This is a genomic window from Chelatococcus asaccharovorans (genome assembly GCF_003201475.1).
GTDB lineage: Bacteria > Pseudomonadota > Alphaproteobacteria > Rhizobiales > Beijerinckiaceae > Chelatococcus > Chelatococcus asaccharovorans.
This window is the reverse complement of the sequence record NZ_QJJK01000019.1, coordinates 1-55807: the sequence shown is the minus strand read 5'-3', so window position 1 is coordinate 55807 and position 55807 is coordinate 1. Positions and strand designations below refer to the sequence as shown.

56 protein-coding genes and 8 pseudogenes (1 of these 64 cut by a window edge) are annotated in these 55807 nt (G+C 61.4%); 46 read left to right on the top strand and 18 right to left on the bottom strand.

Annotated elements, in window-relative coordinates:
• From C7450_RS30695 to C7450_RS30685, 3 genes are all read right to left on the bottom strand, one after another.
• Positions 1 to 512, bottom strand: partial view of an MFS transporter gene (locus tag C7450_RS30695; RefSeq protein ID WP_170147536.1) — the beginning only. It extends 700 nt beyond the left edge of the window; only the first 512 of its 1212 coding nucleotides appear in the window; it begins with the start codon at positions 510 to 512; its stop codon lies off the left edge, out of view.
• A 162-nt stretch (positions 513 to 674) separates the two neighbouring features.
• The gene (locus C7450_RS30690) at positions 675 to 1019 is read right to left on the bottom strand and encodes a RidA family protein (protein WP_110378295.1); all 345 of its coding nucleotides are present in this window, start codon (positions 1017 to 1019) and stop codon (positions 675 to 677) included.
• Between the two features lie 15 nt (positions 1020 to 1034).
• Positions 1035 to 2276, bottom strand: coding sequence for an NAD(P)/FAD-dependent oxidoreductase (locus C7450_RS30685; RefSeq protein ID WP_245450261.1), 1242 nt, complete (start codon positions 2274 to 2276; stop codon positions 1035 to 1037).
• 388 nt (positions 2277 to 2664) lie between these two features.
• On the opposite strand from C7450_RS30685, the gene C7450_RS30680 reads away from it, so the two are divergent.
• The 5 genes from C7450_RS30680 to C7450_RS30660 are packed head-to-tail and all read left to right on the top strand — an operon-like array spanning position 2665 to position 7800.
• Positions 2665 to 3621: an extracellular solute-binding protein gene (locus tag C7450_RS30680; RefSeq protein WP_170147535.1), complete on the top strand. Its 957-nt coding sequence runs from the start codon at positions 2665 to 2667 to the stop codon at positions 3619 to 3621.
• Between the two features lie 11 nt (positions 3622 to 3632).
• Complete coding sequence (locus tag C7450_RS30675; RefSeq protein ID WP_245450259.1) at positions 3633 to 4403, top strand: LLM class oxidoreductase; 771 nt, start codon at positions 3633 to 3635, stop codon at positions 4401 to 4403.
• Positions 4404 to 4430: 27 nt separating this feature from the next.
• Positions 4431 to 5468 carry an ABC transporter ATP-binding protein gene (locus tag C7450_RS30670; protein WP_210206587.1) on the top strand — a complete coding sequence of 346 codons (1038 nt, stop codon included), beginning with the start codon at positions 4431 to 4433 and terminating at the stop codon, positions 5466 to 5468.
• The gene (locus C7450_RS30665) at positions 5465 to 7267 is read left to right on the top strand and encodes an ABC transporter permease subunit (RefSeq protein ID WP_110378291.1); all 1803 of its coding nucleotides are present in this window, start codon (positions 5465 to 5467) and stop codon (positions 7265 to 7267) included. Before C7450_RS30670 ends, C7450_RS30665 begins: the two co-directional genes overlap by 4 nt.
• An 8-nt stretch (positions 7268 to 7275) precedes the next feature.
• A complete protein-coding gene (locus C7450_RS30660) occupies positions 7276 to 7800 on the top strand; it encodes a flavin reductase family protein (RefSeq protein WP_110378290.1) in 525 nt (174 codons plus the stop codon).
• 42 nt (positions 7801 to 7842) lie between these two features.
• Here the strand turns inward: C7450_RS30660 and C7450_RS34205 are convergent, their stop codons facing one another.
• From C7450_RS34205 to C7450_RS30650, 3 genes are all read right to left on the bottom strand, one after another.
• Complete coding sequence (locus C7450_RS34205) at positions 7843 to 7998, bottom strand: hypothetical protein (RefSeq protein ID WP_170147534.1); 156 nt, start codon at positions 7996 to 7998, stop codon at positions 7843 to 7845.
• Positions 7999 to 8031: 33 nt separating this feature from the next.
• A complete protein-coding gene (locus C7450_RS30655; RefSeq protein ID WP_281064295.1) occupies positions 8032 to 8439 on the bottom strand; it encodes a GntR family transcriptional regulator in 408 nt (135 codons plus the stop codon).
• Between the two features lie 250 nt (positions 8440 to 8689).
• Positions 8690 to 10051 (bottom strand): LLM class flavin-dependent oxidoreductase, encoded by a 1362-nt coding sequence (locus C7450_RS30650; RefSeq protein ID WP_110378289.1) that lies wholly within the window; start codon positions 10049 to 10051, stop codon positions 8690 to 8692.
• Between the two features lie 346 nt (positions 10052 to 10397).
• On the opposite strand from C7450_RS30650, the gene C7450_RS35255 reads away from it, so the two are divergent.
• Complete coding sequence (locus C7450_RS35255) at positions 10398 to 10775, top strand: FAD-dependent oxidoreductase (RefSeq protein ID WP_110378288.1); 378 nt, start codon at positions 10398 to 10400, stop codon at positions 10773 to 10775.
• A 235-nt stretch (positions 10776 to 11010) separates the two neighbouring features.
• Here the strand turns inward: C7450_RS35255 and C7450_RS35250 are convergent, their stop codons facing one another.
• Positions 11011 to 11175 carry a hypothetical protein gene (locus C7450_RS35250; RefSeq protein ID WP_425351270.1) on the bottom strand — a complete coding sequence of 55 codons (165 nt, stop codon included), beginning with the start codon at positions 11173 to 11175 and terminating at the stop codon, positions 11011 to 11013.
• Between the two features lie 291 nt (positions 11176 to 11466).
• On the opposite strand from C7450_RS35250, the pseudogene C7450_RS35245 reads away from it, so the two are divergent.
• The 3 genes and pseudogenes from C7450_RS35245 to C7450_RS30625 form a co-directional block, all read left to right on the top strand.
• Positions 11467 to 11577 (top strand): annotated as a pseudogene (locus C7450_RS35245) (2Fe-2S iron-sulfur cluster-binding protein); the annotation flags it as partial.
• 607 nt (positions 11578 to 12184) lie between these two features.
• Positions 12185 to 12901: a GntR family transcriptional regulator gene (locus C7450_RS30630; RefSeq protein WP_210206586.1), complete on the top strand. Its 717-nt coding sequence runs from the start codon at positions 12185 to 12187 to the stop codon at positions 12899 to 12901.
• Positions 12902 to 13283: 382 nt separating this feature from the next.
• Positions 13284 to 13427 (top strand): annotated as a pseudogene (locus tag C7450_RS30625) (ATP-binding protein); the annotation flags it as partial.
• Positions 13428 to 13897: 470 nt separating this feature from the next.
• Here C7450_RS30625 and C7450_RS30620 read toward each other — a convergent pair.
• Together C7450_RS30620 and C7450_RS34965 are read right to left on the bottom strand one after the other, a co-directional pair.
• Positions 13898 to 14350: an ATP-binding protein gene (locus tag C7450_RS30620; RefSeq protein ID WP_281064293.1), complete on the bottom strand. Its 453-nt coding sequence runs from the start codon at positions 14348 to 14350 to the stop codon at positions 13898 to 13900.
• Positions 14351 to 14536: 186 nt separating this feature from the next.
• Positions 14537 to 14665, bottom strand: coding sequence for a hypothetical protein (locus C7450_RS34965; RefSeq protein ID WP_281064296.1), 129 nt, complete (start codon positions 14663 to 14665; stop codon positions 14537 to 14539).
• A gap of 348 nt (positions 14666 to 15013) precedes the next feature.
• On the opposite strand from C7450_RS34965, the gene C7450_RS30610 reads away from it, so the two are divergent.
• From C7450_RS30610 to C7450_RS30595, 3 genes are all read left to right on the top strand, one after another.
• Complete coding sequence (locus C7450_RS30610) at positions 15014 to 17395, top strand: FAD-dependent oxidoreductase (protein WP_170147532.1); 2382 nt, start codon at positions 15014 to 15016, stop codon at positions 17393 to 17395.
• Positions 17396 to 17738: 343 nt separating this feature from the next.
• Positions 17739 to 18488, top strand: a complete 750-nt coding sequence (locus C7450_RS30600; RefSeq protein ID WP_110378280.1) for an electron transfer flavoprotein subunit beta/FixA family protein — start codon at positions 17739 to 17741, stop codon at positions 18486 to 18488.
• Positions 18488 to 19444: an electron transfer flavoprotein subunit alpha/FixB family protein gene (locus C7450_RS30595; RefSeq protein ID WP_110378279.1), complete on the top strand. Its 957-nt coding sequence runs from the start codon at positions 18488 to 18490 to the stop codon at positions 19442 to 19444. Before C7450_RS30600 ends, C7450_RS30595 begins: the two co-directional genes overlap by 1 nt.
• Positions 19445 to 19585: 141 nt before the next feature.
• Here the strand turns inward: C7450_RS30595 and C7450_RS30590 are convergent.
• Positions 19586 to 19901 (bottom strand): annotated as a pseudogene (locus C7450_RS30590) (transposase); the annotation flags it as partial.
• Between the two features lie 147 nt (positions 19902 to 20048).
• Between C7450_RS30590 and C7450_RS30585 the strand changes: the two are divergent.
• On the top strand, positions 20049 to 20834 hold the full coding sequence (locus C7450_RS30585; protein ID WP_245450257.1) for an IS5 family transposase: 786 nt from the start codon (positions 20049 to 20051) through the stop codon (positions 20832 to 20834).
• A 321-nt stretch (positions 20835 to 21155) separates the two neighbouring features.
• On the opposite strand, the gene C7450_RS30580 is transcribed toward C7450_RS30585, so the two are convergent.
• The 4 genes and pseudogenes from C7450_RS30580 to C7450_RS30565 all read right to left on the bottom strand — a co-directional run bounded on the left by C7450_RS30580 (position 21156) and on the right by C7450_RS30565 (position 24425).
• Positions 21156 to 22139, bottom strand: a complete 984-nt coding sequence (locus tag C7450_RS30580; protein ID WP_110378278.1) for a flavin reductase — start codon at positions 22137 to 22139, stop codon at positions 21156 to 21158.
• A gap of 663 nt (positions 22140 to 22802) precedes the next feature.
• Positions 22803 to 23438: pseudogene (locus C7450_RS30575) on the bottom strand (transposase); the annotation flags it as partial.
• A 252-nt stretch (positions 23439 to 23690) separates the two neighbouring features.
• The gene (locus tag C7450_RS30570) at positions 23691 to 24008 is read right to left on the bottom strand and encodes an SMODS domain-containing nucleotidyltransferase (protein WP_245450255.1); all 318 of its coding nucleotides are present in this window, start codon (positions 24006 to 24008) and stop codon (positions 23691 to 23693) included.
• A 51-nt stretch (positions 24009 to 24059) separates the two neighbouring features.
• Positions 24060 to 24425 (bottom strand): nucleotide-binding domain-containing protein, encoded by a 366-nt coding sequence (locus C7450_RS30565; RefSeq protein ID WP_342588567.1) that lies wholly within the window; start codon positions 24423 to 24425, stop codon positions 24060 to 24062.
• 11 nt (positions 24426 to 24436) lie between these two features.
• On the opposite strand from C7450_RS30565, the gene C7450_RS30560 reads away from it, so the two are divergent.
• The 8 genes from C7450_RS30560 (at position 24437) to C7450_RS30530 (ending at position 30676) form a co-directional block, all read left to right on the top strand.
• The gene (locus C7450_RS30560; RefSeq protein WP_170147530.1) at positions 24437 to 25435 is read left to right on the top strand and encodes a His-Xaa-Ser system radical SAM maturase HxsB; all 999 of its coding nucleotides are present in this window, start codon (positions 24437 to 24439) and stop codon (positions 25433 to 25435) included.
• Between the two features lie 5 nt (positions 25436 to 25440).
• The gene (gene hxsC / locus C7450_RS30555) at positions 25441 to 26526 is read left to right on the top strand and encodes a His-Xaa-Ser system radical SAM maturase HxsC (RefSeq protein WP_425351269.1); all 1086 of its coding nucleotides are present in this window, start codon (positions 25441 to 25443) and stop codon (positions 26524 to 26526) included.
• Complete coding sequence (gene hxsA, locus C7450_RS30550; protein ID WP_110378275.1) at positions 26523 to 27104, top strand: His-Xaa-Ser repeat protein HxsA; 582 nt, start codon at positions 26523 to 26525, stop codon at positions 27102 to 27104. Before hxsC ends, hxsA begins: the two co-directional genes overlap by 4 nt.
• Positions 27079 to 27474, top strand: coding sequence for a TIGR03982 family His-Xaa-Ser system protein (locus C7450_RS30545; protein ID WP_245450251.1), 396 nt, complete (start codon positions 27079 to 27081; stop codon positions 27472 to 27474). The genes hxsA and C7450_RS30545 overlap by 26 nt, the downstream gene beginning before the upstream one ends.
• Complete coding sequence (locus C7450_RS30540; RefSeq protein WP_210206585.1) at positions 27458 to 28699, top strand: His-Xaa-Ser system-associated MauG-like protein; 1242 nt, start codon at positions 27458 to 27460, stop codon at positions 28697 to 28699. The genes C7450_RS30545 and C7450_RS30540 overlap by 17 nt, the downstream gene beginning before the upstream one ends.
• A 76-nt stretch (positions 28700 to 28775) precedes the next feature.
• Positions 28776 to 29702 carry an HNH endonuclease gene (locus C7450_RS30535; RefSeq protein ID WP_110378273.1) on the top strand — a complete coding sequence of 309 codons (927 nt, stop codon included), beginning with the start codon at positions 28776 to 28778 and terminating at the stop codon, positions 29700 to 29702.
• Positions 29703 to 29748: 46 nt separating this feature from the next.
• The gene (locus tag C7450_RS34825; RefSeq protein ID WP_245450249.1) at positions 29749 to 30054 is read left to right on the top strand and encodes a hypothetical protein; all 306 of its coding nucleotides are present in this window, start codon (positions 29749 to 29751) and stop codon (positions 30052 to 30054) included.
• Positions 30035 to 30676, top strand: a complete 642-nt coding sequence (locus tag C7450_RS30530) for an HNH endonuclease (RefSeq protein WP_245450247.1) — start codon at positions 30035 to 30037, stop codon at positions 30674 to 30676. Before C7450_RS34825 ends, C7450_RS30530 begins: the two co-directional genes overlap by 20 nt.
• Before the next feature lie 22 nt (positions 30677 to 30698).
• On the opposite strand, the gene C7450_RS30525 is transcribed toward C7450_RS30530, so the two are convergent.
• Positions 30699 to 31505: a thermonuclease family protein gene (locus C7450_RS30525; protein ID WP_245450245.1), complete on the bottom strand. Its 807-nt coding sequence runs from the start codon at positions 31503 to 31505 to the stop codon at positions 30699 to 30701.
• A 335-nt stretch (positions 31506 to 31840) separates the two neighbouring features.
• On the opposite strand from C7450_RS30525, the gene C7450_RS30520 reads away from it, so the two are divergent.
• The 8 genes and pseudogenes from C7450_RS30520 (at position 31841) to C7450_RS30480 (ending at position 40519) form a co-directional block, all read left to right on the top strand.
• Positions 31841 to 32395 (top strand): hypothetical protein, encoded by a 555-nt coding sequence (locus C7450_RS30520; RefSeq protein ID WP_110378272.1) that lies wholly within the window; start codon positions 31841 to 31843, stop codon positions 32393 to 32395.
• 25 nt (positions 32396 to 32420) lie between these two features.
• A complete protein-coding gene (locus tag C7450_RS30515) occupies positions 32421 to 32885 on the top strand; it encodes a hypothetical protein (RefSeq protein WP_110378271.1) in 465 nt (154 codons plus the stop codon).
• Between the two features lie 115 nt (positions 32886 to 33000).
• Entirely contained in the window at positions 33001 to 34230 is a 1230-nt protein-coding gene (locus tag C7450_RS30510) for a Fic family protein (protein ID WP_110378270.1), read from the top strand.
• Positions 34227 to 34943 carry a DUF3991 and TOPRIM domain-containing protein gene (locus C7450_RS30505; protein WP_110378269.1) on the top strand — a complete coding sequence of 239 codons (717 nt, stop codon included), beginning with the start codon at positions 34227 to 34229 and terminating at the stop codon, positions 34941 to 34943. Before C7450_RS30510 ends, C7450_RS30505 begins: the two co-directional genes overlap by 4 nt.
• A 123-nt stretch (positions 34944 to 35066) precedes the next feature.
• A complete protein-coding gene (locus tag C7450_RS30500) occupies positions 35067 to 35666 on the top strand; it encodes a DUF1419 domain-containing protein (RefSeq protein ID WP_110378268.1) in 600 nt (199 codons plus the stop codon).
• Positions 35667 to 35673: 7 nt separating this feature from the next.
• Positions 35674 to 36072 (top strand): DUF3085 domain-containing protein, encoded by a 399-nt coding sequence (locus C7450_RS30495; protein ID WP_110378267.1) that lies wholly within the window; start codon positions 35674 to 35676, stop codon positions 36070 to 36072.
• A gap of 86 nt (positions 36073 to 36158) precedes the next feature.
• Positions 36159 to 39113, top strand: a pseudogene (locus C7450_RS30490) (N-6 DNA methylase); the annotation flags it as partial.
• Between the two features lie 818 nt (positions 39114 to 39931).
• The gene (locus tag C7450_RS30480) at positions 39932 to 40519 is read left to right on the top strand and encodes a hypothetical protein (protein ID WP_110378264.1); all 588 of its coding nucleotides are present in this window, start codon (positions 39932 to 39934) and stop codon (positions 40517 to 40519) included.
• 173 nt (positions 40520 to 40692) lie between these two features.
• On the opposite strand, the gene C7450_RS30475 is transcribed toward C7450_RS30480, so the two are convergent.
• Positions 40693 to 40905 carry a carbon-nitrogen hydrolase family protein gene (locus tag C7450_RS30475; RefSeq protein ID WP_210206584.1) on the bottom strand — a complete coding sequence of 71 codons (213 nt, stop codon included), beginning with the start codon at positions 40903 to 40905 and terminating at the stop codon, positions 40693 to 40695.
• A gap of 41 nt (positions 40906 to 40946) precedes the next feature.
• On the opposite strand from C7450_RS30475, the pseudogene C7450_RS30470 reads away from it, so the two are divergent.
• The 3 genes and pseudogenes from C7450_RS30470 to C7450_RS30460 all read left to right on the top strand — a co-directional run.
• Positions 40947 to 42014 (top strand): annotated as a pseudogene (locus C7450_RS30470) (IS21/IS408/IS1162 family transposase); the annotation flags it as partial.
• Positions 41947 to 42681 carry an IS21-like element helper ATPase IstB gene (gene istB, locus C7450_RS30465; RefSeq protein WP_110378263.1) on the top strand — a complete coding sequence of 245 codons (735 nt, stop codon included), beginning with the start codon at positions 41947 to 41949 and terminating at the stop codon, positions 42679 to 42681. The pseudogene C7450_RS30470 and the gene istB, both read left to right, overlap by 68 nt.
• Positions 42682 to 42841: 160 nt before the next feature.
• A pseudogene (locus C7450_RS30460) lies at positions 42842 to 43003 on the top strand (IS3 family transposase); the annotation flags it as partial.
• A 130-nt stretch (positions 43004 to 43133) separates the two neighbouring features.
• Here the strand turns inward: C7450_RS30460 and bhcR are convergent.
• The gene (gene bhcR / locus C7450_RS30455; protein ID WP_110378262.1) at positions 43134 to 43943 is read right to left on the bottom strand and encodes an HTH-type transcriptional regulator BhcR; all 810 of its coding nucleotides are present in this window, start codon (positions 43941 to 43943) and stop codon (positions 43134 to 43136) included.
• Between the two features lie 198 nt (positions 43944 to 44141).
• Between bhcR and bhcA the strand changes: the two genes are divergently transcribed.
• The 4 genes from bhcA to bhcD all read left to right on the top strand — a co-directional run bounded on the left by bhcA (position 44142) and on the right by bhcD (position 48510).
• Positions 44142 to 45332 (top strand): L-aspartate--glyoxylate aminotransferase BhcA, encoded by a 1191-nt coding sequence (gene bhcA / locus C7450_RS30450; protein ID WP_110378261.1) that lies wholly within the window; start codon positions 44142 to 44144, stop codon positions 45330 to 45332.
• Positions 45333 to 45346: 14 nt separating this feature from the next.
• Positions 45347 to 46294, top strand: coding sequence for a beta-hydroxyaspartate dehydratase BhcB (bhcB, locus tag C7450_RS30445; RefSeq protein ID WP_210206583.1), 948 nt, complete (start codon positions 45347 to 45349; stop codon positions 46292 to 46294).
• Positions 46295 to 46305: 11 nt separating this feature from the next.
• Entirely contained in the window at positions 46306 to 47469 is a 1164-nt protein-coding gene (gene bhcC / locus C7450_RS30440) for a 3-hydroxy-D-aspartate aldolase BhcC (protein WP_110378259.1), read from the top strand.
• Between the two features lie 75 nt (positions 47470 to 47544).
• Complete coding sequence (bhcD, locus tag C7450_RS30435; protein ID WP_110378258.1) at positions 47545 to 48510, top strand: iminosuccinate reductase BhcD; 966 nt, start codon at positions 47545 to 47547, stop codon at positions 48508 to 48510.
• Between the two features lie 157 nt (positions 48511 to 48667).
• Here the strand turns inward: bhcD and C7450_RS30430 are convergent.
• Positions 48668 to 48970: pseudogene (locus tag C7450_RS30430) on the bottom strand (integrase core domain-containing protein); the annotation flags it as partial.
• Positions 48971 to 49023: 53 nt separating this feature from the next.
• Between C7450_RS30430 and C7450_RS30425 the strand changes: the two are divergent.
• From C7450_RS30425 to C7450_RS30380, 10 genes are all read left to right on the top strand, one after another.
• The gene (locus tag C7450_RS30425) at positions 49024 to 49350 is read left to right on the top strand and encodes a hypothetical protein (protein WP_110378257.1); all 327 of its coding nucleotides are present in this window, start codon (positions 49024 to 49026) and stop codon (positions 49348 to 49350) included.
• A 371-nt stretch (positions 49351 to 49721) separates the two neighbouring features.
• A complete protein-coding gene (locus C7450_RS30420) occupies positions 49722 to 50303 on the top strand; it encodes a hypothetical protein (protein ID WP_110378256.1) in 582 nt (193 codons plus the stop codon).
• Positions 50304 to 50414: 111 nt separating this feature from the next.
• The gene (locus tag C7450_RS30415; protein ID WP_110378255.1) at positions 50415 to 50660 is read left to right on the top strand and encodes a type II toxin-antitoxin system VapB family antitoxin; all 246 of its coding nucleotides are present in this window, start codon (positions 50415 to 50417) and stop codon (positions 50658 to 50660) included.
• Positions 50660 to 51064 carry a type II toxin-antitoxin system VapC family toxin gene (locus C7450_RS30410; RefSeq protein ID WP_110378254.1) on the top strand — a complete coding sequence of 135 codons (405 nt, stop codon included), beginning with the start codon at positions 50660 to 50662 and terminating at the stop codon, positions 51062 to 51064. The genes C7450_RS30415 and C7450_RS30410 overlap by 1 nt, the downstream gene beginning before the upstream one ends.
• Positions 51065 to 51419: 355 nt before the next feature.
• On the top strand, positions 51420 to 52346 hold the full coding sequence (locus C7450_RS30405; RefSeq protein WP_110378330.1) for an ArdC family protein: 927 nt from the start codon (positions 51420 to 51422) through the stop codon (positions 52344 to 52346).
• A complete protein-coding gene (locus C7450_RS34195) occupies positions 52346 to 52492 on the top strand; it encodes a hypothetical protein (RefSeq protein WP_170147531.1) in 147 nt (48 codons plus the stop codon). The genes C7450_RS30405 and C7450_RS34195 overlap by 1 nt, the downstream gene beginning before the upstream one ends.
• Complete coding sequence (locus C7450_RS30400) at positions 52492 to 53562, top strand: phosphoadenosine phosphosulfate reductase domain-containing protein (RefSeq protein ID WP_110378253.1); 1071 nt, start codon at positions 52492 to 52494, stop codon at positions 53560 to 53562. Before C7450_RS34195 ends, C7450_RS30400 begins: the two co-directional genes overlap by 1 nt.
• Before the next feature lie 307 nt (positions 53563 to 53869).
• Positions 53870 to 54178 carry a type II toxin-antitoxin system RelB/DinJ family antitoxin gene (locus C7450_RS30395; RefSeq protein WP_110378329.1) on the top strand — a complete coding sequence of 103 codons (309 nt, stop codon included), beginning with the start codon at positions 53870 to 53872 and terminating at the stop codon, positions 54176 to 54178.
• Complete coding sequence (locus C7450_RS30390) at positions 54175 to 54468, top strand: type II toxin-antitoxin system RelE/ParE family toxin (RefSeq protein ID WP_110378252.1); 294 nt, start codon at positions 54175 to 54177, stop codon at positions 54466 to 54468. The genes C7450_RS30395 and C7450_RS30390 overlap by 4 nt, the downstream gene beginning before the upstream one ends.
• A gap of 694 nt (positions 54469 to 55162) precedes the next feature.
• Positions 55163 to 55477 (top strand): DUF736 domain-containing protein, encoded by a 315-nt coding sequence (locus C7450_RS30380; protein WP_110378250.1) that lies wholly within the window; start codon positions 55163 to 55165, stop codon positions 55475 to 55477.
• Positions 55478 to 55807: the final 330 nt, after the last annotated feature.

Genomic DNA, 55807 nt, shown 5'->3' with positions numbered 1-55807 from the left:
GCGTCGAACAGCGTCGGCAGGGCGCCGATAGAGAGCGCTCCAAACGCACCCGCCAGGGCGCCCAGGAAGGAATAGTAGCCGAAGACCGTCGCTTGGGAAGTTGCAGGTACCAGATCGGCGAGCGCCGCATGCTCGATAGGGCGGAACAGGTTCGCCTCGCCGCCATGCGGGTTCAGCGAACCGAAAAAGGCGATCAGCATTAGCGAAGGCAGGGCGGGGTCCATCGACCAACCCACGCCCGAAACAACCATGCCGAGGCTGGCAACGCAGAGCAGTGCCCTCACGCCAAGGCGGTGCGCGAGCGCCCCAGCAGCGCCCAGCGTGAAGGCCGAACCAAGGAGCATGCAGGAGGCAATCGTGCCGACAGCTACGGCGTCAAAGCCGCGCGAAGTCAGGTAGAGCGGGATCAGCAATGCTACGAAGCTGTCGCAGAAAACCCGGACGGTGCGGATGCCCAGGATCGCTCTGGCCTGAAAGGCCATCGCTCCGAACGAACGCCCGATCGTCGTCACCGGCATCCCTCCGCTGACAGCGTGATGCGCCGTGGACGGTCATCGCACGTCTCGGCGGAGGCACGCTCGCCGGTGACACGCGCCGACCAGGAGATCATGTCCATACTTTCAGCTCGATTGAGAGGCGACCGCAGCTTCTTTGCCGGCCACCGCCTCGGCCGCTCAGACGGCGCAGACGAAAACCACTTCGATGAGTACCGACCGTCCCAGGTCGGCAACTCCGATTGTTGCTCGCGTTGGCAGCGTCTCGGCCGGGAAACAGGCTTTCCAGGCTTCGTTCATCTCGGCCTTCATCGACATATCGGTGATATAGACCGTCGATTGAAGTATGCGGCCCATGTCGGAACCGGCCTCGGCCAGGATTTCGGCGAGGCGTTCGGCGATGTCCCGGGTCTGGCCGCCAATTGTCTGGCTGAGATCGTTGGCGACAAGGCCGCTGACATAGAGCGTGTCGCCATGCCGCACGTAACGATGGAAGATCGGGGTCTGCTGGCCGCGCTGTATCATCTGGGTCCTTTCCTGTTAAAAACGTGTATGCCGGAACGGCGCGAGGTCTATCTTCGGGGGGCGGCCGAGGATCAAGTCAGCGACGAGATGACCGGTCATCGGCGCGCCGGTCATTCCGACATGGCCGTGTCCGAAGGCATAGACAATGTCCGGACACCGGCTCGCCCTGTCGATCACCGGCAGGGAATCGGGCAGGCTCGGGCGGTGACCCATCCAGAGCACGAGGCGCTCTTCCGCAATGCACGCCGGAAGCCCAGGCAGCATCTTCTGGCCCAGCTTGATCAGAGCGCGGGCCCGCTTCCAGTCCGGCGCCAGTTCAAGCCCCGCCAGCTCCACCGTCCCCGCCAGGCGCAGTCCATGCTTCATCGGTGTAGTGACGAACTTGCCGGATGCGTCGCAGGTCGGAACGCGCGGCTGCGACTCGGGATCATTTATCATCACGTGGTATCCACGCTCCGTCTCCAGGGGGACCCAGTCGCCGAGCATCTTCAGGAGCGCGTTGGAATGGGCTCCGGCGGCTATTACGGCAGAGTTGGCCGGCACGACCCCGTCCTCAGTCTCGACGGATTGCAGATGCCCTCCGTCAAGCCGAAAGCCGGTTGCCTTGGCACGGTGGATGGCGCCGCCCTGCCTGACGAAATGCTCCGCCAGACGCAGGACGAGGTCGCCCGGATCTGTCGTATGTCCATTTTCGCGGATCAGAACGCCGTGCGTGTAGGACGGCGATAGGGCGGGGTCGAAGTCTTGGAGCTGGCGTCGATCCAGCCAATCGAGTTGGACGCCGGCGTCCCCGCGAAGCTGCCAGCCGAAACGGTCGCCGGCCAGGGCTTTCTCTGAACGATAGACGTAGAGGTGACCCTGCTCGCGGATCAGGTCGTCGACATCCGCCCCGGCAGCGAGTTGCTTGAGGTAGGGAAGCGTGGGCCCGAGCAACGCGCGCAGCGCCGCCGCTTGTTTCTTCACCTCCTCCCGCCGGCCGGCTCGAAGGAAACGCCATAGCCAGGGAAAGAGGGTCGGCATGTAGGCCAGTCGGATCGACAATGGACCGAGCGGGTCGAGCATCCAGCGCGGTACGCTCGTCCAAATTCCCGGCATCGACATCGGCACCACCGACGACCCGTTAAAGCAGCCGGCGTTGCCGTGGCTGGCGCCGGTGCCCGGAGGATGGGAGTCGATCACGATGACTTTTCGGCCTGCTCGCTGAAGCCAGAGAGCCGAGGCGATGCCGACCATGCCGGCTCCAATCACAACGGTCATCTTGGTGCGCATAGGTCTCCACCACAGTTTCTCGAAACCTCTTATCCCCTCCATCGGTGTTGCGCAATATGGTGCACGTTAATGAATACATTTTTGTGCACGATATCCCAAACCGACGTTTTTTGGGGTTGCCAAGCACGAATGGGAGAATCATAGTGAGCGAAGTGCAGAATAAAATTCAAAAATGTATTCAGTCTGCGCTGCCAACCGCGGGGAGCTCGGTTCCCCCGCGCTCCGGGGAACAGAAGCGAGCATCATAATGGAGAGAAACATGCCGATCGGAACGTCGCGCCGCACTTTCTTGAAGGTCGGGGGCCTTGCCGCAGGTGCCCTGGCTGCTCCGACCTTCCTGCGCAAGGCCTGGGCGCAGCAACCCTTTACGGTCCGGGTGCCGGGCGGCTACGGCGACATATGGGAACTCGCGTTCTTCAAACCGTTCGAAGCCGCAACCGGGATCAAGGCGACCGGTGTCGTATCGAAGGACTTTCCCTTCAACGAGTTCAAGATCTCTGTCGAGACTGGCGCCTATCGCTGGAGCATGGCGGCGGGCGTGACCAAGGACCTATACTTCCGTCTCAGAGAAGCTGATCTGATGGATCCCATCGACGTTAATTCGCCGGATATAGCCGACCGACCGGCCGAGAACGTAATGCCCGACTGGCTGCCCTACGGCCTTTATTGCTTCACCATGGCCTATCGGGAGACGTCGTTCCCTCAGGGCCTGGAATCCTATCGCGACATGTGGAACGTCGCGCAGTTTCCGGGCCGCCGGTCGCTCCGTAAGCGCGCGGTCGACGCAATCGAAATGACGGCCCGCGGGATCGGCATTCCGGCTGAAGATATCTATCCGACTCTCAAGACGCCCGAAGGGTGGGACAAGGTTTTCGCCGGGCTTGACGAGATCCGGCCGCACATTGCTGTGTGGTGGGAATCCGATCCGCAGATGGACCAGCTTATCGGCAGCGGCGACCTCGACATTTTTCCCATCAGCAGCCATCGGGCGCAGAAGCTCAAGAACGACGGAGCTCCCGTTGGCATCAGCTACACGGACGGCTACTTCACCACGCAAGGCTGGGCCATTCCCAAAGGCAGCCCACAGGGTGACGTCGCTCGCGAGTTCATCAAGTTCGCGGCCCAGCCCGAGCTTGAGGCAGAGTTCATGAAGTCCACGCTGATGGGGCCGATGCACCCGAAGGCGTTCGACCATCTCGACGCCGACTTCGCCCGGACGCTCCCCACCTACCCGGAGAATCTGGCCAAGATGCGCGAGCAGAACGCACAGTTCTGGCTCGAGCATGGCGAAGCGGCCAACACCCGCTTCGAAGAATGGATCTTGCGCGGCTGAGGACCCGGGTCGTGGGCCGCCAGGACAAGATGAAACTCGGACTGTCTGTCCGGGGGATAGGCTACCATGTTGCGGCTTGGCGGCACCCCGATGTTGATCCGCGCAGCGAGATGGGCTTGCCGCACTATCTTGCGGCAGCCCGCACAGCCAAGCGGGGACTTTTCGATATGATCTTCTTCGCGGATGGCGTTGCAATCCGCGAGAATGCCGGGGAGGAGCAGGCGCTGTCAGGATTCAGCACCCTAGCGTGGTCCGATGCGGAGGCGCTCAATTTCAGTCTGAAGGAGCAGATCGACATCGACATTCGCTACGAGCACGCGACCGAGTTCATCGACGTTGTGCTTGGGTTGTGGGACAGCTGGGATGACGACGCCCTCCTGTTCGACAAGGTCGGCGATGTTTCGAATTACGACGTTGACGATCCCCTGCCTCAGGTGGAGAATCACAGGATTCAGAGCATCGGCAAGGCGATGCCGGAGCAGGCGCGCAACGAACACCTAACCATTCGCCAGCCTTACGAGAAGGTAGCGAACGGGCGCGGTCATCTCTCGCTCGTGGGAAGTGCAGAGCAGGTAGCGGACACTCTCGTCCACTGGTTTGAGCGAGGGGCCTGCGATGGGTTCAACGTCGCGGCTCCTTACCTGCCCGGCTCCCTGGACGACTTCGTAGATATCGTAGTGCCGATCCTCCAGGATCGGGGTGTATTCCGCGGCGAATACGAGGGTGTCACGCTACGTGAGAATCTTGGACTTAAGTACCCGCATAGCCGGTATGCACACTGAGGGAAACTTTGGAGCCAGCCGTGGCGCATGGCGCCGCACGGTCGAGCAGGATATGCAATGAAGACGAAACTACGACTAGACCAAGTTGCCAAGAGCTACGGATCCGTCCGGGCGCTGCGGCCAACCACCCTCGACGTACCAGAGGGAGAATTTCTGACGCTTCTTGGCCCCTCCGGTTCAGGGAAGTCCACGCTCCTGCAGATACTCGCCGGGCTCACGGCCTGCGACCACGGCGACGTCTGGATCGATGGCCGCCTGTCCACCGATACGCCGCCGCACGACCGTGGCATCGGCCTGATCTTCCAGAATTATGCGTTGTTCCCGCATCTCACGGTTGCGCAAAACATCGCCTTCCCGCTTGAGATGCGCCGCCTGCCGCGTGCCGAGATCGACCGGCGTGTCGCACGGATGCTTGAGGTGGTGCAACTGCCGCATGTCGGTGACCGACTTCCCCGTGAGCTTTCCGGCGGCCAGCAGCAGCGCGTGGCCTTTGCCAGATGCTCGGTATACGAGCCCTCGATCATCCTGATGGACGAGCCGCTTGGCGCACTCGATAAAAGGCTGCGTGACGACATGCAGACGGAGATCAGGCGCCTACACAAGGAATTAGGAGCGACCATCCTCTACGTAACGCACGATCAGGAGGAGGCGATGGCAATGTCCGACCGCATTTGCCTGATGAACGATGGCGGCATCGCGCAGTTGGGAACGCCGTCCGAGATCTACTTCCGCCCGCGCAGCGTCTTCGCCGCGGAGTTCGTCGGTCACGCCAACTTCATTGCTCCCACACCCGCCAGCGCGACCAGCAAATGTATGGTACGGCCTGAAAACATCCGCCTCCTGAGGGAGGGGGAAAAGGCTGACACGGTCGTCGACGCGATTCTGGAGGATACGATCATGCTCGGCGCGTTTAGCCGACACGTTGCAAGGCTCATTACCGGAGAGCGGTTGGTCGCCGTCAACTGGAGTGACGAAAAGGGCGCACCGCATCATCCGGGCGAGACCGTTCGCCTTGGTTGGGATGCGTGCAACACGGTCCACCTAGCTGCGGAAGTCGGGCGATGACGGTGATCGCAACCGAGTTGCCGGCGACCAGAGCCGACAGGCGCCTGCTCGCCCGCTATCTGCCGCTTGTTCCTGCGGTGGCCTTCCTGGCCATCGTCTTCGTGATTCCGGTCGCGCAGCTCCTCTTTCTCAGCTTTTTTGACAACAAGGGTGTACCGACCGTCGCGCATTATGAGCGCCTAGTCGCCAACACGACCTATTTCCAGGTTGTGCTGAATACGCTGAGCTATTCGGCCTGGACGACGCTGTTCTGCATCGTCGGCGGCTATCCCATAGCATACCTGATCGCGACCATCTCCGCGCGCCACCGCAATCCGCTGTTGATTTGGATCCTGGTGCCTCTTTGGACCAGCTTCCTGGTGCGTGTGCTCGCCTGGATGGTGATCCTCGGAGCTCAGGGCGTGATCAACCGGACATTGCTCTCGCTTGGGTTGATCGAGCGGCCTTTGGACCTGATCTACAATTTCTTCGGTGTCATGGTCGGCTCGGTCCACGCTCTGATGCCGATCGCCATCCTCATGATGCTGTCGGTGATGTTGAACATCGACCGCAGCCTGTCGAGCGCCGCAAGCACGCTCGGCGCGCGTAAGTCGATGGCCTTCTGGCGGGTCTATTTCCCGCTTTCTCTGCCGGGCGTCGCGGCCAGCGGTCTCATGGTCTTCGTCACGGCACTCGGCTTCTTCATCGCGCCGCAGCTCCTCGGCAGCCCATCCAATATAATGCTTGCGCAGCTCATCATCGTCCAGCTCGAGGAGGCGCTCAACTGGGAGTTCGCGGCGGCGCTGAGCGTCGTGCTCCTCGCGGCAACCATTCTGGTCGTTGTCGTCTTTGATCGTACGCTCGGCCTCTCCAGCCTGACAGGAGAAGTTCGTGCAGGCGCCAGCACCCGCAAGGGAGGGTTAGGCAGGCTGTCCGGCGACCTGGGCCGGCAGCTTGTCTCCGGCATCGGATGGGGATCTGTCTATGCCGGCATGTTACTCGGCAAAATCCTGCCTTACCGCCGCCGGCGTCTCGGGGAGGAACGCCGACCGTTCCTGTGGATCCTCGGCCTCATCGGCATAGCTTTTCTCGCGCTGCCTACCTTCTTCCTCATTCCCATCTCGGTCTCGGAAAACCGGTTCCTTGCTTGGCCGCCTGAAGGCTTCACGTGGCAGTGGTACCAGATCTATTTCTCGTCCGCGATCTGGGTTGATGCGACTTTTCGTTCGATCGGCGTCGGACTTGCAACGGCTGCGCTATCGATGGTCCTGGGCGTGCCGGCGGCCTTCGTGCTGGCCCGTCAACGGGTCATCGGGAAGAGCGTTATTATCAGCCTGATGCTTCTGCCCATGGTGCTTCCCCACATCATCGTCGCCGTGGGTCTTTTCTATCTATACGCCAAGGTTGGTCTCGTCGGCACGAACATCGGCCTCATCATAGGCAATACGATCTTCTCGCTGCCCTATGTGGTGATCACTGTTATGGCGGTGCTGCGAAACTACGACGAGCGGCTCGACCAAGCCGCCTGGACGCTGGGCGCGACCCGCGGCGTTGCCTTCCGGCGCATCACCCTGCCCCTTCTCAAGGCGGGGATGGTGACGGCGTTCCTTTTCGCATTCGTCAAGGCGATGGATGAGCTGGCGATTGCACTCTTCGTCGCCGATGCGGGAACGCCGCTACTGCCAAAGCAGCTCTGGCAGGAAATGAGCTACAAGATCGATCCATCGCTCGCCGCAGTCTCGACGCTCATCCTGGTGATCGTCGGGCTGTCCATCGCCATCGTCCAGATCCTGAACAGCTTTGGCGCCAAAAGGAGCTAAGGCGACCGATGACGAAGCCGAACCATGCAGCTAAGAGCGCGCAGATTGCGCCTTTCTGGGAAGTGTTGGGGGAAAGGCCGATCGGCTTTACGGTGCTGACCGCTGCGGGGGATGAGCCTGTCGGTTTCGTCGGCCTCTCCGTGGCGCATGTGAGTGCCGACCCGCCGCTTCTTTCGGCCGCACTCGGCCCGGGAAACAAGGCTTTTGGGCCGATCCGTCGATCCGGAGCGTTCGCCGTCAACTTCCTCTCGTCCCGAGACGACGCGATCGCCCGGACCTTCATGAAGAAGGGAGCATCGGCTGCGGAGCGCTTCCGGCCCGACGATTGGGAGACCCTGGCGACCGGTTCGCCAACATTGTCAACCGCGGCCGGCGTTTTCGATTGCGTGGTGGAACGCGTGGTCGAGCTCGATCATGCCAAGCTTCTGGTCGGCCGCGTCGTCGCATCGCGGACAGGCAAGGGGGGCGCGCCGCTGGTGTTCTTCCGCGGCGGATTAGGTGTTATGGCCATTCAGCGATCCAAAGATGCGTGATCGACCGAAAAGGCTGGAAAGACAGGTCCAGCGCGTTGAGCATCAGCGAGCCTTACGAGAGCTCTCGCTGTCGCGGGTGTAGATCTCCGTAACGGCGCCGCGATTGATCTCGCGAATCTGATCGAAATGCTTCTGGATATGAGCCAGCACGTAGGCGGCGCATTCCTCTTTCTTTCTCTCGGTGAGAAGCGTGGTCATATACAGATGCTGTCCGTGGCTCAGGCGGCGCGCTCACAAGTCGATCCCTCGTGCGAAGCGAATCCGTTCGGAGTTTGACCGCACCGTCTTCAGGAGTTCCTCATTCTGCGACAAGCCGACGAGGCGGAGGTGAAACTCCTCGTCCAATTTCAGCATCTCGCCAGCCGAGATTTCTTCGCTATCGTCCTGTTCCAGCAGAAAGTCACGCAGGGCGGCGATCTCTTCGTCGGAAGCACGCTGGCAGGCGAGGCGCGCGGCGGCCTGCTCCAGGAAGGCGCGCAGTTCGTAGAGGTCGAACAAAGTGTTCGCCTCCAGCACACGCGCGAAGAAGCCCTTGTTTGCCGTGGTGGTGAGAAATCCCTCGGTGGCGAGACGGTTCAAAGCCTCACTGAGCGGCGTGCGGCTCACTTTGAGCTGCGCCGCGAGTTCGACCTCGTTGATCCGTTCGCCCGCCTAAAATGATAGGAAACCGCCTTTTCCTTGAGCCGGTCTTAGAGTCTCGCGGCGCTGGTCACCACCGGCGTATGGAACGGCGGGGCCGCTTCTACAGTCGATCCTGTAGTTCGCGAATGATTGCTGTGGGCCACCGGGCGCCTTCGCCTCCCCTCGTCGCCGACACCATCCTATGCAGCGGCTTCTTGGGGATATACACCCCCAAGGGTGGTTCGCCTGTCTCGGCTGCTATCTCTGCTCAAGATGGTTTCGCCACAGAATTCTTCGGCCGCGCCAGGCCGAGACGGTCCCGCAGCGTAGAGCCCTCGTACTCGGTACGAAAAAGGCCGCGGCGCTGAAGTTCCGGCACCACGAAATTGACGAAGTCGGTCATGCTTTCGGGCAGGTAGGGAGGCAGGATGTTGAAGCCATCCGCAGCTCCCTCATATACCCACTGCTCGAACTGGTCGGCTATCTGCTTCGGCGTGCCCCAAAGGCTGCGGTGGCCGCTCGCGCCGGAAATGTGCTGGTACAGCTGACGGATCGTCAGGTTCTCCCGCCGCGCCAGGTTGATGATCACGTCGCGTCGGCTCTGTGATCCCTTCGCCTCGGGCAGGTCCTCGGGCAGCGGCCCATCTATGTCGAACTGTTTTAGGTCGATCTCGCCCAGAAGGTCCGACAACATGAACAGGCCGAAATCAGGCGGAACCAGATTGCTGACCGTCTCATACTTCGCCTTCGCTTCAGATTCCGTCTCTGCGACGTAGACCACCACGCCAGGCAGGATCTTCAAGCTATCGCTCGACCGGCCGTACTTGGCCATGCGCCCCTTAACGTCCGAATAGAAGGCCTTGCCGTCGGCAAGGGTCTGCTGCGCCGTGAAGACAACTTCCGCCGTGCGGGCGGCGAGCTCTTTGCCGGGTTGGGAGGAGCCTGCCTGCACGATGACAGGATGACCCTGCGGCGGGCGCGGTACGTTAAGCGGGCCGCGCACCTTGAAGTGCTCTCCTACGTGATTGATGAAATGGATCTTGTCGCTGAGCCCATATTGCCCCGCCAGCTTGTCGCGAATGTAGGCGCCATCCTCGATGCTGTCCCAAAGCTTGAAGACAACGTCGATGAATTCCTCCGCGCGGGCGTAGCGGTCTCCGTGTTCGACATGGCTGTCACGCCCGAAATTATGTGCCTCTGCGAGATTGGCCGATGTGACCACATTCCATCCCGCGCGGCCATTGCTGATGTGATCCAGCGAGGCAAACAGGCGCGCGATCGTATAAGGCTCATTGTAGGTCGTCGTCGCGGTGGTCACCAGACCGATGTGCTCGGTGACCATCGCGAGCGCTGCCAGGAGCGTGAAGGGCTCGAGAAGGCGCTTCGGCTCGGCCGCCATCAGCGCTTCTTTGGAGCGGTCCTGCTTTTCGGCACTGCCTTCGTAGGCGGCGATGCTGTCTGCCAGGAAGCAGAAGTCGAGCTTACCCCGCTCGGCCGTGCGCACAACCTCGGCGTAATAGCGGATGTCCGCCGCGCGCTTTGGTTGAGCGCTTGGGTAGCGCCAACCGCCATAATGGACCCCTGAGATCTGGAACAGGAATCCCAGATTCATCTGCTTGTCCGCACCCATCTTCGCGATCTCCTGTCCCTTTATGTCTGTCTGACACCAATTGCCATACAGCGGATCCGAACGATCTGCAACAAATGAATATTGATTGCAATTCAGAAGTGTAGACAGGTTGATCGGCGTGAGTGAGAGCGTGCCCGAGGCTATTCGTACAGCGAGCCGTCGAGGCAAGCGCACAGGATGTCGCGATCGTGTGGGGGCGGCACTGTAGGACTGGCGATAGCCTACGGCATCCTCAACCTCGGACTCTCGGTGGGTCCGCTTTGACGGATACGATTCCGCCTATCGTGCCTCACGCGGAAGTTTCGCCCTCGTGTGGGCCAGGCCAAAAGTGTTGGCGCACCCTCCTATGCTCGCTGGACTCAGGTGTCCATCGGCTTTTGGACGAGGTTTGCAAAGGAGCTTTCGGACGTCTGGGCTCGAACTTACTATCGGTACTTCGACGCGGGCGAGTTCGCGCGAAGGCTGGCCGTGCTGGAGCGGCATGCACTCGAACCCGGTGCCGATGGTGGCAGCGGACGAGTTGCGGAGGATTTTCCCTGCCCTCGGACCTTCGATGGCGGGGGCCAGCTTTTTGCCACGCGGCGGCAACGTAAACTCACTCCAGCCTTACCACGCCCTGATTGCCGCTTTCTGCAGGCTCGGCGGGAACTATCTCCCAGGTACGCCTGTCACGAAGATTGGCCGCGACGGCGCTGGCTTCGCGATCGTGGCGGATGACGAGTGAACGACCGCGCAGACGGTCGTCGTCGCCGCCGGCCTCGAGACCCGCCGGCTGGGCGCCCAGATCGACCTGGACATACCCGTCCGGCCGCAGACAGGCCAAGTCATCGTCACGGAAAAGGCTGTTCCGTTTCTGCCGCAGCCGATCTCGACCATCCGCCAGACGGATGAAGGCGGCGTGATGCTGGGCGATTCCGTCGAGGAAAAGGGTACCGACGACGCGACCATCCCGGGAGTCCTCAGCGTGACCGCGGCGTGACCGCGGCACGGGCGGTGGCGGCGTTCCCGGTGATCGCATGGCTCGCCGTGGTGCGCAGCTGGGCAGCTCTGCGGGTCATGTCGCCCGACGGGCTGCCGATATACCAGCAATCCTCCACCAATCCCAGGAACCTTCGCCTGCGCATGCCACAGCGGCGTCACGCTGGCGGCGGCTCATGTGCGCACCCTTGCGCGTCAGATCGTCGACGGCCGCCCTCTCAGGACTTGCCAGCTCCTTCGACACTGCGAGGTCCGATGTTCGAGCAGCTTGAGTGGAAGACGGCGGAGATAACCTTCACCTCCGAAGCCAGGCAGTGAGTCGGCAGGGAAGGCGACAGCGTTGCCGCCGCACTAATAGGCGGGCGTGCGGGTCTGGCGGACGACGCCCGTCAGCGGCGCAGAACGCTCCGCTTTCTGCATGATCCGGCGCCTGCTTCGACTGCCTCGTCGTGATCGACGGGACCGACAGCCGGCAGGCCTGCCCGACCCTCCTTCGCGAAGGCATGGCTGTGGAGCGGCAGTCCGGGCGGCGGGAACCTGTGCGATGACGGAGAACGGTGTTTTCGACGTCGTCGTCATCGGCGCCGGCCGGCTGATGCCGCCACGGCGCCTACCGCTGCACGATTTGGCGCAGCCATCTTGCTTCTCGACGAGGGCAGGGAGCCGGCTGGCAAATCTATCGCAATGTCGGAGGGAGTTCGACCCGATTGCGGCGGATCCTCGGCGGCGACTACACGAAAGGTCTGGAGATCGTCGCGACCGGCGCTCATGAGCGGCCCTTTCCGATCGAGGGCTGGGATCCGCCCTGCGTCATGGCGGCCGGCGCAGGCTGGTCAACCGTAGCCTCCAGGATCTGCCGGTCCAGGGCAAGCCGGTGACAGTGAAGCTCCTGCTGAGCCGCTGGCGATGCGCTAATCGGAAATGTGAGGCGATATCCAGGCTGATTGGGCTAACCCTTTCCATGGACGGTTCTCCCTCATGTGACTTTCGACAGCCACACTTTGGCACATTGCGATTCCGGGAGCGGAGGCCGTCCACCATATCAGGTCATTGCCAAAAGATTAATCTCCTCCATCTGTACACAAAGCGATCCACTGGATATCCTACAATTCCCTATGCCGTTCTGATTCCTAATTAGCAGGTTGCGAGGAACGCTTGAAAACTGAAGCTAAGCAACAACTGGTCCGATCCGCTAGCCGAGTTTATGATCGTGTCCAACAGATGGCGATCACTTATGCCTTGAAGCCAGGTGAACGAATCAATGAGGTAGAACTTGCGGCGAAACTGAACGTCAGCCGCACTCCGTTGAGGGAAGCCCTTAATCGGCTGGTGGCGGAGGGATTCCTTGTGGTGAAGCCCAACCTCGGTTTCTTCCGCCGGTCTCTGGACCCCGAGGAGGTATATCACCTCTACGATTTGCGCTGTTCACTAGAGATCCAATCCAGCAGACTGGCAGCAGAACGAGCAAGCGATGAGGCTCTGGAAGGCTTAATGCAAATGGTGTCTGCGGAGGAAGAGCTGGACAATGAACTTGAATTGCTCCGTCAAGATGAGACCTTCCACATTAAGATTGCGGAGTTGACCGGCAATCCGGAACTCGTCAACGTGTTGCGCGGCGTGAATAATCGGATTCATTTTGCGCGTTGGATCGATAGGCGTACGCGGCGCAATTCGCGCGAGGAACACATTGCAATTGCGCGCGCTATCGCTTCACGGGCCCCAGATGAGGCTGGCCGGTTGATGGAAAGTCATATACGCCGCCGCTATCAACAGATCGTTGAAATCATCAAAATCGGCTATGGCGAGATATTCGCAGGGGCGAACGAAATCAGTAGTATCGGTGAGGATGACCCTACGATTGCTGCAGAGTGATCGCAACGAAGCAGTTGGCTGCGCAGCGAGGCATCGCGTGCCCACTGTCAACAGCATTGAAACAGGGCTCTGACGCAATCTCGATGATCACCCATTCCGCCGATGGTAGTCTACCGTTTTGAGGAAAGTTGCGGCGGCGAATGCGTTCAATGGCATCTAGAGCAGGGTCGACTTCCTCGGGGGGGCATAGCCGGCTGCCTGAGTAACGTGCTCCCCGATTTGTCCTCGCCTATAGGTTACCCTGCCGGCGGATGGACCGCTCCCCAATGCGCTCTCGGCTGGCGCTAGAGTCCGGCCTTGATCAGCAACACGGGATGGCTGCGTGGGCCGATTTCATGAGCGCGGCCGGGACGTTGTTCCTGATCGCGCCGTGTGGTCGCTATCCCGCCTGCTGCGCAAGCACGGCAGTGTGCAACTGCTGATCCTCGACGATTGGGGCCTGGAGCCGCTCGACGACCAAGCCTGTCATGACCTCCTCGAATTCCTCAAGGATCGCTACGGGCGTCGTTCAACCATCATCACCAGCTAATTGCCCATGTCGGCATGGCACGGCGCAATCGGCAATCCTACCGGGCGAGATCCGTCTCGAAGGCCGCCCAGCTCGTGAAAGAATGCCCCGCAATCGCGTTCTTCTTCACGACGCCGCTCTCCGTCTTGCCCTTCGTGCGCGCCCGATACGGCGCGCATTCGCGCAGCATTCCTGAGGAGAAGGGAGAGGGAGGGCCGCACTTTCGATGTTCGGCGGCTCGTCGAACGTCTACCGCGATCCACCCAACATTTTCGCTCGCGTGCCAACCGCTCGTCGCCGGGCCCGGCGCTTGCGAAGCGTCCCTTCCTCTCGGAAGAGGTTGATCCCCGACGGGTAGCCCTCCCGCCGCAGCAGGACGAACTGCGTATTTTGCAAAAGCCGGACAGGGATTCCGCTAAGTCGCGGACAGTAGTTTCACTAAGTTGCGGACAGCTTGGCGGCGATGGTCCTCGTGTGCCTGATTGTCGTCATTGGTGATTGATTTCGCCGTTTTCGCTGCCGGTCAAGAGGGGCGCTGCTTTTTTCTTTCGCATGCTGTCGCCCTGAAGTGCGCTGCGGTGTGCATTGTGAACGACCCGGTCGAGAATGGCGTCGGCGACAGTGGGGTCTGCGATCAGGTCATGCCACTTGGCCACCGGGAATTGGGCAGTGATCAGGGTGGATTGCCCCGATAGCGGTTTCTCGACGATTTCGAACAGCTGGAAGCGCTGCTGGTCGGTGAGGCTGTGGGTTCCGAAGTCGTTGAGAATGAGCAGTTGCTCGCGGGTGAGCTTGTCGAAGAGGCGGGGAAAGCGGCCATCGAAACGGGCGAGCGACAGATCCTCGAACAGCCGTGGAACGCGCATAGAGCACAGAATGGTCGAGCCTAGCCGACAGCGCAGTTCGGTCTTCGCCGGACTGCCCGACTGGTAGCGGATCATCTTGCGATCGGCACCACGAAGGAACAGGCCCGACGGTCCGGCAGACGCGCCAGTCGTCACCCGAAAGCAGCCGCCAGCAAGCATTCTGGCGCGCAGCTGCGGAGAGATGGCTCTCCCCCGGAAGGTTGGCGCCCTTTTCGAGCCAGCCGTCGCCGTCGGTGATGGCCATGACCTGCGCCTTGGAGATCATCGCACGGCCTCGAACTCGAAGCTGTCGAGGGTCTGCCCCGGCAGCAGACGCTGGGAGACGCTCGATGCGGCGCCGATTGCCCGGCGATTGTTGCAGGAGGCGACGCGGCCACGCGGCAGCGACATAAAAGGCCTGCCGATTTGTTTGTGTGTCGTGCTGTCTACACTTTTGTATTGCGGTCGAGCGGCACTTCTGCCATTCTCCCGCCAGTGGCCGGTCGAAGGCGCGTACAAGGAGCTGTCGGTTGGGTAGATCACTTTCTTGCCAAGGGGTCGAGTCGATCATTCGGCTTGATCGCGGTGCTAAGGCCTATACAGGCTCTCGCGCGAGCACGCTTGCAGATGTCGATCTGTCAATTTTTTGCAGGGTGAATTCCTGACGCTGCTTGGGCGGGTGCGCGTCGGCATGTCCGCGTATGCAACTGTTCTTCTCGCCGCCGGCGAAGAGTCTTCAAAATGATTGGGAGTATCCAGATGAAGAGTCATGCCCGTGTCGTCGTGATCGGCGGAGGTGTCATCGGTTGTAGCATCCTCTACTACTTGGCCAAGAACGGTTGGACGGATGTGGTGCTGATCGAGCGCATGGACCTCACCGCGGGAACGACTTGGCACGCTGCTGGAAACGTCTCTCTTGCTGACGGTAATCGAGCCGTCAACCAGTTCAATGTGCTCGCTTATAAGCTCTATCGCGAAATGGAGAACGAGACGGGCGAGCATCTCGGTTGGACCCGCACGGGATCAATCCTGATCGCAAAAACAAATGATCTGCTTGAGCGATATGCGAGCCGCACGGAAAGCGCCCGAGCGGTCGGCATTGATTATCACATGATCGGGCCGGACGAGATTAAGAAGCTGCATCCCCTGATGGAACTCGACGGTATTCTTGGCGCAGCCTACGTACCTGACGAGGGGGTGCTTGATCCGAGCATGACGACCCACGCTTTCGCTCGCGCATCGCGCGCCAAGGGCGCGGAGATCTATCGTCATACCAAAGTTACTGGTCTTACCGAGCAGTTGAATGGGGAATGGAAGGTCGGCACTGACAAAGGCGATATCATCACCGAGTACGTGGTGATTGCCGCTGGCTTTTGGTCGCCGGTCGTTGCGCGCATGGCGGGTGCACACATTCCAATTGTGCCGACCGAACGTCAATACCTTGTCACCGATGAGGTGCCGGAGCTCAGGCAACTTGATCGCAAGGTGCCGATGCTGCGCGACTTCGCGGTCCCGTTCTATGTTCGCCAGGAGCGTAATGGTTTGCTCATTGGCGTGCACGAGCCGCATACACCGTACTGCTTCCTCGACGGAATTCCTGACGACTTTGGTCAAGAGCTTTTTCCGGTGGATCTCGAACGGGGCGCTCATAGTCTCGAATCCGCAATGGCGCGCGTTCCTGCGCTCGGCCGGGTTGGGATTAAGACCGAGATCTGTGGTCCAACGAGTCGAACCCCCGATTTGCAGGGCCTGATTGGTCCCATACCTGGACTGCGAAACGTTCACATATCGGCGGGATTCGCCAACGGCATTAGCCAGGCAGCCGCACTGGGGCATGTCGCCGCCGAATGGCTGATCGAAGGCAGTCCGAGCGTCGACGTCTCTATGCTGTATGCGAGTCGCTTCGGCTGCTACGCCAACAAGCGGTTTATTCGCGCCATGCTGAGCGAAGCGCATGTCTTCGGAACTGTTGATCTCTCAGGGGAACGGTTAGCGGGTCGGCCTGCGCGGGCTAGCGCGCTTTACGATCGCCTCAAGGCTAAAGGGGCGCATTTCTCAGCCCAGCTTGGGTGGGAAACGCCTATGTGGTTCTCGCGAGGCAATGCGCGTTCAAACGGCGTCGAGGAGGCGCGCGCCGAAGCACTAGATGTGCGCAAAAGCGTTGGCATTCTCGATCTCACGGCGCTTGCGAAGTATGAAGTATCTGGACCGGCCGCCAGTACCTTTCTTGATCGGCTCTGCGCCCGTCGTCTCCCCGCCGTCGGGAGTATTGTTTCCACACCCATGCTGAATGAGCGCGGTCAAGTGATGTGCTTCACGACAATCGCGCGCGTTGAGCCTAATCGCTTCTATTTGACTGCTGCTCCGCAAGCGGAGCTGCACCATTACTCTTGGATGAATGAACAATTACCGAGGGACGGAAGCGTACAGCTTGAGAATGTCACCGGTCGCTATGGAGCGCTGCTGTTGTCAGGGCCAAGAGCCCGCGAAGTGCTCGCCAAAGTGAGCGAAGCGAAATTGTCCAATGACGATTTCCCTTGGTTGACGGTTGCAGATATCGATATTGCGTTCGGTCGCGCGCGCGCATTGCGCTTCAATATGGTCGGCGAGCTTGGATGGGAGCTTCACCACCCTCTCGAATATCAGATAGGTATCTACGAAGCGCTTGCGGCCGCGGGCGAGGAATTCCAAATAGTTGATTTTGGATTTAAGGCGTACGACACCCTGCGGCTCGAGGCCGGGTGGCCAATCTGGGGCGCAGACTTCAACACAAGTCAGACAGCAACTTCAGCTGGCCTCAGCCGCTTCGTCGATCCGAGTAAGGAAGGCTTCATTGGTCGCCGCGCGATCCTTGATACGGCACGGCCCGTGCCCTATCGCCTCGTCCACATATCGTTCGATCTCGATGGATCTCCCCCCGAAATTGGCGATCTCTTGTTCGACGGCAATGACGTGGTTGGATTCGTCCATTCGTCGACCTATGGGCCGTCCGTAGGTTCGGGCATCGCGTTTGCATCCGTGAAGGATGATTTGGTGCGGGGTGGCAAGACGATCAACTGCTTGGTGCGAGGCAACAGACTACCCGTAAGTATTCTGGAGCGTACCCCGCATGATCCAGAGAGCCTGCGTGTCAGTAGCTGAAGAGGAGATCATGACAATGCTCCGTCCGGACATGTTCGTATTGTCGACGCGTGTCAACGTGGGGATCAATAGCCGGGGCTTCGTGGCGGGTGCCAGGCGGTTGTCAAAGCCTATTTGGAAGCCAAAGCTTTCATTTACGCCGCACCGTGACGCCGCTCACGCGGCGCTTAGCTCCTCCATCATGAGTTTCGACGCAGACTCTAAGGCATAACGGATGATTCCGAATTTTGACGCCACACAGCTGCCTTCGGCAACGTTGATTGGTGGCTAAAGATCTCGCCGCTAACGCTAGAACAACTGGTTGTAAGCGAGTTTTCGTATCGGAACGGGAGTTAGTATTTTGATGAAAGTGCTCGTGCCCGTGAAGCGGGTGGTGGATTCCAATGTGAAGGTCCGGGTGAAGTCGGACGGTTCGGGGGTTGAGCTTTCGAATGTGAAGATGTCGATGAACCCGTTTGACGAGATCGCGGTCGAGGAAGCTTTGCGCCTGAAGGAGGCCGGCAAGGCGAGCGACGTGGTGATCGTCTCGATCGGGCCGCAGCAGGCGCAGGAGACGATCCGCACCGCGCTCGCCATGGGCGCCGACCGCGGGATCCTGGTAAAGGTCGAGAGCGCGGTAGAACCGCTTGCAGTGGCGAAGATCCTTAAGGGTGTGGTCGAGGCGGTGCAACCGGGCCTTGTGATACTGGGCAAGCAGGCGATTGACGACGATTGCAACCAGACCGGACAGATGCTGGCGGCATTGCTCGGCTGGCCACAGGGCACCTTTGCCTCGAAGATCGCCGTCGAGGACAGTGCGTTCCTGGTCACCCGAGAGGTTGACGGGGGCTTACAGACGGTGAAGCTCAACAAGCCGGCGATCGTCACCACCGATCTGCGCCTCAACGAGCCGCGTTATGCGTCGCTGCCGAACATCATGAAGGCGAAGAAGAAGCCGGTCGACGAGAAGGTGCCGGGCGATTACGGCGTCGATGTCGCGCCGCGCCTTGAAGTGGTCAAGACCACGGAACCGCCGAAGCGGCAGGCGGGGGTAAAGGTTGCGTGCGTCGCCGATCTTGTCGGTAAACTCAAGAACGAAGCCGGAGTCTTCTGATGACCACGCTTTTGATTGCCGAGCACGACAACACGACGCTCAAGGACGCGACCAATAAGACGCTCACGGCCGCGAAGGCGATGGGCGGCAACGTGCATATCCTCGTTGCGGGCATGGACTGCCAGCCGGCGGCCGAAGCGGCCGCCAAGCTCGACGGCGTCGGCAAGGTCCTCGTTGTCGACGATGCCGCTTACGAGCATGCGCTCGCCGAGCCGCTTGCCGCGCTCATCTTGTCGCTCGCCGAACCGTATGACGCGATCATCGCGGCGGCGACCACCTCGGGCAAGAACTTCATGCCCCGCGTCGCCGCGCTCCTTGACGTTATGCAGATCTCCGACATCCTCAAGGTCGACGGGCCCGACACCTTTGAGCGGACAATCTATGCCGGTAACGCCATTCAGACGGTGAAGTCGAAGGATAAGAAGAAGGTGGTTACAGTGCGCACTGCCGCCTTCCCAGCGACAGGCGAGGGCGGCAATGCGCCAATCGAGGAGGCGAAGGTGGCGGAGGCGCCGGCTATCTCGAGCTTTGTCGGCGAGGAGCTCTCCAAGAGCGAGCGGCCTGAGCTCGCTTCGGCCAAGATCATCATCTCCGGCGGCCGCGCCATGCAGAGCCGCGAGAACTTCACCAAATATATCGAGCCGGTTGCGGACAAGCTGGGCGCGGCCATTGGCGCCTCGCGCGCGGCGGTCGATGCCGGCTACGCGCCGAACGACTGGCAGGTGGGGCAGACCGGCAAAGTGGTGGCGCCGCAGCTCTACATTGCAGTCGGCATCTCCGGCGCGATCCAGCATCTCGCCGGCATGAAGGACTCCAAGATCATCGTCGCCATCAACAAGGACGAGGAGGCCCCCATCTTCCAAGTCGCCGACTACGGCCTCGTCGCCGATCTCTACCAGGCCCTCCCTGAGTTGGAGAAGCAACTGACATTCCTGTCAAGCGACTCCGGGGATTGACCCCCTTTGGCGACATGAAGAACTAACCCCCTCAATGTTGGCGGTTTCACTTTGCCGTTCGTGCGTCATGCCGACCTTCTGCAGAAGGCCGGCACGACGCGTTTCGCGCAAGCGGCAATCTTGCCGCGGATGGTGATGAGTAAGGCTCCGGTGCGCAATGAAGGCGAATCTCATATCGCTTCCCTCGCGAAGAAGGCTGCGGCCTTCTTTAGGATGTCGCGCTCCGCCTTCAGCTTCGCGACTTCCTTGCGCAGCCGGTCAATCTCAAGCTGCTCCGGCTTCATCTGTCCGTAGGCCGGTAGAACGCACGCTGCGGATCGGCGCCGAGTTCCCGAATTTATTTGCGCAGCACGTTCTGGTGCAGATCCAGATCACGGGCTGCCTGCGCCACCGCAACGCCCTTCACCAGCCTCACCGCCTCAAGCTTGAGCTTGCGGCTGAACTTCCTTCTTCGTATTCCCACTCTCCAGTTCCGTCAAAACACCTTGTCTCGGTGTCCACGAAACCGGCAGCAGGCCAACCCCCCGCACTCAAGCTAGCGCTCATGGACAAGGGTTGACTGAGGAATCCGGTTTTGATTCAAGGCTTCCATTTGGAGGCAGCCTTGGGCGAACGGATTGGTTTGACGGACGAGGAATGGGCGCTGATCGGTCCGCTTCTTCCTGCTGAACGGGGGCGCGGATGCCGCCCTGCTCATGACAATCGACGTTATTTCGAGGGCATGATGTGGATGGCGCGCACGGGCGCGCAATGGCGACATCTGCCTGACGAATACGGCAAATGGAACAGCGACTTCCGCCGTTACCGACGATGGGTCGAGACCGGCGGGTTCGAGGCGATGCTCGAAACGCTGGCTGAACTGGTCGAGCGGGATCGAAGCGCCGACATGATCGATAGCACCGTTGTCCGGGCCCATCATTGTGCGGTCGGCATAAAAAGGGGACTCAGGAGGCCGAGGCGCTTGGCCGATCGCGCGGCGGCTTCACCTCCAAGCTCCATGCCGGCTGTGATGCGAAAAGGCCGCCCGCTCGGCTTCGTTCTGACACCCGGGCAAACGCACGACACCCAGGGCTTTGCGCCATTGTTCCGGATGGTCTCCGACCGGATCGAGGCATTCCTCGCCGACAAGGGCTATGACGCCGACGCCATTCGCGAAGAGATCGCCAGCGCCAACGTCGAGGCTGTCATCCCGTCAAAGAGCAACAGGCGCGATCCGATCCCACACGACAAAGCCAAATACAAATGGCGAAATCAGATCGAGCGCCTCTTCAACAAGCTCAAGAATTGTCGGCGCATCGCAACGCGCTACGACAAGACCAAGGAATCCTATCTCGGCTTCGTCGCCATCGCCGCAGTCAAACTATGGATACCCTTTGTCCACGAACGCTAGGAAATTAGCCGCCATTAATCTGCGAAGCACGCGAGACAGCGCCTGCCGACAAAGGCTTTGCACAGCAAAATAACGGTCATAGTGGGTGGTGGAGTGCCCCTCATTTCACCGGACACCCGCCCACTGGGTCTGGGCTCGGAGGAACTCACTCGGGGAGCGCGTTCTCCCCGGAGGCCGGATTTCGATCTTCCGCGGAGTTTGGCTGCGGAGGATCGTCATGAACACCAGAACCACTTACCCGATAACCGACTGCTATGTCGCTTTGGAACAAGAGGTGGACCCGATAGGGGCTGGGAGGCTTCTCAAAGAACGGTATTGTAGCTAGATGTGCAGGTCGGGCTTTCCCTGATGGGGGCCGGTGAGAAACGCTTTCAGCACGCGCGTGGCGACGATGAGATCGGCGGGGTTGATATCCGCCAGCTGTTCGTCCTGGTAGCGCGACAAGTATTCGATCATCTGACGGCGACGCTGTTTTCCGGATTCTGTCAGCGCGAAACGGTGACCATCAAAGATTGCAACGTGGCCGTCTGCCAGGAACTCGTTCAAGGAGTCGTCGACTTCGCGGCGGTCGAGATACATGCGCCTGGCGAGTTCGTCCGCCGTCAGAGGCGCCGACTGATAGAGGCCGGCGAGCACTTTGCTTCCGACCTGGGTGTAGCGCGCCGCCGACCGCCGCTCCTCCAAATCGGCGTCTTCCTTATAGTGGGCTTTTGCGATCAGGCTCAAGAACGGCAATTCGTCGAGGCCAGGTTCTTCAAACTTTCGGTCTCGCGCCTTCGCTGCCACTTCGGGGTGGTCTAAAGTAATCCCGTACCGCCCTTGCGAAAAAGCCAGCGGGCTTCCCTCGGAGCGCCCGAACTCGATGACGCGGCCTATCATGATGGTGTGGTCGCCGCCCTCGTGCCGAGCCTCGCAGACGCAATCGAAATAGGCCAGCGCATTGTCGATCAGCGGCGATCCCGTCCCGCCCCTGTGCCAGTCCACCAGGCTGAACTTGTCGTAGCTGGCGCTGGCGAAAGCCTGCGAGACGCCCACCTGATCGTCGGCGAGAATGTTTATTGCGAAATGCGCGCTCTGCCGGAACGCCGCATGGCTGCGCGAGGTGTGCGCGATCGACCAGAGTACCAGAGGCGGATCGAGGGATACCGAAGCGAAGGAATTCGCGGTGACCCCGGCTGGCGCGTCCAAGCCCGGCGTAGTAATGATGGAAACCCCGGTCGGAAAGCTACCAAGCGCACGCCGAAACGCCTTGGGATCGGCGGCGGGGTCTCCGCCCTCGACGATCAATCGTGTCTTGTCAGCCATCGCCTGAACACCTCGAATCTGAATTCATTGCTGAATACACTTTAATCCAGTCCCGCACAACCCCTTTCTTTCCGCCTCGGAGTACGGGCCCGAGGCCAGGCCGCCGTCCGTCAGCGGCTTGACCGGAAAGCGGTGCCGGTACGGAGAAATAGTCGACATCTCCTGGCTGTAACCTCGGCGACGGTCTGCCTCCAGAAGCGTCCTTGGCAGGGTCCCATCCCACAGCGCAGGAGTGCCTTCATCTTATTGAGCCCGACGGGCCTCAGAGCATCGGCAGCGGCGAGTACCTTATCTACGATTATGTTGTCGCTTGGCACTTAATTGAGTTCTTCCTCATATGTGGAACGGCCCTGTTGGCAAGGTATTCTTTGCGCAAAATCCGTCGGACGGTGCAGTCATATGTCCGGCCTCACATGATGATTCCTCCGTCAAGGACTTTTCTTCTGCAATTCGAGGTGGCGCTCTCGTTCCCGCAGATTTCCTGCGAACCTCACATCCGGCGGGAATATTTCCCGACCACTGTCCCTCATTCGGGACGGGAGAGCTCCAAGAGAACGGCACCACTCTGTGAAGACGGCGTCATAGCGCCACGCCGGACAACGGCGACGTTCCCTCGGATTGCAGGGTAGCGCCTGCTCGCAGCGGGCTACCGATCTGATGGCGCTAGGCAGCAGGCTTCATGACCGCGCCTTCGGGCACAACACCATCGCTGACGAACCGCCACAACGCGATCAGCAACTTCCGCGCAAGGGCCACCACCATCACCTTGCGGATACGTCGACCGGTCGCGCCGACGCGTTTGCGGAACCATGCCGCATGTGCGGTGCTCGGCTGGTAGCGTTGCCATAGCCAGGCCAGTTCGACCATCACTGTTCTGAGTCGTCGATTGCCGGCCTTGCCGATGCCTTGTTCGCGGTCGATTCCACCGCTGCTATATGGTGTCGACGCCAAGCCTGCGTAGGCACCCAGCGCTTTGCCGTTGGCGAAACCGCGCACGAAGGCCTCCCGCACCAGCACTGTTGCGCTCTGCACGCCGATGCCACGCAGGCTGGTAAGCTGCTGGATCATCCTGCCGGCCCGATCGGGAGCTTTGCTCTCCGCTACAGCATCGCGTTCCCGCTCGAGTTCTGCAATCTGGCTGAGCACCAATTCGAGCCTGGCAAGCAAGCGCTCAATTTTGCCATGGGCGTGTGGCGGAAGCGGTTCGCCGAGGCCGGTTCGCAGCTCAGCCAAGCGACGCCGTCGATTTTGCAGGAGTGGGTTATAGTCGCCCGCGCCGAGGGTGGCCAAAACAGCACCTGTCGCTTGGCAGCTAATCGTGAGAATGCGGTCGTTTCGATTAGGTTTGGCAGTTAATTGCGAGAATCGGGTAACGCAGATTCTCAATTTAACTGCAATCGAATCAGCGTGACGGCCATGAATCCTTTGAATTTCTTGCGCCGTTTCGGCAAATTCGATGCCGTTGCGTTGCTGATACTGCTTCTCAGATTAAATGCCAATGGCCCGGCTTGATTATCAAATTAAGTGCGCGTTCTCAAATTAAGTGCACAGCTAACCGACTGAAATCGTTGACAAGCGAATCTCATAATTAACTGCCAAGCGACAGCTCTCGAGCAGGGCCTTCTTTCCATCCTCGCGATAATACTTCACATCCAGGACAATGAAGATATCGACGTCAGCCTCTTTCAGTGGCCTGATCATGGTGCTGCGGCGGTATGATCCCGTGAGAAACGTGTCCTTGATGAGGAAATCGCGCTCCAGAACCTCGCGGATTGCTTGCTGGCGGCTCGCAACCGTCTGCTCCTGCAGGTCTGTGATTTCAAGCTTGCTGCGCAGGACACGAAACGCATCCGCAATTGTTCTTACCATGACTTGCAGTAGCCCACCGTTTCGATTGTTGCCATCAGCGTCCCCATCGATCTATCTGATCACCACGTAGAACGGTTCGCTGAAGCCAACCAGACGATCATCGCCTCTACGGATGATGAATGCCTCGGCCATGTGAACGCCGCGATATTCCAACTCTTCCCAGCGACGATTGCCTTCAGTGGGGCACTCGAAACCGCCCCGCCCTTTCTTGAGCGCCATGGCAACTGCGCCGGTATTGGTGATGCGCCATCGGACATAGCAATCATCTGGCACCATCTGGAACTTGTTGACCCTCACGTTGAACCACAAGCCTCCGCGCGGCGGCAGCGCCTCTCCAGAATTGATTGGGTGGGCTCTACCCGTCCTCTGACGAGCGTATTCGGCAGATACTTGGACGTTGCGGGAAACATGTTCCACAGGTTGCCAGCGTGGGGCTTGAAGAGCCGCTGCTACGCGTGGACCTTCTTGAAGTGGTTCGCGCTTTTTGTCGCGATCGCTTCGAGAAGGCTGAATTCGTCGTCTGCACAAACCTCCAGCACGTTTCGGACGAGGCATGGACCTTCCTGTCCGCGCCGGACACATTTATGAGCACGTCGCTTGATGGCGATCGAGCCACACATACGCGCCAGCGCACCTTTGATGCGGCACGAACCGACGCCTTTCTACACAACCTGGCGCGCGCCATCGAAGCCTTTGGGCCGGAAAAGGTTTCGGCACTGCCAACCATTGATCCAGGCAATGCGCCAGCGCCCGAAAAGATCATTCGCACATTTGCCGAGTTCGGCATTCGGTCGATCTATCTGAGGCCGGTGAACTATCAAGGTTTTGCCAGAAAACGCTACGGACACGGCGATGATGTCGCTTGGAACCTCTATTACGACAGGTTCATCGATGCGATGATTGCGTACAATCAAACGGCTCCCCAGCATGTTGAGGAATACTACTTCGTCCACTGTCTGAGGCGTGTCCTGCGACCGGGCCACCACGGCCATGTCGACCTGCGCAACCCGAATACTCTCGGCGCCGACTATCTGGTCGTCGATTTCGACGGCACCTTCTATCCCACCGACGAAGCGCGCATGGTGACCCGTGTTCGTCAGATCGACCTGTCAATCGGCAACGTCTTTGATGGGCTCGATCAATCGAAGTTGGCCATCCTGAATGAAAACGCCGCGAACAACTTTCACGAAGACTGCATGCACTGCCCTTACCAGGCCTATTGCGGCGTCGATGTCGTCGATGATTTGTCCCGATATGGTCGCATCGATCTGCCGAAACACGAGACGAGTTTCTGTCGCCGGCACACCTTTGTTTTCGGGAAAATATTTGAACTGCTCTATAGCGCCGATAGCGCCGTGAAAAAATCATTGGCGCTGTGGCTTGGCATCCCCGAATTCGATCCGGCGCTGGCGCCGGTGCATCGATGATACCGATGCGTCTCAAGGCAGAGATTCCGCCAATCGTCGAGCCGGCCGTGGTGCGTCTGCGCGACAGCGCCGCCCCGCCAAATGAATGGGCGGACAATCAAGCCTATCTCATCGGTCGCGAAGGCAGCCTTCGAGACTATGATTTCCAGGGATTTTCGTTGCGCATCGATGCTCCGGATAATGAGCGGCTCGATGGCGATGTCGTTCTCTTGTTGCCACAGCAAAACATTGCGCATCGGCTAATACGCGCGGGATCGAACCACAATACTTTTCTGGTCACGGAGCGCTGCGACCAGCTTTGCGCAATGTGTTCCCAGCCACCTAAACGACATCACGTCGACCTATTCCCGCTCTTCGAGCAAGCGGCCAAACTCGCTCCCCGTGGCGCAACTGTTGGCCTCTCCGGCGGCGAGCCAACGCTCTATAAGCAACAGTTGTTTCGCTTTCTCCGCGTCGTCCACGAGGAGCGGCCCGACCTTCGCTTTCATATTCTCAGCAACGGCCAGCATTTCAACAATGCCGATTTGGAAACCATGCGGTCATTGCCGCACGATCAGATCCTGTGGGGTATTCCGCTTTACGCGCCAGACGCCGTCGTTCACGACGAGATCGTTGGCAAAGCCGGCGCTTTCGACGCCCTGATGGCTGGTTTTACGCTGCTCCTGAAGGCGGGAGCCGCCATTGAGCTTCGCACAGTGGTCATGACAACAAATGCTCAAGATCTCCCCGAGCTCGCGCATTTCATCGCGACCAACCTTCCTTATTGCTCCACCTGGGCAATCATGCAGCTGGAGCCTATTGGCTACGGTCGAAAGAATTGGGATCGATTATTCTTCGACAGTAGCGTCTCCTTCACTCCGATCAGCCGGGCAATAAATATCGCGGCGGCGCGCGGCATCGATGCTTCTCTCTATAACTTCCCCCTTTGTACCGTTCCTTCCGCCTATCGATCCTTTGCACCGTCCACGATCTCGGACTGGAAACGGAAATACCTTTCGTTTTGCGATGAATGCTCACTCAGGAGGATTTGTGGCGGGTTCTTTGAATGGTATGATTCCAACAAGGGGTTCATGCGGGCGGGCGCCATATGAAGCGAGCACTATTCCTTATCCCATCGTTGATTACTGCAGGGTTCTTCCCCGCAAAGGCTGATGCACAACCTCCCGGGCCGGCCATCGAGCCGCTGAAGGACCGGTCGCCATCTCTGTTTCAAAGATTTCGGCTGGATCATCTCTATACGCTTGCGGCGCATCGCTCGCATTCAAGCCATCGTTCCCACTCGAGCCACCGGTCCTCGTCGGGCGGCGGGTATTCCACCCGGCAATACAGACCGCCATCGCGGCTCTACACCCCACCGCCGGCCGCGCCTGCTCCGCGCGCTGTTCCCGACTCGCGAAATCGAAGCAGCACGCCCCCGTCGTCCATACTGCCCAGCCCACCGGCAGCTGCCCCGAAGACATTACCGGGTAACACCGAAAAGTTCCGCCGCATTGTTGAGGAGGTCCAACTCGCTCTGTTTGCCTACGGCTACTACACCGGGGAAATAGACGGCATCATAGGCCCGGAATCAAAGGCCGCGTTGTCGAAGATGCAGGCAGACTACGGGCTGAAGGTTACGGGAACCGTTACTCCGGAGGTTTTGGATGCGTTGGGCATCGTGGCGCGCTAACCTTCTCCCGGTAGCAACTTTCGCTTTGGGCATGCTGACGGCAATCGCGGCGGCTCCGGTCTGGAAGGCTGTCGTGATCCAGCTTGCGCAGCCGAAATTCTCGGAGCTGACCTACAAATGCGATCAGGCGATGCGCGATCACATGATCGCCAAGCAAACCGTTAGCCAAAGTCCCTCTGATGCCACCGTTCAAAATTTGAAGGCGGCGGAGATCGCCCTCTTGGACTGCCAGGACTACGATCTGATGCGCAAGCGGCTTATCCGCTGGGGGCTTTCAGACAATGAATTGAGCGAAATGGCGCTTGTCGCGATCGAAGAACGCGCCAGCACCCTCCAGGAAGTCGTGCGCATTCATGAAATACGCTACTAGCGCAATCCTCCTCACCGTTGGCCTTTTGTTGTCAGACGCGTCTCAGGCTGAGGGTTTGCGGGAGACAGTCCTCCGTAAGGCGGCAATCGACGCGGGTCTTATGCCCGCGGAAGAAACGCAGCGCGCGGTTGCGCCGGAAGTGGCTGCCGTCGGCAAGCTGATTTTTGAGACGAGAAAGCTGTCGCTGGAGCATGAGGTCGCCTGTGCTTCCTGTCACATTGACCGCTTTGGATCAGCAGATGGCTTGCCGAACGCGATCGGCACGGAGGGCCGCGGCCAAGGGATAGAACGCTTGCTCGGTGGCGGCGATATTATTCCTCGAAATGTCCTGCCGCTCTGGGGCCGGGGCGGCAAGGGTTTTGATGTCTTTTTCTGGGACGGTCGTGTGGAGGCGACCGCTGATGGCGTACACAGCCAGTTTGCGGGTGGAGAGCCTTCCGACGATCCGCTGACAGTTGCGGTTCACCTTCCGCCGGTCGAGATCGGCGAGATGGTTCTGAATAGCGCAGGCAATGAAAAGCTCCAGGGAGAGAGCGTCGAATCCGCCACCGAAGTATTCACACTCCTGGCAGAACGCCTGAGCAATGATGCCGATATCGGTCCAAAACTTTCCGGTGCAATGGGAGTTGAGAGAGAAAAAATCCGCTTCTTGCACGTGGCGCAAGCCCTGGCTGCGTTCATCCGCGACAACTTCAGGCTGAAGGCAACGCGTTTCCACCAGTTCGTGTTTTCGGGCGGGTCCCTTTCGAATGCCGAGATCGCCGGAGGGCTTTTGTTCTACGGCAAGGCGCGGTGCTCGACATGCCACAATGGCCCCTATTTTACGAATATGGAATTCCATGCGGTACCGTTCCCGCAGGTCGGATTTGGCAAGAACGGCTTCGGCACCGACTACGGGAGATACAATGTCACGCTCGACGTAGATGATCTTTACAAGTTCAGAACGCCGCCGCTCTACAACGTGACCAAAACCGCCCCCTATTCACACTCCGGGTCCGTTTTCACGCTTGAAGCTGCGATTCGAGCGCACACAGACCCCCTGTACGAATACGTAGGCTCGCTCGCGAACGATGCGCAGCGCGCCAATTTTTATGAGCAACTGCGGCGATGGGCGACGGAGCCGCTATTCGGGATTCACCTCAGTGACGAGGAGATCGCGAACCTTGTCGCATTTCTATCGACGCTAGAGTTCGCGAGCGATGCCGCAATAAAGGAAGGCGAGTAAAGAATGCAGGCAGCGCGGCATAGATTTCGATTTTCCGCTCCTTGTAGGGCTCCGTAGCGAGCGGAAGGGGAAGGCGGTGGTTCGTCTGTTTGTCGCAGTTACGGACAAGGCCTGGTTCGACATGCTTGGCGCGTCGCCGCCGCATGATGAGGTGAACTTCTGGCAACCTAGCGGAACAACGACGTTCAAAGCGCTGCAGCCCGGTGAGCTGTTCCTTTTCAAGCTCCATGCACCCAACAATTTCATCGTCGGCGGCGGCGTATTTAGCCATGCCTCCCTCGTGCCGCTTTCGCTGGCTTGGGATGCATTTGGACTGAAGAATGGCGTTGCAGATCGCGCCGAAATGCGGGCGCGCATTGCGCACTACCGCCGTGATCCCGCTATCTTGGATGAGCGGCAGGATCCAGTCATCGGGTGTCGAATTCTTACCCAGCCCTTCTTCTGGCCAAGAGACCTTTGGCTTCCGATTCCAGAGAGCTGGTCGCCCAACATCGTGACCGGCAAGGGCTTCGGTGTCGAGGAAAGAGACGGGCGCTATCTCTGGGATGCGGTGGCTGACAGGCTGTACGGTGACGCCAGCTCCGCTGCTTCGGATTCTGCCGAGCGATACGGGCGACCCACCCTTATCAAGCCACGGCTGGGGCAAGGCGCATTCCGCCTCAGCGTGACGGACAGCTATGAGCGACGCTGCGCAATTTCCGGCGAGAAAACGCTACCCATTCTCGATGCCGCGCATATTCGAGCCTACGATGCTGGCGGTGAACACACGCCGTCCAATGGCTTGCTCCTGAGAACGGACATCCACCGCCTATTCGACCTTGGCTATGTAACGATCGGCCCCGATAGGCGCTTTGAGGTCAGTCGCCGCCTCAAGGCAGACTTTGACAATGGCCGGCACTATTATGACCTGCATGGGACACCGATGCGGTTGCCGCGCCACCAGGAGGCCCTGCCATCCAACGAGGCTCTCGAATGGCACCGGCAGAACAGATATCTAGGATGAATCCGCCGCTGACACTTCCCTGGTTGGCACGGCTGAGGTGGCTGGTATGACCGAAAGTCCTGAGGACGCGCGCATTCGATTGGCCGCCGTGGCGCACATCAAACGCCTTGCGGCTGGCGGCGTGGTGACGTCGGAAGACTTGCGAGCGGGCTTCTTCAGTGACGGCGAACGGGTTCCTTTGATCAACCCGCAGCGCGGCATCTTCAAGCCCTCGCGCATGCAGCACCTCTTAAGCGTGCGAACCGTCTATCCACGGACCGGTGCGCGCGTCTGGTACGACGATCAGCGTGTCGTGCATGAGCAGATCGAGCAGGGCGAGGAACTCGTCGACTATGCCTTCATGGGCCAATGATCCAAGCGCCGCAGACAATCGGTGGCTCAAGGCGGCGCAAGACGCACAGGTTCCTGTTCTCTATTTCCTAGGGGTTGCGCCGCAGCGTTATACGCTGATCTGGCCAACCTACGTGGCCGACTGGTCAGCCGCCGACCTGAAGGTGCGTTTGGCCTTCGGATCTCCTGCGGCAGCCAACGAACATTGGGCACTGCCCGACGCGCCGGAGCGCCGTTATGGATTGCGCTTGGTGCGACAGCGTCTGCACCAGGCGCGATTCCGCGAGTCGATTCTGGCCGCCTATGGCAACCGTTGTGCCGTCACCGGCTTGCCCGAGCCGCGGTTATTGGACGCCGCGCACATCATCGCGGACAAGGACGAGGAATTCGGCCAGCCGGTCGTGCCCAACGGTCTGCCATTATCCAAAATCCACCATGCGGCATTCGATGCCAATCTCATCGGTATCGATTCTGACTACCGAATTCATGTCAGCGATGCACTGTTGTCTATGAATGACGGCCCAATGTTCGAGCACGGGCTGAAGGCTATGGCCGGCCAGATCATCAAGCTGCCGATCCGTTCCCAGGACTATCCGGACCGGGATCGACTTGCAGAACGCTTCTCACAGTTTCTTGATACCTGAAGCCCACGGTTCAACGGGTTGCTCACCCGCACCATGGCCTTGGAGTTGGCGGGCAGCTTGTCGCGCCGCACCGGAAAGGAACCGCAAGCCCTTCCGCAATGAGAATTGGGCCGACGTCGCGCCCGTCGACGCGAAGCGTGCCGCAGCTGCGGCCATAGTTGCAGGCCTCGGTCCCCTCGGTTCCGGGCCGACACGAACACGCCACGCGCTCGATCGTCACCTTGCCAGAGGTAACGAGCTCGCTCAGCCGCTCGGTGGCACGCCGGCCAAGCTCCCGTTCCTGCGCACAACGCGCATTCGTCGTCTCTGGTGTGTTGAACCCGACGAGTCGCATGCCTTTCGCCTCACCGGAGATGCGGATCGTGTCGCCGTCGACCACGGAAAATTGCGGCGTCTCCATTGGACCCAATGCATTTGAAGGAGCAAAGGAAAATGGAGACGAGAAGTCCAAGGATGGAAGTTTTTGAAACGCCACAAAGGCACTCGCTATCACCATAATGGCGGCCACCAGGGAGAGATCGCGGAGGAAGCGTCTGGTGAGCCAGCGCGCTTCCCGCGCCAGGACTCCACCAAGAAGATGCCGATGGCGACGGCGTGGTGGCCTGCTCAGATACCGAATATTTGTGCTCCCAGTCGGCAGCGCTCCCATGATTTCTTCGAGCTTACGAACCTGCTTTTCGCTGAGGCGTGTTTCAGGACCAAACTTGCGAAAGCGGGCTTGGATATTGGCGAGGAATTTTAGCTCCCACGCGCTCAGGTGGTGGCCAGTGCGCATCGCGGATTCGATCCGCGTCTCCAGTTCACTGAGCTCGGACGGTGAGTAGGCCACCGCTTGCTGCCGCCCCCATTTTGCTACCCAACAATGTACCTCGGCAAGATACCGCAAATGCGTCGCGACAGCGAGCGAGGTGGACCGCTCAGGCCGTGCTGTCGCCGCCAAGGAGGTCTAAGGCTTGGTTTCCGCATCTCGACCGCATCGACGTGGCGATTGCGGCGCTGCGGCATGAGACTCTACGCAGCTCCTACGCTTGAACACGCTGCCGAGATCAATGATGCGTCGACCGCGCGACACGTAGCAACACGGTCGATATTCTTATCAGCCCGCTGATTGAGAACACGACAACCTCCCGTTATGCTTGTGACGGCGCTTTGGGAGGGGGATAAATGCTCAGGTTTGTTGTGGCGGCTGCTTTCGCGATGGTGTTTTCATGGCCGATGCTGTCCTTTGCGGCCGATGCAACCCGGGAAAAATGCACCTGCGACCTCAAGGACCCAACTCTGAGCAACGGGGCATCTGTCCGCAACGCCACTGCCTGCTGGTCAACGGAAGATGTCGATCGCGAATGGTGTGATATTTCGGTGCAAGCGATCGAAGGCGATGACCGACACCAGAGCATCATTTCTCAACTCGTCAATTTGCAACGTGACCCGAGTGAGCTGACTGCCTACCTGCAGTCCCAGGCCCTGGCCACTCAGGAGATTGCGGAGCCCACCTTCGCAGAAGCACGCAAGCTGCTTCCTGACGTGATGTCCAAATTCAGCGATCTGACATCGAAGTGCATCGAAGGGTTCATTGCTCGAACGAAGGATGACGTCCCGTTTGAGGGCATCGAAGAAGGCGCTTTCAGATGCCGAATTGGCCAGACGACCGGATGGCTGAGGGTGTCGTTCCAAGTTGACGATGTCAGATTTGTCTTGATGGTCGCTCCCGATGTTTAGGAAAGCAGTGTGGTGGCTTGTTGGAGTGGCTGCAGCCGCGATCATCGGTCCCTATGTCTGGAATTGGTGGCAATCCATAGTGACCCCTCCGCCAAGGCCGATCACGGTCGACTTCAACGATGTCCAAGGCTGCAGTCAGGGTAAATTGTTCGACATCGCCAATCGCCAGATGGACGATGTCTCGCTCACGAACGGGGCTGACTCGCTCGTCATTTGCGACGACCAGAACCTGCAAGCGATCCGCTCGGAGCTACCAAGAGCACTCGCCAATCGTATCCCGGGCTGCCTCGTATGGCGCGGCAGGGATGGTGGCGGTCTTGTACTCGTGCGAAAAAGCGAAGCCGTTTGTGCCCTGCCTGGCGGCAAGAGCTTCATCTGCGATGGCCCGAATGCCCGACACGGGCTCGGCCACAACGCCATAGGAGACTCAATGGAGCCGGTTGCGCTCTGTCCGCCCGATCTGCTGCGTCGTTTCGGCTTCCCGTCCTGACCGGCATTGGGCGTCGGCAAGAAAGATCGGCAATCAACATCGGCAATATTGCTGACATTTGGTCCAAAGGACCTTATGTTATAGGCAATTGCGACGCTACAGAGATCGGCAGAGAATGCTTGAAACCCCTGCGCGAATTGAGCCGCTGTTCTTCGACGACGCAGTGCCAACCGTCCTGGCCGATCTCGCGATCGAGCTGCAGAAGGCTGCCGATGAACTCGGCCGCGGCCTGCATCCGGAATCGGCTGCCGAGCTGGCCGATCTCGTGCGGGTCATGAACAGCTACTATTCCAACCTGATCGAGGGGCACAACACCAGGCCAAAGGATATCGAAATGGCACTGGCGGGAGCCGAAATCGATCCGGAGCGCCGACCACTTGCCTTGGAGGCCAAGGCCCATGTGGAAGTCCAACGGATGATTGACGGCCGCGCTCTCCGCAATGAGCTGCCTAGTCCGACATCCATGGAATTCATCCGGTGGGTCCATCGCGCATTCTATGACGAGATGCCGGCAGAGTTCCGATATGTGGAGAAACCCGACGGTACGAAAGTGGATATCGTGCCCGGCGAGTTCCGGACGATATCCGACCACGACGTCGCGGTCGGCCGACACCAGCCACCTTCTTCGTCACGAGTAATTGCCTTCATGGAATGGTTCCAGAAGCGATTTGCGATGGCCGAGAAACAGGCCAGCCTGCGGATTATCGCCATTGCCTCGGCGCATCATCGGCTGAACTACATCCATCCTTTCCCCGACGGCAATGGCAGGGTCAGCCGTCTGATGTCTCACGCGATGGCGCTCAAAGCCGGGATCGGCGGCAATGGATTGTGGTCGATTTCACGTGGTCTTGCCCGTGGCCTGAAAGATCGCGGCGAGTACAAACGGATGATGGACCACGCTGACAGTCCTCGCCAGGGCGACCGTGACGGCCGCGGCAATCTGTCGGAGTCCGCGCTCAAAGATTTTGTCGAATGGTTCCTGACGGCCGCACTTGACCAGGTCAGGTTCTCGACCGCCATGTTCGACCTCACACGGCTGGAGGCGCGGTACCGTGCTCTCGTGAAAGATGTCGTTGACGACAAGCGGGCGCCTGATCTGGTGTCGGCCGTGTTGCGACATGGCAGCCTTCCCCGGGGTGAGGCGAACTTTGTTCTAAAGACGTCCGAGCGAACAGCACGGAATACGTTGTCGGATTTGGTCGACCGTGGCTTCCTGAAATCAGATACCCCAAAGGCGCCGGTCCGCATCGCCTTCCCTCTCGATTTCCGGGAGCGGCTGTTTCCGAACCTGTTCACGGATGCCGATGTTACTGTGCCTGAGCCGCCCTCACTTTCCTTCAGGTGAGGGGATTTGTCCCGTCCGAACCGGTCTGGACACGCGCGGCCAGGGACCGTGCGCCCGACCTGACGATCACGGAACGCTGGCGGGTCCGGCGCAAACTCTGGCCCGGCTCGGCGACATGGCGTTATCTCCACGACACGCGCCACATCCCTGAACGTGTCATCCGGAAGGCCATTGCCGCGAACCTCCTGCGCGAAGGCCCGAAGGGCAGTATGTGGGCCGGCCATACCGATTCCGCCGGCCAGGTGACCGGCTGGGAGGAGCGCGGTCCCGATTGGCGCGGCTTTGCGACCGGCGGCGCCAAGATGCTGTTCCGTCTCGGCCGGCCCGATGCGCCTCGACTCTGTGTCACCGAGGCGGCGATCGACGCCATGAGCCTGGCTGCGATCGAAGATGTTCGATCAGACACCCTCTATCTCAGCACCGGCGGCGGCTGGGCGCCGGCCACGGCCGAAGCTCTTAAAACATACGCCCACCGGCCGGGCGCCCATCTCGTGGCGGCCACCGACAACAACGCGCAGGGCGAGATCTATGCCTGTCGACTGAAGGCGCTTGCGGCCGAGGCAGGATGCGGGTTCGAGCGGATCTGTCCGCTGGAAGACGATTGGAACGCCGAACTGGGAAGGAGTGAGGTATCGAAAGGGAGGGAGAAGCCGAAGGAGGATGGCTGCCGCATGCCCGCCGGCCGCCTCAAGGGTGACGCTTCGCCCGGCTGACGCCGGCCCTTGACCCGGCCGGACGGAGAGGCGGCCGCTTGAGAGGGGTCCGGAAGGGCTGAAGACGATGGCGACGTCGAGAGGATGAGCCGCGCTCCAGCCCCGGAGGCCAAGGAGCCACCCATGACCCTCTCTCCCATCCGCAAGATCTATTTCGGCGTTGCCGATCGCCGGCAGATGTTCCGTCTGTTCGATCGCCACGCCCAGCGCCCGAACCGTTGGCAGAACGACGATGGTGCCCTGTTCGCGGGCGAATGGTTCGAGATCGCCCGGCCCGAACACGATTACATGCTCGATATCCTGCCGCCGCTCTGGATGCGCGGCGAGATGTTCGCCCTGGGCGAATTCCTGACCGGCAGCATCACCAGCGTGTTCTATGCGCTCTGCATCAACGGGGTTGACCGCTACTTCCATGCCTATTGCGATCTCGCCCGGCCGGGTTCGCCCGTCGAGATGCGCGACGCCATCGTCGAGCGGGAGCGTCGCCCGGTCAAGGCGATGACCCGCGAGGAGCGCATCGAGCACATCTGGAGCGCCACCGAGGACCGGTATCGCGGCTATGCCGGACCGAATTTCCGGCCCGAGCATCGCGGCAAGCGCACCGTCATCGTCTATGGCGGGCAGGCAAGCAGCTTCGCGTTGCTGGATCATCTGACCGACGCGCAGATCTCGGAAAAGCTTCCGGTTCATCTGCGCCACCTGCCGCTCGCCGAGGCCGCGTGAGGTCGCCATGTTCACCTTCCCGATCATGGCCGTGCGCAAGGTCATCGCGCGCGGGGAAGCCGACGCGGCCGCCAATGGCGGCTTCCGCGATCCCTACTACGGCTTGAAACCCGGCCAGGGCGAAAAGCCAGGCCTGTGGCTCGTTGGCGACGAGGGCGTCTATATCATCTCGAACGGCAAGCTCGCCGACGGACAAAAGCCGCTCGTCGTCTATTCCGCCGAATGCCATCCGAAGGGCAATCCGGACTGGTGGGACTACAAGTGCCGGCATTTCGGGGGCGATGACGGCATCGAGTTCATCGACGCCGACCTGCTGATCCCGAGCTTCAACCGGAATTTTGGCGCCACCCATCTGAGGGTCCAACTCACCGAGCGCGACATCACGTTCGCGCTGATCACCCGCTGATCCCATCCCGAATCTGTCGCGAGCGTCGCGTCACCGGTCATCCCGGCGGCGGGCGGCCGCGCACCCCAACACACGGAGAACCACCCATGCCCAATGACGACCCCTTCACGCTCGATCTTTTTGGCAACACCTCCCTTTCATCCGGCCTCGGTCTTGGCGTCACCGCGTTCGGCACGACGATCGAACCGCCGGAGGATCATGATAATACGCCGGAAGAGCCGGTGCCGGCGGCCTCACAACGCGCCGGCAACACCGCCGACAACGAACGCGGCGAGGACTTCCATCTCGCCGGCGATCGCGGTCTGGCCCGCGGCTGGAGACAACGCGCCAAGGACAACATCGCCGCCATCGCGCTCGCCCAGACAATCGAATCCGAAGCCCGCCCGGCGACGGCCAAGGAACAGGCGGCGCTCATCAAGTTCACCGGGTTCGGCGCCTCGGAACTGGCCAATGCGGTGTTCCGGCGTCCGGGCGAAGAGGCGTTTCGCAAGGGTTGGCAGGAGATCGGCGCCGATCTGCAGGATGTCACCTCGGAGCAGGAATACGCTTCGCTCGCCCGCTGCACCCAGTATGCGCATTTTACGCCAGAGTTCATCGTCCGGGCCATCTGGTCGGGCTTGCTGCGGCTCGGCTGGAGCGGCGGCCGGGTGCTTGAACCCGGCATCGGAACAGGGCTGTTTCCCGCTCTGATGCCCGAGGACCTACGCCCGGTCAGCCAAGTCACGGGGGTCGAGCTCGACCCGGTCACGGCGCGGATCTCCCGCCTGCTCCAGCCCCGCGCCCGCATCGTCAATGGCGATTTTGCCCGTACGGATCTGCCGGCGCATTTCGATCTGGCGATCGGCAATCCGCCCTTTTCCGATCGCACGGTGCGCTCGGACCGGGCCTATCGCGGCCTCGGTCTGCGGCTGCATGATTATTTCATCGTCAAGGCGATCGACCGGCTGAAGCCCGGCGGACTTGCGGCTTTCGTCACCTCCAGCGGCACCATGGACAAGGCCGATGCAGCCGCCCGGGAAACGATCGCCCGACAGGCCGATCTTGTCGCCGCCATCCGCCTGCCGGAGGGCAGTTTCCGGGCCGAGGCCGGCACGAACGTGGTGGTCGACATCCTCTTTTTCCGGAAGCGTAAACCTGACGACGCCGAGGGCGACATGTCCTGGCTGGAGACCGACCAGGTCCGGCCTGCAACCGAGGATGAAGGCCCCATCCGCGTCAATCGCTGGTTCGCGCAGCATCCGGATCACGTGTTGGGAATCCATGCCACGACGTCCGGACCATACGGCGAAACCTATACCTGCCTGCCGCAGCGAGGTGTCGATCTGGAGCAGACGATTGCCGCTGCCATCCGTCTTCTTCCGGAAGCGATCTATGACGGCGAGCCCGAAGCCGTCGATCCGGAAACCGATCCCGGCGATGCCCACGAATTCGATAAGCCCGAAGGGCAGGGCATCCGCGAGGGCAGCTTCTTTGTCGGGAAGAACCAGGCGCTGATGCAGATGCGCGACGGCGAACCCGTCACCATCACGGTGCGCAAGGGTCGCAGCGCTGAAGGCGTCTTCGATAAACAGGCCAGGATCATCCGCAAGCTGATCCCGATCCGCGATGCCGTGCGCGAGGTCCTCAAGGCTCAGGAGCGAGATCAGCCCTTCAAGCAATATCAGGTCAGGCTGCGCATTGCCTGGTCGAATTTCGTGCGCGCCTTCGGTCCGGTCAATTCCACCACCGTGTCGGTGAAGGAGGACCCCGAAACCGGCGAAGTCCGCGAAACGCACCGTCGTCCCAATCTCCAGCCCTTCCTCGACGATCCCGATTGCTGGCTCGTCGCCTCGATCGAGGATTACGACCTCGAGACGAACACGGCGCGCCCCGGCCCGATCTTCACCGAGCGCGTAATCGCCCTGCCCTCGGCGCCGCTCATCACCTGTGCCGCCGACGCCCTGGCCGTGGTGCTCAACGAGCGCGGTCATGTCGATGTCGATCACATTGCCGAACTCATGCATGCCGATGCGGACACCGTCATCGCTGAGCTGGGCGACGCCGTATTCCGCGATCCGGAGACCAGATCCTGGCAGACCGCCGATGCCTATCTCTCGGGCAAGGTGCGCGACAAGCTCAGGGCCGCGGACGCCGCTGCGGCTCTCGATCCGGTATTCGAACGCAATGTCCGGGCGCTGCGTGATGTCCAGCCGGCCGACCTGAACCCGTCCGATATTACGGCACGTCTGGGTGCCCCCTGGATTCCCGCCGCCGACATTGTCGATTTCGTCGGAGAGATGATGGGTGCCCAAATCAAGATCCGCCACATGCCTGAGCTTGCCTCCTGGACAGTCGAGGCGCGCCAGCTCGGGTATTCCGCCGCCGGGACCTCGGAATGGGGCACGGATCGGCGCCACGCCGGTGAGCTTCTCGCCGATGCGCTCAACAGCCGGGTGCCGCAGATTTTCGATACCGTGAGGGAGGGCGACAGCGAAAAGCGCGTCCTCAACGTGGTCGACACCGAGGCGGCCAAGGAGAAGCTCACAAAGATCAAGACGGCGTTCCAGGCATGGATCTGGTCCGATCCCGACCGGACCGACCGGCTTGCCCGGGACTACAACGACCGCTTCAACAACATCGCCCCGCGAAAATTCAACGGCGATCACCTTCAGCTTCCAGGCGCCTCGGGCGCCTTTTCTCTTTATGGGCACCAGAAACGCGGCATCTGGCGCATCATCTCGGCGGGCTCGACCTATCTCGCCCACGCCGTCGGCGCGGGCAAGACCATGACCATGGCCGCCGCAATCATGGAGCAGAAGCGGCTCGGGCTGATCGCCAAGGCGATGCTGGTCGTGCCCGGTCATTGTCTGGCGCAGGCGGCGCGCGAGTTCCTGGCGCTCTACCCGACCGCCCGCATCCTCGTTGCCGACGAGACCAACTTCACCAAGGACAAGCGGCATCGCTTCCTCGCCCGTGCCGCCACGGCCAATTGGGATGCGATCATCATCACCCAGTCGGCGTTCAGGTTCATCTCCATTCCGTCCGCCTTCGAGCAGCAGATGACCACCTATCTCGTCGCAGTACACATCCTCGTCGATACGCACGCCCCCAGTCCCCGTTCGGCTGTCGCGGCTGCTTTGGAGAACCAGTTCGACCGTTGTGCGGCGGCTGTTCCGGCAGCCGGCACGATAGTCGATTGGGCCGTCGCCGGCGAAGACCTCGCCGTATCGATGGCACCTGTCGTGATTCCGGCCGATTATACGCCGGGCGCAACACCGTTTCCCGAATGGAACACCGCGCGGGCGCCAAGCGCGGAACAACGACCCGGATCGACCCGTCAACGCGCCGATCCCGCATGCAAGGAGCCTGTCGGCTGATACCTGCAGATGTCAAAGGAACTGACGCGATCGATGCCTTGTCACGGGAGCTTGCTCTCCGGGCGTGTGCGACCGCCATCATCAGGAAGAATACCGAGCACAGCAGTGTTCGGCCGCAAGATGCCGGGGTGTCCAGCCACTCGGGATGACGGCCGTGCGGTCCCGGGTCATCGTCATTTCCTTCATGGCTCAGCTTCGGTGGAAGGCCACCCCTGCCGGCCCTCTCTTCGGTTTTGGCTTCGGTCCTAAACTGGCGGCCGGAGCCTTCAAGGCCGCTGGCGCGCCGCGGAGCGGCCATGCGCACCAGCCTCGACAAACCGGCCAAGCGGGACGGCGCGAGGGCAAAGGGCCCTGCTTGCCCGCAAGGCTGGTCCGCTCGGCTTTGGTCCGCACGGACCCTGAAGCCTCCTTCTTCCGCCGGTTTTTCTGGACCGCGCCCGAAGGGAGGGCCGGCAGGGGTCGGCTCGAGCCTTCGGCCAAACCGTGAAGGAAAGGAATCTCCCATGACCAGAACCGCTCGTTCAAGCCGTCAATCCAGCAAGGTCGTCCAGCTCCGCAAGGGCGCCTCCCTCGAAATGGTCCGCCTCGCCTGTCCCGACAGCGCCCAGGCATCGCTCATTTCCGAAAGCTTTGGCCTCCCCGTCATCGACAGCGACGGCATCCGCGATCTCCATCGCAAGATCATCATCGACACGGCCGACTCCTTGAACGAAGGCCTCGGCGAACGGGCCATGCAGATCCATCTCCAACGGATCGTCGGCTCCTATGTCGGTTCCGCCCACGGTGCCGGTCAGTTCTATTCCCGGTCAGTCTCGGAAGCCCGCGATGCCACGGCCAGAAACGCCAACGACGACCGCGATTCGGACCTCGACGGTTCAGTCGGTTTCGACAGCGCCGCCCAGCGCAAGCGCGAATTCGCCGCCGATATGGGCATTCAGGCCCACGCGCTCCGCTGCGCCGCCGAAGGCGTCGTGGCCGCCTACGAAGAGGTCGTCGGCGAAGCCTGGAAGCCCTTCGAACGCCACGTCGAAAATCCTGGACAAACCGTCGATCGCAAGGCGGCCGAAATCCAGATGGCCGCTCTTGGCTGAGCGGCTCGGGCGGACCTCCGGCTCCGCCCTTTGAATGAGCTGGTTTGCACGCTTGCTATCCGCTTTGCAGATAGATTCTCCAATTCCTAATAACGGGAGCGGCCTGTGCTCTGTGTCTGTCGTGAACAGCCATCGTTGGCGGGCATTGGAGGTTTGAAGCAGACCTCTGTCGATCAACGAAATGACACTGGCCGCTTTTGGCTTCTGTCAACCGTCAGCGAGAACACGTCAGGGCGGGAGTAGTGGCCGCTGGCGTCGAATTTCCGGCGCGAGGCCCGGGCGGTGGAGACGTCGATCTCGGCATACAGGATGCCTTTCTCCCGGTGCATCGGCCCGGCGGCGATCCCGCCGAATGGCTTGTAGACCACGGCATCGCCGGGGTTCACCCACTCGTCCTTGTTCGGGAACAGAGTGTCGTAGTGGGGGATATCCGCGCGAGACGCAGGAGATGGTGTTCGACGCCCATGACCGGGCGTTCGCCTTCTTCCGCGGGGCGTGCACGCGCGGTATCTACGACAACATGAAGACGGCGGTTGACGCGATCTTCATCGGCAGGGATCGCCGCTACAACCGCCGCTTCGCGCAGATGTGCGGTCATTACCTTGTCGAACCGGAGGCCTGTACGCCGGCGTCGGGTTGGGAGAAGGGCCAGGTCGAGAATCAGGTCGGGCTGGTACGAGAACGCTTCTTCACGCCGCGTCTGCGCTTCAAGACGCTGGAGGACCTGAACGGCTGGCTGGCCGACAAATGCGTCTCCTGGGCCAAGGCGCACCGGCATCCCGAACAGGACGGCCGCACGATCTGGGAGGTGTTCGAGGAGGAGCGCGGCAGCTTCATTCCATATGCCGGACGCTTCGACGGCTTCCACTGTGTCCCGGCCTCGGTGTCGAAGACCTGCACGGTGCGCTTCGACAACAACAAATACTCGGTGCTGTCGAGCGCCGTCGGCCGGCCGGTCGAGATCCATGCCTATGCCGATCGCATCGTCATCCGCCAGGACGGCGTGGTCGTCGGCGAACATGCCCGCTGCTTCGGCCGCAACGAGGTGATCTACGACCCTTGGCATTACGTCCCGGTATTGGCCCGCAAACCCGGCGGGTTGCGCAACGGCGCACCGTTCAAGAACTGGGTTCTGCCGTCGGCCATGGAGAAGGTGCGTCGCAAGCTCAAGACAGTGGATGACGGCGACCGGCAGATGGTGTCGATCCTCACCTGTGTGCTGAGCGACGGATTGAACGCGGTCGAGGCGGCCTGTCAGGAGGCGCTCGATCACGGCGTCTCGTCGGCAGCGGTGATCCTCAACATCCTGGCCCGCCGCCGCGACCCGGCGCCGGGCACGATCCTTTCCATTCCCCAGGCGCTGAAGCTGGCTCACGAGCCGATCGCCGACTGCGCCCGCTATGACAGTCTCAGGAGGACGAACAGCCATGGAACGCACCGAGGTTCTGGAACTGATGGGCATGCTGAAGCTCTACGGGATGCGATCAGCCTATGACGAGATCATGGGCGTCGCCATCAAGCGCCAGCACGAACCACCGAAGATCGTCGGCGATCTGCTGCAGGCCGAGATATCCGAGAAGCAGGCCCGCTCCATCAAATACCAGCTCACCGTCGCCAAGCTGCCATTGGCCAAGGACATCGATGACTTCGACTTCACCGGCACGCCCGTCAACGAGAGCCTGATCCGTGATCTTGCCGGCGGAGCCTTTGTCGCCGATCAGCGTAACGTCGTCCTGGTCGGCGGCACCGGCACGGGCAAATCCCATCTGGCCATCGCCATTGCCCGGGCGCTCATCCGCAACGGTGCGCGCGGCCGCTTCTTCAATGTCGTCGACCTGGTCAACAGACTGCAGACCGAGACCCGTGCCGGCCGCCAGGGGCGCATTGCCGATCACCTGACCCGGCTCGACTTCGTCGTGCTCGACGAACTCGGCTATCTGCCCTTCGCCCAGGCCGGCGGGCAGTTGCTCTTCCATCTCGTCTCGAAGCTCTACGAGCGGACCAGCGTCATCATCACCACCAACCTGGCGTTCGGCGAATGGCCCACCGTCTTCGGCGACGCCAAGATGACCACGGCGCTGCTCGATCGACTTACCCATCACTGCGAGATCGTCGAGACCGGAAACGAATCCTGGCGCTTCAAGAGCCGCTCTCAAAGCTAAAGCCGAAAGCAAACGAGCCGCGCCCGATCAGGCTGTGCAACCCCGACCAGCTTCGCCTGATCGGGCGCTCACCGTCGTGCCCTCCATCAACCCAAAACCGGGGTTCCTTTTGCGCGAAAATACGGGGTCCCGATTCCACGGTCATTGACACACGAAGGGCTACTTCGTCTCGGAATCCTCGGTCTATCGCCTGCTCAAGGCCCATGACCTGATCACCAGCCCGGCCTTCATCGTCATTAAGGCCGCCGACGAATTCCATGACAAGACGACAGCGCCGAACCAGCTCTGGCAGGGCGCTCATACCGTCGAGCTGCTGGACTGGGCAACCGGTGGGCCCAGGTCGCGCTCGCTGCATCAGGCGAAGGATCTTGTTGCCTCGGACGCATAGAAGGCAAATGGGCCGTGTCGTAGTCAGAACGGGCCGATGTCATCACAAACCAAGGCTGGCGGGGCTATCTGGCCCCAAGTCTTGCGGAAACCTCTGCGGCGGCCGCAGCCACCAGCCGTCCGATCTCGTGGAGTTTCTCGTCGGACATTCTGATCGTGGGTCCGGATATGGAGATACCAGCCACGGCCTCTCCATAGCTGTTGGCGATCGAGGCAGCCACGCACCGCATGCCCGTGGTCCTCTCCTCATCGTCGACGGAATAGCCACGTCGCCGCGTCAGCCTGATTGACTCGCGCAATTCTTCGGCATTGACCATCGTCTTGTCAGTGAAGCGGGTGAAGGTCGCGGTTTTCAGGAAAGCCTCGAGGCGGTCGTCGTCGAAGGCGCTGAGAAGGGCTTTTCCGATACCCGAAGCGTGCAGCGGCGAGCGCATGCCCGGCGGGAAGAAGGCGCGGATCGTCTCATGTGTTTCGACCTGGCTCACGAACAGGACATCGCCGTCACGCTCGATCCCGAGGTTCGAGGTCTCGCCCGTCCTGATCATCAGATCACGCATGACTGAACGGCTGCGCTCGACAAGGTTCGTCCGGCGCAGAAACGCCGAACCAAGCCGGAACGCTTCAGGTCCGACGTACCACTCCTGCCGCTCCGTGTTCGCCTCGACATAGCCACGTTGCTTGAGCGTCGCGAGCACCCGGTGCATCGTAGCCGGGGACTGGTCCAGATAATCAGCCAACCCCGTCAGCGTAACACCTTCATGCGAAGCCAGCGCTTCCAGCACATCGAGGCCGCGATCGAGGGCCTGGATGCCGATGGCCGGCTTCGCCGAGATCGACCCCTTGGGGCGCCCACGTTTCCGGATAGGTCGCTGCATCAGAATCCTGCCTTTTTGCTCACGCTACAATAGAAAAATTCCGTTCACGAAATCAACTTGCATCTGCTAGAAAAATCTAAGATGCTGACAATGTGCGTATAATTCACAATTATGATGATTATGAAAAACGATTTCAAAAAAATTTACTAATCCTGCCGCCCGTGATAGCTGTCTTCTCACCCAAGGAGGAGACGTCCCATGAGCACGCAGAATCCGATTTTCATACCCGGCCCGACGAACATCCCCGAGGTGCTGCGCAAGGCCGTCGACATGCCGACGATAGATCATCGCAGCCCGCTATTCGGCAAGATCCTCCATTCCGCACTTGAAGGGGTGAAGAAGGTTCTCAAGACCGCCGAGGGTGAGGTCTTCGTCTTTCCGTCCACCGGTACAGGCGGTTGGGAGACGGCGATCACCAATGTCCTGTCGGCAGGCGACAAGGTTCTGGCGACGCGCAACGGCATGTTCAGCCACCGCTGGATCGACATGTGCCAGCGCCATGGGCTGGACGTGCAGGTCGTCACGCAGGAATGGGGCGAGGGCGTTCCAGCTGACAGGTTCGAGGAGATCCTGACCGCCGACACCGCCTATGAGATCAAGGTCGTGCTTGCCACACACAATGAGACCGCGACCGGCGTTCGCTCCGACATCGCGGCCGTGCGCCGCGCGCTCGACAACGCGAGGCACCCGGCCCTGCTCTTCGTCGACGGCGTCAGCTCGATCGCCTGCTACGATTTCCGCATGGACGAATGGGGCGTCGACGTCGCCGTCACCGGTTCGCAGAAGGGCTTCATGCTGCCGCCCGGCCTCGCCATCGTCGGCTTTTCGCCGAAGGCGCTGGCGGCTGTCGAGTCCGCCACGCTGCCGCGTACCTTCTTCGACATCCGGGATATGGCGAAGGGGTATGCTGCCAACGGCTTCCCCTACACGCCCCCGGTCGGCCTGCTGAACGGCCTGAAAGTGGCGACCGATATGCTGCTGGAGGAAGGGCTGGAGAATGTCTTCGCCCGCCACCATCGCATTGCCGAGGGTGTCCGCCGCGCCGTTTCCGCCTGGAGCCTCAGGCTCTGCGCGGCACGCCCGGAACTCTACTCCGACAGCGTCAGCGCCATCCGCACGCCGGACGGTTTCGATGCAAACAAGATCGTCGCCCATGCGCTCACTGCCTATGGCGTCGCCTTCGGCACGGGCCTTGGCGATGTCGCGGGCAAGGTGTTCCGCATCGGCCATCTCGGCAGCCTGACGGACGTCATGGCCTTGTCGGGCATCGCCACGGCCGAAATGGTCATGGCGGATCTCGGATTGCCGATCGCTCTCGGCTCCGGCGTCGCGGCCGCTCAGGACTATTATCGCCACAGCGCGGGAAGCGCGCTGAAGAAGGCGGCGTGATGGAGGATAGGCAGATGGTTATCCCAAGCTACGAGGACATGCTCGCCGCCCATGAGCGGATCAGGCCGCATATCCGGCTGACCCCGATCCGCACGTCGGACTATCTCAACGAGCTGACCGGCGCGCAGTTGTTCTTCAAATGCGAGAACCTTCAGGAGCCGGGCGCCTTCAAGGTGCGCGGCGCCACCAACGCTGTGTTCGGCCTGGACGAAACGCAGGCAGCCAAGGGCGTGGCGACGCACTCTTCGGGTAATCATGCCTCATGCCTGTCCTACGCGGCCATGCTGCGTGGGATTCCGTGCAACGTGGTCATGCCCCGCACCGCGCCGCAGGCGAAGAAAGACACGGTGCGACGCTATGGCGGCAAGATCACCGAATGCGAGCCGTCGACCTCGTCGCGTGAGGAAACCTTTGCCAAGGTTCAGGCCGCGACCGGGGGCGATTTCGTCCACCCCTACAACGATCCGCGCGTGATCGCGGGACAGGGCACCTGCGCCAAGGAGTTCATGGAGCAGGCTGACGGCCTTGAGTTCGTGGTCGCTCCGATCGGCGGCGGTGGCATGATCTCGGGAACCTGCCTGACGCTTTCGACGCTGGCGCCGGAGACCAAGGTGATTGCGGCCGAGCCCGAGCAGGCCGACGACGCCTACCGCAGCTTCAAGGCGGGTTACATCATCGCTGATGACGCGCCGAAGACCATCGCCGACGGCCTTTTGGTTCCACTCAAGGAACTCACCTGGCATTTCGTGTCGAACCATGTGTCGGAGATCTACACCGCATCCGACCAGGAGATCGTCGATGCGATGAAGCTGGCCTGGAAGCACCTGCGCGTCGTGCTGGAACCCTCCAGCGCGGTGCCGCTCGCGACCATCCTGAAGAACCGCGACGTGTTCGCCGGCAAGCGCGTCGGCGTCATCATCACCGGTGGCAATGTCGATCTCGACAAGCTTCCCTGGAACTGAGGAGAGGAACCATGAACGCACATACAGATTTCGCTGGCCTCGAGGTCGGATACGATGTTCCCGCCCTGCCGGGCATGGACGAGAAGGACATCCAGACGCCTTGCCTGATCCTCGATCTCGATGCGCTGGAACGCAACATCAAGAAGATGGGCGACTACGCGAAGGCCCATGGCATGCGCCACCGCGCCCACGGCAAGATGCACAAGTCGGTCGACGTGCTGAAGCTTCAGGAAACGCTGGGCGGCGCCATCGGCGTCTGCTGCCAGAAAGTCTCGGAAGCCGAGGTGTTCGTGCGTGGCGGCATCAAGGACGTTCTGGTGTCCAACCAGGTCCGCGACCCGGCCAAGATCGACCGCCTTGCCCGTCTGCCGAAGCTTGGCAGCCGCATCATCGTATGCGTGGACGATGTGGCTAACGTCGCCGATCTCTCGGCCGCCGCGCAGAAGCACGGCACCACGCTCGAATGTTTCGTCGAGATCGATTGCGGCGCCGGCCGATGCGGCGTGAAGACGACGCCGGAAGTGGTCGAGATCGCCAAGGCGATCGACGCCGCGCCGGGCCTCAAGTTCACCGGCATCCAGGCCTATCAGGGCGCGATGCAGCACATAGACAAATATGAGGACCGCAAGGCCAAACTCGATGCTGCGATTGCGCAGGTAAAAGACGCCGTCGAGGGATTGGAAGCGGTGGGGCTCGTGCCGGAGCTTGTCTCGGGAGGCGGCACGGGCTCCTACTATTTCGAGTCGGGATCGGGCGTGTACAACGAGCTCCAGTGCGGCTCCTACGCCTTCATGGACGCGGATTACGGCCGCATCCACGACCAGGACGGCAAGCGGATCGATCAGGGCGAATGGGAGAATGCGCTGTTCATCCTCACCTCTGTCATGAGCCATGCCAAGCCGACCCTCGCCGTCGTCGACGCCGGCCTCAAGGCCCAGTCGGTCGATAGCGGTCTGCCCTTCGTCTATGGCCGCGACGACGTGAAATACATCAAGTGCTCGGACGAGCACGGCGTTGTCGAGGATCTCGGCGGCGTTCTGAAGATCAATGAGAAGCTGCGCCTCGTGCCCGGCCACTGCGACCCGACCTGCAACGTCCATGACTGGTATGTCGGCGTGCGCAACGGCAAGGTCGAGACGCTCTGGCCGATCTCGGCCCGCGGCAAGGCATACTGACGCAGCCGGCCGGCGCGACATCCCGGCCGGGGATTTTCCTCCCCGGCCGCTGCCACACTTTCGGGAGGAATTTTCATGCTCATAGTCCCCGAACGCGAAATCGCCGGGCTGATCTCGGCGTCGGATTGCTTCACGGCGGTCGAGCAGGTCTTCGCATCGATGGCGAAGAAGTCGGCTTACAATTTTCCGGTGATCCGCGAGGCGATCGGCCATGCCGACGCGCTCTACGGCTTCAAGTCGGGCTTCGATCGCGAGAGCCTGGCGCTTGGTCTCAAGTCCGGCGGCTTCTGGCCGAACAATATGGCCAAGGGACTGACGAACCATCAGTCGACCGTGTTCCTGTTCGACGCCGACACCGGCAAATGCCGCGCGGTCGTCGGCGGCAATCTTCTGACGGCGCTCCGCACCGCCGCCGCGTCTGCCGTCTCGATCAAATATCTCGCGCGGCCCGACGCGAGGGTACTTGGCATGGTCGGCGCGGGCCATCAGTCGACATTCCAGCTCCGCGCGGCCCTCGACCAGCGTCCGTTCGAGAAGGTGGTCGGATGGAACCTTCATCCGGACGCGCTTGACCGGCTTGCCAAGGTCGCCGCCGAACGCGACGCTCCCTTCGAGGCCGTCGATCTCGACACGCTTGGCGGGCAGGCGGACGTAGTCATCACCATCACCTCTTCCTTCGCGCCGATCCTGAAGGCGACACAGATCCGGCCGGGCACCCATCTGGCCTGCATGGGCACCGACACAAAGGGCAAGCAGGAGGTCGAGGCCGAGCTGTTCGCCGCAGTGACCGCGTTTACCGACGAGATCGCGCAATCCGTCACCATCGGGGAAGCGCAGCACGCCGTCGCAAAGGGCCTGATCTCCGCCGACGACATCGTCGAAATCGGCGCGGTCATCAACGGCGACCATCCGGGGCGGACGAGTGCCGAGGAAATCACCCTGTTCGATGGAACGGGCGTCGGTCTTCAGGATCTCGCGGTCGCGTCGGCCACGGTCGATCTCGCCGTCAGGAAGGGCGTCACCGTCGACGTGGATCTCTGAACCGGCGCCCGCGGTTGCCGGGATCGCTGCGGCTTGATGAGCGCGCACTCATTAACGACATCTCTCCTCTGGAGATTCACGCATGTCCGTCGTCAGGGTTTTTGGGACAACATGCGGTTTGAGCTAGCGGAGGCTCTGGCCCATCAGGGTTGTCATTTTATGCTGCCGCTTCTCGATGAAGCAAGCGGCGCTGTCTGATGGTTTCGCGTTTGATCCTTTCCCTTTCCAGCATGATGATGTCGCCACGTCCGAAGTAGACATCGGCGGGTGTGAGATTGCCGATGCTCTCGTGGTATCGACGGTGGTTGTAATAATCGACGAAGCCGGCAATCTGCCGCTCGAGATCGCCCGGCAGGAAGTAGTTTTCGAGCAGGATGCGGTTCTTCAACGTCTGGTGCCAGCGCTCGATCTTGCCCTGAGTCTGCGGGTGAAGTGGCGCTCCGCGGACATGGCTCATGCCGAGTGCGACGGTGCGTCGAGCTTTCCGGACATCCACGGCAAGAGGGTGGCGTAATGGTCGCCCTCGATCCCCGCACACGCCTCTTCCGCATGGAGGAGGCGCGCCGGCAGACGCAGCACCAGCTCGACATGATCGAGCGCCAGATCATGCGGCGGATGACGGCGCTGATCCCGCAATTGCAGCCGAAGCGCAAAGCCTTCCATCGCGGCAGGCCGCCCGATCCGGCAGCCTTCCTCGAACGCTATCGGTCCAATCTTGCCGCGATCACGGCTGAGCGCCAGCACGAAATCGACGCCCTGTCGCGCAAGCTGGCGCGGCAGGATGATGCCATTGCGGCGTTTCGCGAGCGCTATCGCATCGAACATACCCGCGCCGCCTGAGGCGGGGGCGGTCTGTCGTGGCGCAGTTCGGCTCGCCATGTTCGTGCTGACCTTTGCCTGTTCCCTATGGGCAATGGGACCTGCCCGTGCCAGCCCTCCCTTCGGTTCTGGCTGCGGTCTAAACCGGCGGCCGTGCGCTTCAAGGCCGCGTTCCGCGCCGCGTGGCGGCCGGAGCAACCGATCTCGGCAAATCAGGCCCGCGGTCCTCGCAGGGCGTTCCGCCCCGCTTGCCCGCAAGCCGGATTCGCTCGATCCGGCTGCCCCGGACCCTGAAGCGCCCGCCTGCGCGCCGGTTTTCCTGACCGCGCCCGAAGGGAGGGCTGGCAAGAGCCGGTCCGAGCCGGAGGGACAAGCAAAGGAAGGAAACTCCCATGGCCAGAACCGCTCCACGACAGAGCGCCCGCGTGGTCCCGCTGCGCAAGGGCACGTCCCTTGAGATGGTCCGTCTTGCCTGCCCCGATACAGCGCAGGCGATCCTGATCGCCGAAAGCTTCGGCTCGCCGGTTGTCGACAGCGACGGCATCCGCGAATTGCACGAGCGCATGATCAGGGAGACCGCCGAAGCGCTCGGCGAAGGCCTTGGCGAGCGCGCGATGCAGATTCACCTGCAACGCATCGTTGGAGCCTATGTCGGTTCCGCCCACGGCGCCGGCCAGTTCTACAGCCGGGCAGTGACCGAGGCGCGCGACGCAACCGCCAAGGCCGCCAACGACCTCCGCGACGAGGATATCGACGGTCCGGTCGGCTTCGACAGCGCCGCCCAGCGCAAGCGGGAGTTTGCCGCCGACATGGGCATTCAGGCCCATGCGCTGCGCATGGCCGCCGAAGGCGCGGTAGCCGCTTACGAGCACATTGTTGGCGAACGCTGGAAGCCCTACGAACGCCAGGTCGACAATCCCGGCCAGACGCTGGACCGCAAGGCCGCTGAACTCCAGATGGCGGCTCTGGGCTGATCGCCCATGGGCGGAGCTTCGGCTCCGCCTTTCTTTTCGTCAGGCCGGCGACTTGAGAATGTAGATACGATCATCTACATTGTGTCTTAGATTATCTACATGGAGGCAGCAATGCCCATCAACGTCAACAATCCGGAGGCCGATGCGCTGACCCGCAAGTTCGCCAGGCTTGCCGGCGTCAATATCACCGATGCGATCGTCATCGCCATGAAAGAAGCGATCGAACGTCGGCGCAACGCCGAAACGCCACTCCAGACCGCTGCAAAACTCCGCGAGAAACATGGCGTTGCACTCAGCGACGAGGCGAAGAAGCCTTTGCCGCGCGAGGCCTTCGACGAGATGTGGGACGAAGGCTGATGTTCGTCGACGCCTGCGCCATCATTGCGCTCCTGTCCGACGAACCAGAAGCGCAGCGCGTATCCGACGCACTCGCCGGCGCGAAGAAGCCGATCACCTCGCCGGTCGCCGTGCTGGAAGCAGCGCTCGGTCTCGCCCGACCCGACAAGTTCGGCATGTCGGTCGAGGCCGTCGAGCCGATTATTCTGGAATTCCTTGACGCGCGAGGCATCGAGATACGCGACCTGCCGCCTGCGAAGCGGGTCACTTCCCTTGCCCTGTCGGCGGCGCATCGTTTCCGCTCTGGTCGTCACGGTCTCAATCTCGGCGACTGCCTCCATTATGCCTGCGCCAGATATTATCGGGTGCCGATCCTCGCGACTGATGACGAGTTTCGGCAGACCGATCTCGAAACAGTTCCCTGACCTGCCTCACATCCACTTGTGATCGGCTGATCCTCGGCGATCCCGCTCTGGCGCACCGCACCTTTTCCTCCGTATGCAATGGCCGGTTCCACTGGAGCCGGCCTTTCTCCATGTCGCGTTTGCGTCTGGCAGTGGCGGGCTGACGCCCTGCGGCCCGTCCCGGCTGGTGGTCCTGCCGGGGTCGGCGGCCTGCGCAACGGCTTCGCCGTCCTCCACTTCGTTTCGGCCCCAAGGACCACCCCATTGCGCAAGCGCAACGGGGACCCCGGTGGGTGCGCAGATCCGCCTGAACACCCCGGCCACGGACCTCCGCGACGGGCCGCGATGGGCGTCGCTCAATCAGGAGGTTATGAAAATGACGAAAACCGATAAAGGCTCGCGCGCCGACATCTATACGAAGATCACCGAGCGCATCGTCGCCGATCTTGAAAAGGGCGTTCGCCCATGGGTTCAGCCATGGCGTGCCGGAAACGCCAGCGGTCGAGTGACGCGGCCCCTTCGCCATAATGGACAGTGCTACACCGGCCTGAACGTGCTGCTGCTATGGTCGGAGTCGATGGCGCGTGGCTTCACCTCGCCATACTGGATGACGCTCCGCCAGGCCAATGAGCTGGGTGCGAAGGTCCGTAAGGGCGAAACAGGCTCAACCGTCATCTATGCCAGCCGGTTCACCAAAACCGAGGTTGACGCGCGTGGCGGAGAGGTGGAACGCGATATCCCGTTCCTGAAGACCTACAGCGTGTTCAGCGCGGATCAGATTCTCGGCTTACCCGACCACTATTACCGGCAGGCGGAGCCTGTCGCCGATCCTGTCGAACGCATCGAGCATGCCGATCGCTTTTTCGACAATACCGGCGCCGTGATCCGCCATGGCGGGTCGAAGGCGTTCTATTCGCCCGCAAGCGACCACATCCAGATGCCACCCTTCGAGTCCTTCCAGGATGCGGCGTCCTACGTGGCCGTCCTCGGGCATGAGCATATCCATTGGACGGCGGATTCCCGACGTGTCGGACGCGATCTCAGCCGGTATGGCAAGGATCGCAGCGAGCGCGCCCGCGAGGAACTCGTGGCCGAGATCGGCGCGGCGCTGCTCTGTGCCGATCTCGGCGTCGTTCCGGAACTCGAGCCGCGTCCCGACCATGCCAGCTATGTCGAGTCATGGCTTCGTGTGCTCGAGGGTGACAGAAAGGCGATCTTCCAGGCCGCCGCGCATGCTCAGCGTGCTGTCGCCTACCTACACGACCTGCAGCCGCAGGCGAAAACCGAGCGGGAGGCGGCGTAATGTCCATCCCCCAATGCTCCCGCCTGCTCGGCGTCTATGCCGGACACCTGCATCGGCTGGTACGTCCGACGAAAGCGGAGATGGCCGGCCATGTTCCGGAGGCTTCGCCCGGCCGCGCGCCCACCCGATCACGGGAGGACGCGTGATGCTTCTCGCGAGCAATCCCCGGATCAGGGCGCTGATCGCGAACGGCACGCCCGTCGCGATTGGCGTCTCCGGCGGAAAGGACAGCCAGGCCGCCGCCCTTTCCGTGTTCGAGCATCTTGACCATGCCGGCCACATCGGGCCGCGCATCCTGGTCCATTCCGACCTCGGCTCGGTCGAATGGCAGGATTCGCTTCCGGTCTGCCGGCAGCTTGCGGAACACCTCGATGTCGAGCTGGTCGTGCTGCGGCGTGAGCGCGGCGACCTCATGGACAGGTGGGAAAGCCGCTGGCGATCCAGCGTGACCCGTTATCAGGACCTCAGCACGGTGACGCTGGTGCCTTGCTGGAGCACGCACTCGATGCGCTTCTGCACCTCCGAAATGAAGACGCATCCGATCGAGGCGATGCTGAAGCGCCGCTTTCCGGCCCGGCCCATCATCAACGTGACCGGCGTGCGGCGGGCCGAAAGCCGTCGTCGAGCGAGATTGGAGATCGCCGAGCAGGGCCGGGATGACCGTATATGGAACTGGCGGCCGATCCTGGAATGGAGTGAGGACGAGGTATTCGCGTGCATCGCGCGGCAGGGTCAGGAACCGCATCCCACCTATCGCGAGTTCGGCATGAGCCGCGTGTCCTGTCGCTTCTGCATCATGTCCAGTTTGCCGGACCTCATCGCCGCAACCAGGCAGGGGGAGGCGCAGGAGATCTATCGTCGGATGGTGTCGCTCGAGATCCGCAGCAGCTTCGCGTTCCAGGGCGCGAGATGGCTGGGCGATATCGCGCCCCAACTTCTCGTTCGAGAGGACCGCCGGCGATTGGCGGCAGCCAAGGCTCGCGCGGCCAGGCGGGTCGAGCTGGAAAGCCGGATCTCTCAGGCAATGCTCTACGTGCGGGGCTGGCCCACACGAATGCTCACCGACGGCGAAGCGGAGACCCTCGCGTCGGTCCGTCGCGGAGTGAGCGACCTGTTCGGCTTCCGCTCCCGCTGCCTCGACCGTGAGGCCATCCATGCACGCTACGCCGAACTCCTCGACGAAGGTGCGCGTCGAGGGGGTCGCACTCACGCTTGAAGCTGTGGGTTTCATGGTGCCCCCGGTCGCGCCGCCGGCGCGACAGCTGACACCTACGCTTTTGATCGAAGCCAGAAATGAGGAGATTATACAGATGAACCTCCACGAAGCTGCCGCGCTCGCCTAGCGCGAGGGTAGGCGAGAGGTGCGGTTCGCCACCATGCTCTACAGGAGCATGGGGTTCCGCATGACCCTCACGCGCATTCATCGAGCTGCCATGCGCATGGGATTCAACGACGGCGACATGCGCAGTCGGGCTGGCGTTCGTCATTCATATGCATTACATTGGCGCGAGAAGGAGACAATCATGCCTGCAAACGCATTGGTTCAGACGCGGATCGACGCCGATGTCCGCGATCGCGCATCGGCCGTCCTGGAAAGCATGGGCCTCACGGTCTCTGATGCGGTGCGCATCCTGCTTACCCGCACCGCCAACGAAGGCGCTCTTCCGCTCGAGCTGCTCTCGAACAGCGAGGCGCACGACGCCTGGTTCCGCGCCAAGGTGCGCGAGGCGCTGGAGGACAGCCGGCCCGACATTTCCGACGATGAGGTCGAGGCGCATTTCGCCGGCCGGCGCGCTGCCGCGCGCCGCAAGGTCGGCGACCGCGGATCGTGAGACTCACCTGGTCCGCCTTTTCGCTCTCCGATCGCGACGGCATCTTCACCTATATCGAAGCCCACAATCCCGCTGCGGCCATCGCCATCGACGAGCGGATCGTAGCGGCGGCACGGCGCCTTCGCGATTTCCCTGAAAGCGGGCGACCTGGCCGCGTCGCCGGCACGCGCGAGCTTGTCATCACCGGGTCACCCTACGTCGCGTCCTATCAGGTGACCGGCGAGGTGGTGCGTATCCTGCGCGTGCTGCACGGCGCCCAGCAATGGCCGGACGATCTGCCGGACGGCTGATACTGCCCGCCCTTTTCGCGCCCGGCATGGCGCGCGCAAAAACCTTGGCCGTGCGGGCGGCTCGTGTTCGAAGAGCAGACCTCGCGCTTCGGGCGGCTCCAGATAAGAACGTGGCGCTCTCCCCCTGTCTCGCAGCCAGAGCGCTCAAGAGGGTGAGCGGCGCCGTGAAGCCCGGATCGGATGCTTGAGCGGAGAAGCAGGACGGGCCATCGCCGGAGCGTGTTCACTGCACGGTGATCGCGATGCCGTCATGGGCCATGGATAAAGAAAGCGGGCGTCGGGGAGGGCGCATTCGACCGGGCTCTGGCGAATGTGGCGATGAGAAGCTGCCGTCGCGCGGGTGAGAACAGTACCCGCGACCATGTTGCCGCTGGCATTCTCCCGCATTCCACCGATGAGCGAGCAACCACGCCACGGCTCCGTTCCGGTTCTGGACATCGGCGCACCAACGCAGACCTCGATGGATTCGGTATGTCCGAAGGCCGACTGCGTCTCGATCGTCCTCCCGCAACGTCCGCAATCGACAATTTTCCGCCGGCGGTAAACCGCCTTTGCATCGCGACCCAAAATTGCCGCTTCCGGCCGCCCTCCACTGCGTTCCGGCCCGGTGGGTGCGGGCCGATCGCCTCCGGTCCATTTACCGCCATCGAGGCCACGATTGGCGCGGCCCGATTGAACCGGAAAGGAACCTACCATGGCTGTCATCGGCGAATTCAAGACCAGCGGCAACACGATCACCGGCAACGTCCGCACTCTCACCGTCGGCTTCAAGGCCCGCCTGAACCCGATCGACCGAGTCTCTCGCGACGCACCGGACTTCCGCATCATGGCCGGCAACGGCGTCGAGATCGGTGCGGGCTGGAACGCGGTCTCCAATGACGGCGAGCCCTACATCTCCGTCAAGCTGGACGATCCGAGCTTCACCGCCCCGATCACCGCAGCGCTCTGGCCGAGCGAGACGGAGGGAGACTACGCCCTCATCTGGAACCGCCCGAAGCGCGAGGCCTGATCCTCGCACACAGGAGCCCCGCCGCACCGGCGGGGTTTCCCGTGCACTGGATGAAGCCGCAACCGGGCATCGAGCCTGCTTGCGGCTTGCCGGGCGTCAGGCTGGATTGTGTCTGCTCAGACCGTCCAAGTCTGCCATGGCGGTCCGGACGCCTCAAGGACGAGCGGTTCCCCCAAAATGCCTACGCATTTCGGCTCCCCCACTCGCCGCCGTTGGCGGTCGCGTTCCGCGATCCCCGACCCATCCGGCCCGCCATGCCAGCCGGCGTCGTCTTTCACGAAACATCAGGAGATGACGATGTCGATCGATCAGCATATTGAAGAACTGCGT

Coding starts and splice junctions, on each gene's coding strand:
- C7450_RS30690 (WP_110378295.1), bottom strand. CDS start 1,019: ATGATACAGCGCGGCCAGCAGACCCCGATCTTCCATCGTTACGTGCGG.
- C7450_RS30685 (WP_245450261.1), bottom strand. CDS start 2,276: ATGACCGTTGTGATTGGAGCCGGCATGGTCGGCATCGCCTCGGCTCTC.
- C7450_RS30670 (WP_210206587.1), top strand. CDS start 4,431: ATGGCGCCGCACGGTCGAGCAGGATATGCAATGAAGACGAAACTACGA.
- C7450_RS30665 (WP_110378291.1), top strand. CDS start 5,465: ATGACGGTGATCGCAACCGAGTTGCCGGCGACCAGAGCCGACAGGCGC.
- C7450_RS30660 (WP_110378290.1), top strand. CDS start 7,276: ATGACGAAGCCGAACCATGCAGCTAAGAGCGCGCAGATTGCGCCTTTC.
- C7450_RS34205 (WP_170147534.1), bottom strand. CDS start 7,998: ATGACCACGCTTCTCACCGAGAGAAAGAAAGAGGAATGCGCCGCCTAC.
- C7450_RS30650 (WP_110378289.1), bottom strand. CDS start 10,051: ATGGGTGCGGACAAGCAGATGAATCTGGGATTCCTGTTCCAGATCTCA.
- C7450_RS35255 (WP_110378288.1), top strand. CDS start 10,398: ATGCTCGCTGGACTCAGGTGTCCATCGGCTTTTGGACGAGGTTTGCAA.
- C7450_RS35250 (WP_425351270.1), bottom strand. CDS start 11,175: ATGCGCAGGCGAAGGTTCCTGGGATTGGTGGAGGATTGCTGGTATATC.
- C7450_RS30620 (WP_281064293.1), bottom strand. CDS start 14,350: ATGATCCGCTACCAGTCGGGCAGTCCGGCGAAGACCGAACTGCGCTGT.
- C7450_RS34965 (WP_281064296.1), bottom strand. CDS start 14,665: ATGTCGCTGCCGCGTGGCCGCGTCGCCTCCTGCAACAATCGCCGGGCA.
- C7450_RS30610 (WP_170147532.1), top strand. CDS start 15,014: ATGAAGAGTCATGCCCGTGTCGTCGTGATCGGCGGAGGTGTCATCGGT.
- C7450_RS30600 (WP_110378280.1), top strand. CDS start 17,739: ATGAAAGTGCTCGTGCCCGTGAAGCGGGTGGTGGATTCCAATGTGAAG.
- C7450_RS30595 (WP_110378279.1), top strand. CDS start 18,488: ATGACCACGCTTTTGATTGCCGAGCACGACAACACGACGCTCAAGGAC.
- C7450_RS30580 (WP_110378278.1), bottom strand. CDS start 22,139: ATGGCTGACAAGACACGATTGATCGTCGAGGGCGGAGACCCCGCCGCC.
- C7450_RS30570 (WP_245450255.1), bottom strand. CDS start 24,008: ATGGTAAGAACAATTGCGGATGCGTTTCGTGTCCTGCGCAGCAAGCTT.
- hxsC (WP_425351269.1), top strand. CDS start 25,441: ATGCGTCTCAAGGCAGAGATTCCGCCAATCGTCGAGCCGGCCGTGGTG.
- hxsA (WP_110378275.1), top strand. CDS start 26,523: ATGAAGCGAGCACTATTCCTTATCCCATCGTTGATTACTGCAGGGTTC.
- C7450_RS30545 (WP_245450251.1), top strand. CDS start 27,079: ATGCGTTGGGCATCGTGGCGCGCTAACCTTCTCCCGGTAGCAACTTTC.
- C7450_RS30540 (WP_210206585.1), top strand. CDS start 27,458: ATGAAATACGCTACTAGCGCAATCCTCCTCACCGTTGGCCTTTTGTTG.
- C7450_RS34825 (WP_245450249.1), top strand. CDS start 29,749: ATGACCGAAAGTCCTGAGGACGCGCGCATTCGATTGGCCGCCGTGGCG.
- C7450_RS30530 (WP_245450247.1), top strand. CDS start 30,035: ATGCCTTCATGGGCCAATGATCCAAGCGCCGCAGACAATCGGTGGCTC.
- C7450_RS30520 (WP_110378272.1), top strand. CDS start 31,841: ATGCTCAGGTTTGTTGTGGCGGCTGCTTTCGCGATGGTGTTTTCATGG.
- C7450_RS30510 (WP_110378270.1), top strand. CDS start 33,001: ATGCTTGAAACCCCTGCGCGAATTGAGCCGCTGTTCTTCGACGACGCA.
- C7450_RS30500 (WP_110378268.1), top strand. CDS start 35,067: ATGACCCTCTCTCCCATCCGCAAGATCTATTTCGGCGTTGCCGATCGC.
- C7450_RS30495 (WP_110378267.1), top strand. CDS start 35,674: ATGTTCACCTTCCCGATCATGGCCGTGCGCAAGGTCATCGCGCGCGGG.
- C7450_RS30480 (WP_110378264.1), top strand. CDS start 39,932: ATGACCAGAACCGCTCGTTCAAGCCGTCAATCCAGCAAGGTCGTCCAG.
- istB (WP_110378263.1), top strand. CDS start 41,947: ATGGAACGCACCGAGGTTCTGGAACTGATGGGCATGCTGAAGCTCTAC.
- bhcR (WP_110378262.1), bottom strand. CDS start 43,943: ATGCAGCGACCTATCCGGAAACGTGGGCGCCCCAAGGGGTCGATCTCG.
- bhcA (WP_110378261.1), top strand. CDS start 44,142: ATGAGCACGCAGAATCCGATTTTCATACCCGGCCCGACGAACATCCCC.
- bhcB (WP_210206583.1), top strand. CDS start 45,347: ATGGTTATCCCAAGCTACGAGGACATGCTCGCCGCCCATGAGCGGATC.
- bhcC (WP_110378259.1), top strand. CDS start 46,306: ATGAACGCACATACAGATTTCGCTGGCCTCGAGGTCGGATACGATGTT.
- bhcD (WP_110378258.1), top strand. CDS start 47,545: ATGCTCATAGTCCCCGAACGCGAAATCGCCGGGCTGATCTCGGCGTCG.
- C7450_RS30425 (WP_110378257.1), top strand. CDS start 49,024: ATGGTCGCCCTCGATCCCCGCACACGCCTCTTCCGCATGGAGGAGGCG.
- C7450_RS30420 (WP_110378256.1), top strand. CDS start 49,722: ATGGCCAGAACCGCTCCACGACAGAGCGCCCGCGTGGTCCCGCTGCGC.
- C7450_RS30415 (WP_110378255.1), top strand. CDS start 50,415: ATGCCCATCAACGTCAACAATCCGGAGGCCGATGCGCTGACCCGCAAG.
- C7450_RS30410 (WP_110378254.1), top strand. CDS start 50,660: ATGTTCGTCGACGCCTGCGCCATCATTGCGCTCCTGTCCGACGAACCA.
- C7450_RS30405 (WP_110378330.1), top strand. CDS start 51,420: ATGACGAAAACCGATAAAGGCTCGCGCGCCGACATCTATACGAAGATC.
- C7450_RS34195 (WP_170147531.1), top strand. CDS start 52,346: ATGTCCATCCCCCAATGCTCCCGCCTGCTCGGCGTCTATGCCGGACAC.
- C7450_RS30400 (WP_110378253.1), top strand. CDS start 52,492: ATGCTTCTCGCGAGCAATCCCCGGATCAGGGCGCTGATCGCGAACGGC.
- C7450_RS30395 (WP_110378329.1), top strand. CDS start 53,870: ATGCCTGCAAACGCATTGGTTCAGACGCGGATCGACGCCGATGTCCGC.
- C7450_RS30380 (WP_110378250.1), top strand. CDS start 55,163: ATGGCTGTCATCGGCGAATTCAAGACCAGCGGCAACACGATCACCGGC.